58 protein-coding genes (1 of these 58 running past the window's edge) are annotated in these 57671 nt (G+C 54.0%); 31 read left to right on the top strand and 27 right to left on the bottom strand.

Annotation, left to right across the window (positions count from 1 at the left end):
• The 5 genes in view from CX651_RS07795 to CX651_RS07775 are tightly spaced (at most 31 nt apart) and all read left to right on the top strand, a layout consistent with a single transcriptional unit that may run on beyond the window.
• Positions 1-197: the final stretch of a DUF3261 domain-containing protein gene (locus tag CX651_RS07795; RefSeq protein ID WP_101055307.1), read on the top strand. The gene continues 487 nt to the left of window position 1, outside the view; the window shows 197 of its 684 coding nt (coding positions 488-684); the start codon falls outside the window, past its left edge; its stop codon occupies positions 195-197.
• A 31-nt stretch (positions 198-228) separates the two neighbouring features.
• On the top strand, positions 229-1419 hold the full coding sequence (locus CX651_RS07790) for a beta-ketoacyl-[acyl-carrier-protein] synthase family protein (protein ID WP_101055305.1): 1191 nt from the start codon (positions 229-231) through the stop codon (positions 1417-1419).
• A complete protein-coding gene (locus CX651_RS07785) occupies positions 1416-1907 on the top strand; it encodes an ApeP family dehydratase (protein WP_025010139.1) in 492 nt (163 codons plus the stop codon). The genes CX651_RS07790 and CX651_RS07785 overlap by 4 nt, the downstream gene beginning before the upstream one ends.
• Positions 1904-2629 (top strand): 3-ketoacyl-ACP reductase FabG2, encoded by a 726-nt coding sequence (locus tag CX651_RS07780; RefSeq protein ID WP_101055303.1) that lies wholly within the window; start codon positions 1904-1906, stop codon positions 2627-2629. Before CX651_RS07785 ends, CX651_RS07780 begins: the two co-directional genes overlap by 4 nt.
• Positions 2626-3858 carry a beta-ketoacyl-ACP synthase gene (locus tag CX651_RS07775; RefSeq protein ID WP_101055301.1) on the top strand — a complete coding sequence of 411 codons (1233 nt, stop codon included), beginning with the start codon at positions 2626-2628 and terminating at the stop codon, positions 3856-3858. Before CX651_RS07780 ends, CX651_RS07775 begins: the two co-directional genes overlap by 4 nt.
• Positions 3859-3958: 100 nt before the next feature.
• Here CX651_RS07775 and CX651_RS07770 read toward each other — a convergent pair whose 3' ends face one another.
• Positions 3959-4282 (bottom strand): hypothetical protein, encoded by a 324-nt coding sequence (locus CX651_RS07770; RefSeq protein ID WP_146226005.1) that lies wholly within the window; start codon positions 4280-4282, stop codon positions 3959-3961.
• Between the two features lie 157 nt (positions 4283-4439).
• Here CX651_RS07770 and CX651_RS07765 point away from each other — a divergent pair, with 157 nt between their 5' ends.
• Positions 4440-4760 (top strand): rhodanese-like domain-containing protein, encoded by a 321-nt coding sequence (locus CX651_RS07765; protein ID WP_101055297.1) that lies wholly within the window; start codon positions 4440-4442, stop codon positions 4758-4760.
• 243 nt (positions 4761-5003) lie between these two features.
• Here the strand turns inward: CX651_RS07765 and CX651_RS07755 are convergent, their stop codons facing one another.
• From CX651_RS07755 to CX651_RS07735, 5 genes are all read right to left on the bottom strand, one after another.
• Positions 5004-5597, bottom strand: coding sequence for an FMN-dependent NADH-azoreductase (locus CX651_RS07755; protein ID WP_101055293.1), 594 nt, complete (start codon positions 5595-5597; stop codon positions 5004-5006).
• Positions 5598-5793: 196 nt separating this feature from the next.
• Entirely contained in the window at positions 5794-6264 is a 471-nt protein-coding gene (locus tag CX651_RS07750; protein WP_101055361.1) for a thioesterase domain-containing protein, read from the bottom strand.
• A gap of 1 nt (position 6265) precedes the next feature.
• Positions 6266-6703 (bottom strand): D-aminoacyl-tRNA deacylase, encoded by a 438-nt coding sequence (gene dtd, locus CX651_RS07745; RefSeq protein ID WP_028780049.1) that lies wholly within the window; start codon positions 6701-6703, stop codon positions 6266-6268.
• Positions 6700-7692 carry an alpha/beta fold hydrolase gene (locus tag CX651_RS07740; RefSeq protein ID WP_226565261.1) on the bottom strand — a complete coding sequence of 331 codons (993 nt, stop codon included), beginning with the start codon at positions 7690-7692 and terminating at the stop codon, positions 6700-6702. Before CX651_RS07740 ends, dtd begins: the two co-directional genes overlap by 4 nt.
• A complete protein-coding gene (locus tag CX651_RS07735) occupies positions 7643-8530 on the bottom strand; it encodes a virulence factor BrkB family protein (protein ID WP_226565259.1) in 888 nt (295 codons plus the stop codon). The genes CX651_RS07740 and CX651_RS07735 overlap by 50 nt, the downstream gene beginning before the upstream one ends.
• A gap of 182 nt (positions 8531-8712) precedes the next feature.
• Here CX651_RS07735 and CX651_RS07730 point away from each other — a divergent pair, with 182 nt between their 5' ends.
• The 7 genes from CX651_RS07730 (at position 8713) to CX651_RS07700 (ending at position 15542) form a co-directional block, all read left to right on the top strand.
• Positions 8713-8931, top strand: coding sequence for a hypothetical protein (locus tag CX651_RS07730; RefSeq protein ID WP_028780047.1), 219 nt, complete (start codon positions 8713-8715; stop codon positions 8929-8931).
• A gap of 20 nt (positions 8932-8951) precedes the next feature.
• Positions 8952-9602: a DUF2959 domain-containing protein gene (locus CX651_RS07725; protein WP_039034687.1), complete on the top strand. Its 651-nt coding sequence runs from the start codon at positions 8952-8954 to the stop codon at positions 9600-9602.
• Between the two features lie 182 nt (positions 9603-9784).
• Positions 9785-10999 carry a 4Fe-4S binding protein gene (locus CX651_RS07720; RefSeq protein WP_101055355.1) on the top strand — a complete coding sequence of 405 codons (1215 nt, stop codon included), beginning with the start codon at positions 9785-9787 and terminating at the stop codon, positions 10997-10999.
• A 153-nt stretch (positions 11000-11152) separates the two neighbouring features.
• On the top strand, positions 11153-12205 hold the full coding sequence (locus CX651_RS07715; RefSeq protein ID WP_101055291.1) for an XdhC family protein: 1053 nt from the start codon (positions 11153-11155) through the stop codon (positions 12203-12205).
• Positions 12202-12846 (top strand): NTP transferase domain-containing protein, encoded by a 645-nt coding sequence (locus tag CX651_RS07710; protein WP_101055289.1) that lies wholly within the window; start codon positions 12202-12204, stop codon positions 12844-12846. The genes CX651_RS07715 and CX651_RS07710 overlap by 4 nt, the downstream gene beginning before the upstream one ends.
• Before the next feature lie 3 nt (positions 12847-12849).
• Positions 12850-13305 (top strand): (2Fe-2S)-binding protein, encoded by a 456-nt coding sequence (locus CX651_RS07705; RefSeq protein WP_101055287.1) that lies wholly within the window; start codon positions 12850-12852, stop codon positions 13303-13305.
• Positions 13302-15542 (top strand): xanthine dehydrogenase family protein molybdopterin-binding subunit, encoded by a 2241-nt coding sequence (locus tag CX651_RS07700; protein ID WP_101055285.1) that lies wholly within the window; start codon positions 13302-13304, stop codon positions 15540-15542. The genes CX651_RS07705 and CX651_RS07700 overlap by 4 nt, the downstream gene beginning before the upstream one ends.
• A gap of 165 nt (positions 15543-15707) precedes the next feature.
• Here the strand turns inward: CX651_RS07700 and CX651_RS07695 are convergent, their stop codons facing one another.
• The 3 genes from CX651_RS07695 to CX651_RS07685 are packed head-to-tail and all read right to left on the bottom strand — an operon-like array spanning position 15708 to position 18093.
• On the bottom strand, positions 15708-16769 hold the full coding sequence (locus tag CX651_RS07695) for a zinc-binding dehydrogenase (RefSeq protein ID WP_101055283.1): 1062 nt from the start codon (positions 16767-16769) through the stop codon (positions 15708-15710).
• Positions 16770-16778: 9 nt separating this feature from the next.
• Positions 16779-17285 (bottom strand): 2,4'-dihydroxyacetophenone dioxygenase family protein, encoded by a 507-nt coding sequence (locus tag CX651_RS07690; protein WP_101055281.1) that lies wholly within the window; start codon positions 17283-17285, stop codon positions 16779-16781.
• 43 nt (positions 17286-17328) lie between these two features.
• Positions 17329-18093, bottom strand: a complete 765-nt coding sequence (locus CX651_RS07685) for an SDR family NAD(P)-dependent oxidoreductase (RefSeq protein ID WP_101055279.1) — start codon at positions 18091-18093, stop codon at positions 17329-17331.
• A 138-nt stretch (positions 18094-18231) separates the two neighbouring features.
• Here CX651_RS07685 and CX651_RS07680 point away from each other — a divergent pair, with 138 nt between their 5' ends.
• Positions 18232-19236 (top strand): helix-turn-helix domain-containing protein, encoded by a 1005-nt coding sequence (locus CX651_RS07680; RefSeq protein ID WP_101055277.1) that lies wholly within the window; start codon positions 18232-18234, stop codon positions 19234-19236.
• 83 nt (positions 19237-19319) lie between these two features.
• Here the strand turns inward: CX651_RS07680 and typA are convergent, their stop codons facing one another.
• The gene (gene typA, locus CX651_RS07675; protein WP_101055275.1) at positions 19320-21131 is read right to left on the bottom strand and encodes a translational GTPase TypA; all 1812 of its coding nucleotides are present in this window, start codon (positions 21129-21131) and stop codon (positions 19320-19322) included.
• Between the two features lie 457 nt (positions 21132-21588).
• Here typA and glnA point away from each other — a divergent pair, with 457 nt between their 5' ends.
• Positions 21589-22998, top strand: a complete 1410-nt coding sequence (glnA, locus tag CX651_RS07670) for a glutamate--ammonia ligase (protein ID WP_101055273.1) — start codon at positions 21589-21591, stop codon at positions 22996-22998.
• 104 nt (positions 22999-23102) lie between these two features.
• Here glnA and CX651_RS07665 read toward each other — a convergent pair whose 3' ends face one another.
• Complete coding sequence (locus tag CX651_RS07665) at positions 23103-23600, bottom strand: hypothetical protein (protein ID WP_101055271.1); 498 nt, start codon at positions 23598-23600, stop codon at positions 23103-23105.
• A 9-nt stretch (positions 23601-23609) separates the two neighbouring features.
• Positions 23610-24533, bottom strand: a complete 924-nt coding sequence (locus CX651_RS07660; protein ID WP_101055269.1) for a C-GCAxxG-C-C family (seleno)protein — start codon at positions 24531-24533, stop codon at positions 23610-23612.
• A gap of 236 nt (positions 24534-24769) precedes the next feature.
• Between CX651_RS07660 and CX651_RS07655 the strand changes: the two genes are divergently transcribed.
• From CX651_RS07655 to glnG, 8 genes are all read left to right on the top strand, one after another.
• Positions 24770-25816, top strand: coding sequence for a toxin-antitoxin system YwqK family antitoxin (locus tag CX651_RS07655; protein ID WP_101055267.1), 1047 nt, complete (start codon positions 24770-24772; stop codon positions 25814-25816).
• Between the two features lie 123 nt (positions 25817-25939).
• Positions 25940-26797: a DMT family transporter gene (locus CX651_RS07650; protein WP_101055265.1), complete on the top strand. Its 858-nt coding sequence runs from the start codon at positions 25940-25942 to the stop codon at positions 26795-26797.
• 90 nt (positions 26798-26887) lie between these two features.
• Complete coding sequence (locus tag CX651_RS07645; RefSeq protein ID WP_101055263.1) at positions 26888-28120, top strand: cyanate transporter; 1233 nt, start codon at positions 26888-26890, stop codon at positions 28118-28120.
• 106 nt (positions 28121-28226) lie between these two features.
• Complete coding sequence (locus tag CX651_RS07640) at positions 28227-30206, top strand: FUSC family protein (protein ID WP_101055261.1); 1980 nt, start codon at positions 28227-28229, stop codon at positions 30204-30206.
• A 12-nt stretch (positions 30207-30218) separates the two neighbouring features.
• Entirely contained in the window at positions 30219-31376 is a 1158-nt protein-coding gene (locus tag CX651_RS07635) for an iron-containing alcohol dehydrogenase (RefSeq protein WP_101055258.1), read from the top strand.
• A 71-nt stretch (positions 31377-31447) separates the two neighbouring features.
• Positions 31448-31993: a DUF4124 domain-containing protein gene (locus tag CX651_RS07630; protein ID WP_101055256.1), complete on the top strand. Its 546-nt coding sequence runs from the start codon at positions 31448-31450 to the stop codon at positions 31991-31993.
• Positions 31994-32108: 115 nt separating this feature from the next.
• Positions 32109-33167, top strand: coding sequence for a nitrogen regulation protein NR(II) (gene glnL, locus CX651_RS07625; RefSeq protein WP_101055254.1), 1059 nt, complete (start codon positions 32109-32111; stop codon positions 33165-33167).
• 16 nt (positions 33168-33183) lie between these two features.
• Positions 33184-34587 (top strand): nitrogen regulation protein NR(I), encoded by a 1404-nt coding sequence (gene glnG / locus CX651_RS07620; protein WP_101055252.1) that lies wholly within the window; start codon positions 33184-33186, stop codon positions 34585-34587.
• Between the two features lie 51 nt (positions 34588-34638).
• Here glnG and CX651_RS07615 read toward each other — a convergent pair whose 3' ends face one another.
• From CX651_RS07615 to CX651_RS07605, 3 genes are read right to left on the bottom strand one after another with little or no spacing between them, the layout of a single operon-like run.
• Positions 34639-34971 (bottom strand): hypothetical protein, encoded by a 333-nt coding sequence (locus CX651_RS07615; RefSeq protein ID WP_146226004.1) that lies wholly within the window; start codon positions 34969-34971, stop codon positions 34639-34641.
• Positions 34972-34982: 11 nt separating this feature from the next.
• Positions 34983-35852 (bottom strand): cation efflux pump FieF, encoded by an 870-nt coding sequence (gene fieF, locus CX651_RS07610; protein WP_101055248.1) that lies wholly within the window; start codon positions 35850-35852, stop codon positions 34983-34985.
• Positions 35853-35897: 45 nt separating this feature from the next.
• Entirely contained in the window at positions 35898-36416 is a 519-nt protein-coding gene (locus CX651_RS07605) for a Spy/CpxP family protein refolding chaperone (protein ID WP_101055246.1), read from the bottom strand.
• Positions 36417-36624: 208 nt separating this feature from the next.
• Here CX651_RS07605 and CX651_RS07600 point away from each other — a divergent pair, with 208 nt between their 5' ends.
• A complete protein-coding gene (locus CX651_RS07600) occupies positions 36625-37311 on the top strand; it encodes a response regulator (protein WP_039034710.1) in 687 nt (228 codons plus the stop codon).
• Complete coding sequence (locus CX651_RS07595) at positions 37311-38678, top strand: ATP-binding protein (RefSeq protein ID WP_101055244.1); 1368 nt, start codon at positions 37311-37313, stop codon at positions 38676-38678. The genes CX651_RS07600 and CX651_RS07595 overlap by 1 nt, the downstream gene beginning before the upstream one ends.
• Before the next feature lie 271 nt (positions 38679-38949).
• On the opposite strand, the gene CX651_RS07585 is transcribed toward CX651_RS07595, so the two are convergent.
• The 3 genes from CX651_RS07585 to CX651_RS07575 form a co-directional block, all read right to left on the bottom strand.
• Entirely contained in the window at positions 38950-39954 is a 1005-nt protein-coding gene (locus CX651_RS07585; RefSeq protein WP_101055240.1) for a permease, read from the bottom strand.
• Positions 39955-40071: 117 nt separating this feature from the next.
• A complete protein-coding gene (locus CX651_RS07580; RefSeq protein WP_101055238.1) occupies positions 40072-40326 on the bottom strand; it encodes a thioredoxin family protein in 255 nt (84 codons plus the stop codon).
• A 64-nt stretch (positions 40327-40390) separates the two neighbouring features.
• Positions 40391-40681: an ArsR/SmtB family transcription factor gene (locus CX651_RS07575; protein ID WP_101055236.1), complete on the bottom strand. Its 291-nt coding sequence runs from the start codon at positions 40679-40681 to the stop codon at positions 40391-40393.
• A gap of 78 nt (positions 40682-40759) precedes the next feature.
• Between CX651_RS07575 and CX651_RS20350 the strand changes: the two genes are divergently transcribed.
• A complete protein-coding gene (locus CX651_RS20350) occupies positions 40760-41254 on the top strand; it encodes an ATP-binding protein (protein WP_101055234.1) in 495 nt (164 codons plus the stop codon).
• Here CX651_RS20350 and CX651_RS20345 read toward each other — a convergent pair.
• On the bottom strand, positions 41150-41509 hold the full coding sequence (locus CX651_RS20345) for a hypothetical protein (RefSeq protein WP_373296831.1): 360 nt from the start codon (positions 41507-41509) through the stop codon (positions 41150-41152). The genes CX651_RS20350 and CX651_RS20345 overlap by 105 nt on opposite strands.
• Before the next feature lie 437 nt (positions 41510-41946).
• Here CX651_RS20345 and CX651_RS07560 point away from each other — a divergent pair, with 437 nt between their 5' ends.
• Positions 41947-42813: a LysR family transcriptional regulator gene (locus CX651_RS07560; RefSeq protein ID WP_025010766.1), complete on the top strand. Its 867-nt coding sequence runs from the start codon at positions 41947-41949 to the stop codon at positions 42811-42813.
• Between the two features lie 39 nt (positions 42814-42852).
• On the opposite strand, the gene CX651_RS07555 is transcribed toward CX651_RS07560, so the two are convergent.
• The 5 genes from CX651_RS07555 to CX651_RS07535 form a co-directional block, all read right to left on the bottom strand.
• The gene (locus CX651_RS07555; RefSeq protein WP_101055230.1) at positions 42853-44097 is read right to left on the bottom strand and encodes a cupin domain-containing protein; all 1245 of its coding nucleotides are present in this window, start codon (positions 44095-44097) and stop codon (positions 42853-42855) included.
• Positions 44098-44363: 266 nt separating this feature from the next.
• A complete protein-coding gene (locus tag CX651_RS07550) occupies positions 44364-44717 on the bottom strand; it encodes a cytochrome c3 family protein (RefSeq protein WP_044735439.1) in 354 nt (117 codons plus the stop codon).
• 26 nt (positions 44718-44743) lie between these two features.
• Positions 44744-46264, bottom strand: coding sequence for a flavocytochrome c (locus CX651_RS07545; protein ID WP_101055228.1), 1521 nt, complete (start codon positions 46262-46264; stop codon positions 44744-44746).
• Positions 46265-46684: 420 nt separating this feature from the next.
• Positions 46685-47668: an acrylyl-CoA reductase (NADPH) gene (gene acuI, locus CX651_RS07540; protein WP_101055226.1), complete on the bottom strand. Its 984-nt coding sequence runs from the start codon at positions 47666-47668 to the stop codon at positions 46685-46687.
• 208 nt (positions 47669-47876) lie between these two features.
• Positions 47877-49679, bottom strand: a complete 1803-nt coding sequence (locus CX651_RS07535; RefSeq protein ID WP_101055224.1) for a sigma-54-dependent Fis family transcriptional regulator — start codon at positions 49677-49679, stop codon at positions 47877-47879.
• Between the two features lie 247 nt (positions 49680-49926).
• On the opposite strand from CX651_RS07535, the gene exaC reads away from it, so the two are divergent.
• From exaC to CX651_RS07520, 3 genes are all read left to right on the top strand, one after another.
• A complete protein-coding gene (gene exaC / locus CX651_RS07530; protein ID WP_101055222.1) occupies positions 49927-51447 on the top strand; it encodes an acetaldehyde dehydrogenase ExaC in 1521 nt (506 codons plus the stop codon).
• A 196-nt stretch (positions 51448-51643) separates the two neighbouring features.
• Positions 51644-54508, top strand: a complete 2865-nt coding sequence (locus tag CX651_RS07525; RefSeq protein WP_101055220.1) for a TonB-dependent receptor plug domain-containing protein — start codon at positions 51644-51646, stop codon at positions 54506-54508.
• Between the two features lie 131 nt (positions 54509-54639).
• Complete coding sequence (locus tag CX651_RS07520; RefSeq protein ID WP_101055218.1) at positions 54640-55104, top strand: tRNA (cytidine(34)-2'-O)-methyltransferase; 465 nt, start codon at positions 54640-54642, stop codon at positions 55102-55104.
• Position 55105: 1 nt separating this feature from the next.
• Here the strand turns inward: CX651_RS07520 and CX651_RS07515 are convergent, their stop codons facing one another.
• On the bottom strand, positions 55106-55645 hold the full coding sequence (locus CX651_RS07515) for a hypothetical protein (RefSeq protein WP_101055216.1): 540 nt from the start codon (positions 55643-55645) through the stop codon (positions 55106-55108).
• Positions 55602-56159 (bottom strand): hypothetical protein, encoded by a 558-nt coding sequence (locus tag CX651_RS07510; RefSeq protein WP_101055214.1) that lies wholly within the window; start codon positions 56157-56159, stop codon positions 55602-55604. Before CX651_RS07510 ends, CX651_RS07515 begins: the two co-directional genes overlap by 44 nt.
• A 305-nt stretch (positions 56160-56464) precedes the next feature.
• On the opposite strand from CX651_RS07510, the gene CX651_RS07505 reads away from it, so the two are divergent.
• Positions 56465-57472: a hypothetical protein gene (locus CX651_RS07505; RefSeq protein ID WP_101055212.1), complete on the top strand. Its 1008-nt coding sequence runs from the start codon at positions 56465-56467 to the stop codon at positions 57470-57472.
• A gap of 128 nt (positions 57473-57600) precedes the next feature.
• Here CX651_RS07505 and CX651_RS07500 read toward each other — a convergent pair.
• On the bottom strand, positions 57601-57671 hold a 71-nt coding region (locus tag CX651_RS07500), incomplete at its 5' end, for an EF-Tu C-terminal domain-related protein (RefSeq protein WP_198552046.1).

The raw sequence follows: 57671 nt of genomic DNA, 5'->3' as shown, positions 1-57671 counted from the left end.
AGGAAAAGCTGAACGCTTATCTGGATGGCGCCAGGGTGAAATTGGAAGATTGCGCCGCCGTCCTGTGCCGGGTATTGCTGAGCAATGACAATCGCGAGCTGATGCGGATAAGTTACTCCAGCCCCGACATCTGGCATGCGGAAGTGGCCATGAACATGCCGCAGGCCGATTTAAAACTGAACATTAAGCCCCTGTAATGGATACAGGGCCGGATCCCAAAACAGAGATATGACAACTACAGCCATAAATCATGCGGGTTTTTGTACCCCTCTCGGCAACCGGGCCGACGAGGTGCTTAGCGCCTTGCTCGCCGGTGACAGCCGCGGCATGGTCAGCCGCGACAACCTGTTGTTTGAACGGCCGGCCATAGTCGGGGTAGTGAACACCGAGTTACCAGCCATTCCCGCCGAGTTTGCCGACTATGACTGTCGTAACAACGCCCTGTTGCTGTGCGCCGCGCTGCAAATTACCCCGGCGGTGGAAGCCGCCAAAGCCAAATACGGCAAGGAACGCATCGCGGTTGTCATAGGCACCAGCACCTCAGGGATCTCCAAAGGCGAAGAAGCACTGGAGTACCGCAATCGCCACGGCCATTTCCCCTCTGATTACCACTATTTTCAGCAGGAGCTGGGGGGTACCAGTCGCTTCCTGCAAGCCTGGTTCAAGCTGAGCGGCCCCTGTTACACACTGTCGACGGCCTGCTCCTCCAGCGCCAAGGTGTTTGCCGCCGGTAAACGGCTTTTGGACGCCGGACTGTGCGACATGGTGATAGTCGGCGGGGTCGACAGCCTGTGCCAATTGACCCTCAACGGCTTCGATGCACTGGAGTCTGTCTCCAAGGGGCACTGCAATCCATTCAGCGCCAACCGCGACGGCATCAACATAGGTGAAGGCGCGGCGCTGTTTACCCTGGAGAGAGGAAGCGGCCAGGTGCTGCTGTTCGGTGTCGGCGAGTCGGCCGATGCCCACCATATCTCGGCGCCCCATCCCGAGGGCAGCGGCGCAATTGCCGCCATGAAGATGGCACTCAAGCAAGCGGGGCTGACGCCTGATGACATCGACTATGTCAATCTGCACGGCACTGCCACCCCCAAGAATGACGCCATGGAAAGCCGCGCCATGCACTCGGTATTTGCCGAAGCGTTGCCGCCTTGCAGTTCCACCAAGCCCTTGACCGGCCACGCACTGGGCGCCGCCGGGGCATTGGAAGCGGTATTCTGCTGGCTGCTGTTGTCGCCCCTCAACCGTTATGGGCAACTGCCGCCGCATCTGTGGGACGGTGAGCAGGATGGCAATGATCCCGCACTGCCGCTGGTCAAACAGGGCAGTCGCCACTCACTGAATCACCTGATGAGTAACTCCTTCGCCTTTGGCGGCAGCAATGCCAGCCTGATCTTCAGCCGTGGAGCCCATGAATGACCCAGCCTTTAGCCGAGCGTGATATCGCCGATTTTCTGCCCCACAGGGCGCCCATGATACTGATAGACGCCGTGGTCGAGCACAGCCAAGACAGGCTGCTGACCAAGGTGAAGATTAGTGAGCAGAGCCCCTATTTCGATGACGCCCGGGCTCTGGTGCCCAATTATGTCGGCATAGAATACATGGCCCAGAGCATAGCGGCACTGGCCGGAGTGGAAGCCGAGGCCCGCGGTGATATTATCCGGGTCGGTTTTTTGCTGGGCAGCCGTAAGCTCAGCATGCATACCCCGGGATTCCTGCCCGGACGCGAATACCTGACTCAGGTGCAGCGCCTCTATCAGGAAGACACGGGACTGGCAGTGTTCGACTGCCGCATCTTTGATGGCGACACAGAGATCGCCAGCGCCAATGTAAACGTTTTTCAGCCCCAGGACACCCAAGCCTATATTGCCGGTAGCCTGGAAGCAATGCAGGGAGATTCCGCATGACACAGAGAGTTTTGGTCACAGGTTCCAGCCGCGGCATAGGCAAGGCTATCGCCCTGCGCCTGGCGCAGTCCGGCTTTGATATCGCCCTGCACTTTCATGCCAATCGAGCCGCCGCCGAGGCCAGCGCCGCCGAAATCCAAGCCTTGGGCGTCAAGGTCAGCCTGCTGCAGTTTGATGTTGCCGAGCGCCAGACCTGCCGCCAAGTCATTGAGGCCGACATAGAAGCCAACGGTGCCTATCACGGCCTGGTTCTCAATGCCGGTATCGCCCGCGACACGGCTTTCCCGGCGATGACAGAGGCCGAATGGGACTGTGTCATTCACACCAATCTCGATGGTTTCTACAATGTGATCCATCCGGCACTGATGCCGATGATCCAACGGCGTAAGGGCGGCCGCATCATTACGCTGTCTTCAGTTTCCGGTTTGGCCGGTAACCGTGGCCAGGTGAACTACAGCGCCTCCAAGGCCGGTATCATAGGCGCCACCAAGGCGCTGGCACTGGAGCTGGCCAAACGCAAGATTACGGTCAACTGCATCGCTCCCGGGATTATCGAAACCGAAATGGTCGATGCCTTCAGCCCCGAACTGGTACAGCAACTGGTGCCGTTGCGGCGCATGGGCCAGCCTGAAGAGATAGCGGCCCTGGCCAACTTCCTGATGTCTGACGAAGCCGGTTATATCACCCGCCAGGTGATCTCGGTCAACGGAGGCATGCTATGAGCCGCAGGGTGGTGATTACCGGCATGGGCGGCATATCCGCCCTGGGCCAGGATTGGGACAGTGTCAAGGCCAGGCTGCAGGCAGGCCAAAATGCCGTGGTTCGCATGGATGAATGGGACAGGTTCGATGGTTTGCACACCCGTCTGGCGGCGCCGGTCAGCGACTTCAGCACTCCGGCGCACTATTCGCGCAAGAAGATCCGCTCCATGGGCCGGGTGTCTCTGATGGCCACCCGCGCCAGTGAAATGGCGCTGGAGGATGCCGGCCTGTTGCATGACCCTCTGATAGCCTCAGGCGCCATGGGCATAGCCTACGGCTCCTCCACCGGCAGTACAGATCCCATCACCGCCTTTGGCGACATGCTCAAACACGGCGATATGAGCGGCGTTACCGCCACCAGCTATATCCGCATGATGGCCCATACCACGGCGGTCAATGTCGGGGTATTTTTCGGCCTCAAGGGGCGGGTATTAACCACCAGCAGCGCCTGTACGTCCGGCAGCCAGGGCATAGGTTATGCCTATGAAGCCATCAAGTATGGCCAGCAGGATTTGATGCTGGCCGGGGGCGGCGAAGAACTCTGCCCCACAGAGGCAGTCGTGTTCGACACCCTGTTTGCCACCAGTACCCGCAACGACACTCCTGAGTTGACCCCTAGGCCTTTCGATCGCGACCGAGACGGCCTGGTGATAGGCGAAGGCGCCTGTACCCTGGTGCTCGAAGAGCTGGAGCATGCCAAGGCCAGAGGCGCGCGTATCTACGCCGAGGTGCTGGGTTTTGGTACCAACTCAGACGGCCTGCATGTGACGCAACCGAACGCCGACACCATGGAAAAGGCGATTCGGCTGGCACTCAAAGATGCCAAGATAGCGCCGCAGCAGATAGGCTATGTCAACGCCCACGGTACGGCCACAGACCGCGGCGATGCCGCCGAGAGCCGGGCTACCGCCGCAGTATTTGGTAAGCAGATACCGATTTCATCACTGAAGAGCTATACCGGCCATACCCTGGGCGCTTGCGGCGCACTGGAAGCCTGGTGGAGCATTATGATGATGCGTGACGGCTGGTTTGCACCCACTATCAACCTAGAGAATGTCGCCGAGGATTGCGCCGAGCTGGATTATATTCGCGCCGAAGGCCGGGCACTGGATACCGACCTGGTGATGAGCAATAACTTTGCCTTTGGCGGCATCAATACTTCGCTGATCTTCCGCCGCTGGCAGGACTGAGCTTAGCCCCAGGAAGCACTAGAAACCAGAGGAAACCCTAGAAAACCAGAGGAAGCCCAAGAAAGCTTTAACGGAATGCATCGGCACTGCTGGCCTCTTTTCAGGCCGCCTTGTCGTCGCGGCAGCGCCCCATGATATCCAGGATCTGTGTAGTCGAAGCCGCCAAGGCTTCGACGCAGTGGTCGTCCAGTTTGCCGGCGGCCAATTGGCTGAGCACCGGGCTGTCGGACATGGGATATTCATAGCCCACTATGGCCTGGCCCCGGTGAATGCTGTTGATAAAGGTTTTTAGCAGCCCGGTCGACTCGTGATACAGGGCGCAGGCGATACGATCCACCCAAGGGTAGCTGAGCTGTAGATGTTCGTGAATGCGCTCCAGGCGCTCAGAAGCGTTGCGGCCCTGCAACCAGAGGGATGATGGCATATTCTTGTCCATACACTATTTTCAAATCATTTCCTTTTCCAAAGGATAGAACAAAAAACAGCCCTGACGAGAAAACGACCAGCATTCAGGCCATTGCATTTTTAACTTCATAAGATTAATCTTATTAAAAAATTTCTAATTGATAGAGAGTCTGAAAATGCAAACCAATGTCACGCCACCAGATGGCCGCCTGAACCCAGAGCAATGCCATGAGATGATCGCCAAGGGAGTTCGGGTACTGGATGTCCGCTCGGCCGTCGAATACGCCGAAGGGCACCTGCCACAGGCGGTGAATGTGCCGCTGGATACCCTGGATACCTGGCTCAAGCAACAACCGAATAAGCAGGAACCCTTTGTGCTCTATTGCGGCGCCGGCATGCGCGCCCAGAAGGGCTGCGACATTCTGCGGGCTAACGGCTTTGATTGCGTACTCAACGGCGGCGCCTTCAAGGAGCTGGTCTGCGGCCAGCCTGAGTAACCAAAATGACAAGCAAGCCCGGGCGATTTCAGATAAGCCAACATCGCGGTCAAGCCTCTGCGCAGGTGCGTTATCGTGAGCAGTGGCCCGCCGAAGGGGTTAATGCCGCTTGTCCCCTTTGCAGCAAAGCGCTCGAGCCGGACAAGCCGTCACAAAAAAGCCCCGGGGAGCCACCTCCGGGGCAGTAGAACAAAATCAGTCAAGCAACTGGCGTTCAGATTGATGGTGGAAGAGATGTTTGCCTCAGGCAGAGATGGCCGCCAGCGAAGATTTGGCTGCTGAAATACCTTTGGCGTTGGCGTCCGGGCCCATGTTCAGCGCTTCACCGTAGACGGTTTCCACTTCGGTAATTCCAATAAAGCCCAGCACGGTTTTCAGATAAGGCACCACATGATCTGTGGTCGAGTCTTTATGGACCCCACCTCGGGTAGTGATCACTACCGCGCGCTTACCAGTGATAAGACCCACAGGGCCATTTTCTGTGTAACTGAAACTCACACCGGCGCGGGCAATCAGGTCAATCCAGTTTTTCAACTGGGTCGGAATACCAAAGTTATACATGGGCGCAGCTATTACTAGTGTGTCGTGATCTTTCAGTTCCTGGATCAGCTCATCAGACAAGGCCAACGCCTGTTGCTGGCGCTCGCTCAGCTGTTCGCCGCCGCGCAGGCCGGTGGCAATTTCACCATCCAGTACCGGCAGAGGCTCGGCCGCCAGATCCCTGACCGTGATGCTGGAACCCTGCTCCTGCCAATGCTTGACCAGGTGGTCGACCAAGAGACCGGACTGAGAGTAACCACCCAGGATGCTGGATTTCAAAACTAATACTTTGCTCATGATATTGCTCCGCTTCGATTCAGGAATTTGTTTGAGTCAGAGCTTTTGCTCCAATCTATGCTGAGCAGTTTACTGATGGATAAAATAGAAAAAAAGCGGAGAAAATTTGATATTATATTCGATTTTTTAGAAAGGAAAGGCTGTTATCCAGGGCTTACAAGGTTAAAACCGAACCTGTAAGCCTAGGTAATCCCAGCTAGGACAGGGCCGCCTCTTGCTTGGGCTGGCTGACGTAAACCCCCAAGAAAGAAGCACAGCAAAGGCCGTGACTCCAGAGTTCCACCTCCAGCCTGACTTTGCCCCTGCGCCCTTCACTCAAAGGCGTCAGTGACACGCCCGGCCAGCTGACTCTGGCCTCGATCAACTCGCCGGGATTGGCAGTCACCGGCGCCCGATAACGGATCTCGGCCTGGGCCAGCACTATATCACCACTCACTCCGGCCCGCTGCTGTTGCAGCCAGAGCATGCCCCAGCCACACAGAGTGCACAGGGTATAGATACTGCCGGCAAACATGGTCTGATGCAGATTGATATTGGGCGGTAGCGGTGCACCGACACGAAATTCTGTGCCATCAAAAGCCAGTGGCCGGATCCCCATAAAGGCACTGACGGGGATGGTGCCATGCCAGGTGTTTTCCAGTTGCTTAAGCAGTGATGGCTCAGACATATCAAACACTCAGATTAAAGGTCACTGGCCCGTCGTTCAGCAGTTCCACCTGCATATCGGCAGCGAAGCGGCCGGTTTCTGTGGTCACCCCCTTGCTGCGGCAAAATGCCACAAAGGCTTCATAGAGCTCTTCGGCCTGAGCCGGACTGGCACCACCCGAGAAACTGGGACGCAGACCGCGGCTGGTATCGGCCGCCAGGGTAAATTGCGACACCACCAACAACTGCCCGCCGACCTGAGTCAGATTGAGGTTCATCTTGCCGTTGTCATCGCTGAACACCCGGTAATTCATCACCTTGGTGGCCAACTTTTCCATCGCCGCCATATCATCCTGGCGTTCAACGCCCAGCAACACCAACAAACCTTTATCTATGGCGCCGGTCACTTCATCGGCAACTGTTACCTTGGCACGGCTGACTCTCTGTATCAGGGCGATCAATCCTGACTCCTTAATTCTGTTTCACAAGAGGCCGCAGTGTCGCCCATAGCACACAGGGCTGCAACCACGGCGTGACGCATTTTATCATCCACCAGCGAGTGATGACCTCCGGCCACCAGCTGCAACTCGACCGGGCGGATCTGGCGCGCAAGCTGAGCCTGCAGCAAGTGAGTTGGACAGACCCAGTCATTTTCCCCCTGCAGCAAGCAGGTCTGTTTCGGCCAGTTATTGAGCCCTGCGTCAAATAGACTCATGGCTTCGAAATAGTGATGGCGGGCATAGTGAAGTTCGATTCTGGCCATATTGCTGTCCCTAGGCGCCCTTGGCGGTGGCAACAGCACCCCGGGTAAAGACAGATGTTGCTCCCAGCGCAGCCAACTGCGGACATAATCCTGGGCATTGAGGCAAGTAAATCCCTTGGCATAGCTTTCCAGCAGCGCCGCAGTGCTGCGCTCACTCCTGGATAGCCAGCGGGAAAAACCATGATAGTCCACCGGGAAACGGCTGGCGGCGCCAGCAGCACCATAGAGCCAATCGCGGCCCTCGGCAGAGGGGATAAAGCTGCCCCAATATGTCTGGGCTATGACCCGCTCAGGGAATAAACCGCCGTACACCAGCCCCAAGGTTGCCCCGAATGAGCCCCCTGCCAGACACCAGCGCGGCAACCGCAGCGCCTCCCTGACCGACTCGAGATCATCGAGCAGGCCCTGGAAGTGATTCTGCGCCAGGCCTTTCTCGGAGCGCGATAAGCCGGCGCCCCTCTGATCCAGAAACAACAAGCGAAAGCGGCGCAGATCAAACAGCGCCAACTCTTCAAGGTTGCAACCGGCGCCGGGCCCGCCGTGCAGATACAGCAGCGGGATGCCTTCCGGGTTGCCGAATTGCGCCAGATACAGGCGGTGGCCGTCACCCACCTCCAGCCAGTCGCGGGCAAACGGATTATGCCGATCCGGGTTCATCATCCAGCGGCTCCAATGGGGCGTCACCATCGAGGAATTCCGGCAAAGAAGCGGTGATCTCGGCTCCCATCAGGACAATCATCCAGGACAGATAGACCCAGACAAACAGTATCGGAATCGTCGCTAAGGCGCCGTAAATCGCCTCGTAGCTGGGGAAGTGAGTCACATACAGGGCAAAACCTTTCTTGCCCGCCTCAAACAGCAAGGCAGCCACTATGGCCCCGAGCAGGGCATGCAGCAGCTTCACCTTTTGATTGGGGACCACAGTGTAAAGCAGCAGGAAGGCCGCGACAGAAAACAGAAATGGCAAACGCGCGACAAAGAAACTACCTACACCATAAGTATCGGCTTCGTTGAATATCTTCAGCGATACCAAGTAGGAGGTGGCCGCCAGGCTGGCCCCCATCAGCACTGGGCCCAGCGTCAGGATCATCCAGTACATGGAAAAAGACACGACAGTCTGGCGTTTTTCTTTGGTGCGCCAGATATAGTTCAGCGCCTTGTCGATGGCGGAGATCAGCAAAATGGCCACCACCACCAGGGCGCCGATACCGACGGCCGTGCCCTTGGAGGCGTTGCCGACAAACTCGTTGATATAGACCTGAACCGTATCGCCTGCGGCCGGCAGAAAGTTTTGATAAATAAAGTTTTCTATCAGTTGCCGCACCCCCTTGAAGACAGGGAAAGCCGACAGCATAGACATGGTAACGGCCACCATGGGCACCAGCGACAATAGGGTCACATAGGCCAGATGACCGGCTCGGATATTGATTTGATCGTCCTGCAATCTCTGTTTCAAGTGCAGCAGGAAGTGCCAGCAGCCTTTCATAAACAAACTGAAATTGCGGGTATCTATCTTGTTGCTCACGGTTTTCTCTTGATCCTCTGGGTCTAGTGTCGCTATCTTCGTACAATAATGCCCGGATTACAAAGTGTGATGCTGCCACTGCAGCAGGGCAAAGGAAGCCGGGAATGACGCCAGCGCTATGCATAGGCATGCGCCGAGGCCCGTCGTTCAGCGCTTCTTCCACAATTTAAAGGAGAGAGTTAATGTCACAACAAGGATCGGCGGGCAATGTGATTGCCGCGCTGGCAAGCGTATTTTTCCCGGGTTTGGGGCAGTTGGTTCAGGGGCGGATCCTGGCCGCACTGATCTTCTTTCTGGTAACAGTCACAGGTTACGCCCTCTGGTGGTTGGTAGTTCCTGCTATCATAGGTGCCATCGCCCATCTCTGGTGCATCATAGATGCCGCCAAATACAAAGCATAAATAGACAAAAGAGAAAGCTTATGAACAAGATCCTCACCACCGCCCTGGTCAGCCTGGGATTGCTGCTGGGTGGTTGCCAAAGTGCCTATTACGGTGCCATGGAAAAGGTTGGCTATCACAAACGTGACATCATGGTCGACCGGGTCAAAGACGCCAAAGAATCGCAACAGGAAGCGCAGGAGCAGTTCAGTTCGGCACTGGAAGAGATGCAGGCACTGCTGAACCATGACGGTGGCGATCTGGAAAAGGCTTACAACAAGGCCAAAGACGAATATGAGTCGGCCCAGGAAGCCGCCGACGATGTCAGCAACCGAATCAACAAGGTGGAAGATGTGGCCGAAGCCCTGTTTGATGAGTGGCAAGGGGAAATCGGTGAGATCAGCAAGGCCAGCCTGCGCAGTAAGAGCCAGGCCAAGCTGAAAGAGACCCGCCGCTCCTACGAGCAACTGATCCGCAGCATGCGCCGAGCCGAGAGCAAGATGCCTCCTATCCTGACCTCAATGAAAGACAACATGCTCTACCTCAAGCACAACCTCAACGCCCAGACCATAGGGGCCATCAAGGGGGAGTTTGCCAGTCTGCAGAGCGATATATCCGGCCTTATCAAAGAGATGAATAAATCCATCGATGAGTCCAACCGCTTTATCGCAGCAATGGAGTCGGGTAACTGACCGCCAAACCATAGAGATAGCCCCGCACCGCGGGGCTTTTTTTCAGCTGTGAGCCAGTGCACGAATTTCTCCATCTGCGAATGTAAACTTGGATCTGCTGCACACTTCCTTTTTTGACTCAAGAACTTGTGCCCTTATTTGAGTTCACAATAGGCAGTCCTTTGATGCTGGCCTATATTCTCATGACACTGACCGAATCGCTCACCCTCATGCTGGCACTCCTCTATGGTGTCAGCCAACTCTGGTGGAGCGGCCGCCGTTTCGGCGCCGGCCTCACTTTGCTGCTGATTTTAACCGCGCTGCTGATTAGCAGCAGCCCCATGTTACTGCTGGCCACGCTGACAGCCGTTGGTAGCCTGGTATTGCTGCAGCAACTGCGCCCCGGCTTGCTGCAATCCGAGCCCAGGATCAATAACCTGCGCAGCGGCTGCCAGCACCTGTTGGCGCTGTCCCTGTTTCTGGTCGCGATTCAGTACACCATCAACAGCCTGATGCTCAAGGCCGGAGTCACGCCCTGGATTGGGCGCCCGGATGTGGTGGATGCGTTTCTGCCCATTGCCGGCGGTATAGAACTCAAGGCGATAGCCACCCTGGGACTCTGGGATCAAACCCACCCGGCGGCGGCCGTGATGCTGGCGGTGGTGTTGTTGACCGGACTGCTGTGCAAGCGGGCCTTCTGTGGCTGGGCCTGCCCGCTGGGGTTGGCCGGAGAGTACCTCTATCGCCTGCGTAAACGCTTTATCAAGCGCGAATTTATGCCGCCTGCCTGGCTCGACTGGCCACTGCGTATGCTCAAGTATCTGCTGTTGGCGGCGCTGCTCTACATAGTGTTGGGCATGCCGTCTATGGGGATCCCCGGCTACCTGGAGAGTAATTATCACAAGATAGCCGATCTCAAGATGGCGCTGTTTTTCATCACTCCGGGACTCATCACCCTGGCCTGCTTTGGCCTGATCCTTGCCATTGTCGCCTGGCGCCGTCAGGGATTTTGCCGTTACCTCTGCCCCTATGGCGCCCTGCTGGGACTGCTGAGTTTTCTCAGCCCGCTGAAAATCCGCCGCGCCCCTGAGCATTGCCTGATAGAGTCCAAGGGGATGAAATGCGACAAGTGCACCCGCGCCTGTCCGGCCGGCATCATAGTGCATACCAAAAATACAGTGCACAGCGATGAATGCCAGGCCTGCATGCGCTGCGTGGCCGCCTGTCCCAAGAAAGCGGCGCTGGGGTTCGGCCTTAGCCGCAATCATTTCTGGTCGGCCAAGTCGGTAATGCTGCTGGTACTCGGACTGCTGTTCCTGCTGCCCTTGATAGCCTACACCTCGGGCTTCTGGGAAAGCCAAACGCCGGATGCGGTTCGGATGCAACTGCTGCAGATGATCGACTATGTAGGTCACTAAACTTAACCACTCAGGCTCGCCGACAGGCGGGCCTTTTTACTGCGCTTGTCGCCGAGTCCCACTCCCCCTCCCTGACTTGCCACACCCGACAAGATTGTTTCCCGGTGCTATTTTATGCAATGCTAACTTCTCCACCAAAAACACGGGAAGTTTATGGCGCACCATCTGCAAACCTTGCTGCAACAATGGGCTCTCAGCGCAGACGAGCCCTGGGTGCTGGTGCTGCTCACCTCGGTACAAGGCTCTTCTTATCGCAAACCCGGAGCCATGATGCTGTTTCATCCCCTGGGCCAGAGCCTGGGGATCCTCAGCGGCGGCTGTTTGGAGGCCGATCTGCGCCATCAGGCACACAAGGCCCTGACGGAACAAAGGGTGGTGGAGGTCTGTTATGACGCCCGCGATGATCAGGATGCCAGTTACCAACTGGGTTGTGGCGGCTTGGTGAACATCTGCCTGCTGCCTCTGGGGCGGGAGAATCATTTTCTGGCACTCGATGAGTTGCGCCAGGCTCTGAATGCCGGTCAATCCGGCTTCTGGCAGCTGTTGATGCCAAAAGCCGGTGAAGCGCCCGCAGCCCTTGAGGCGCGCTTTTTGCCCCTGGGTTCACCCTCAACCTATGCCGAGCCTCTGCCATTCCCCGCCAATGACTTTCGCCGCACCGGGATTTGGAGTCCAGAGACTGGGCAGAACGGGCAACAGAGCTGGTTAACCGTACCCGTGGGCCCCAAACCTGCGATTGCGATTTTCGGCGGCGGTCTGGATGCCAAACCGCTGGCGCAGATGGCTTTGCAACTGGACTGGCAGGTGAGCGTCGTCGACCCCAGAGCCGCCTACGCCCGCAGCCATGACTTTGCCGGTTGCGACATAATCAAACTCGGCGCCGACCAGCTGGATGCCGATTGGCTCAAGCGTCAGGATGGTGCCATAGTGATGCACCACAATGTCGAGCTCGACAGCGCCATTCTCAAACGGCTGCAAGTAAGCTGCCCACGCTATCTGGCGCTATTGGGGCCAACTCACAGGCGCGATAAGGTACTCAAACATGCCAGCCTTAAACTGGCAGACTTTGCCATGCCACTGGCGGCGCCCGCCGGACTGGCACTCGGCGGCGAACTCCCGGGGGCCATCGCCCTCAGCATTTTGGCCCAGTGCCACGGGGTTTTGTTTGATGCGCCCATGACTGGGCTTGAGGGCCTGATGCCATGAGGCTATTGCCTGTGTTACTGGCCGCCGGAGCATCGAGCCGCTTCGCCGCCGATGACTCAGTGCCCGGCCACGCCAAACTGGCGGCACAGGACAGCCATGGCACGCCGCTGCTGCGCCTCAGCTGGCAAGCGCTGGAGCAGATGCGCGCTCAGACAAGCCTGAAGTACCCCAAGCTTGAGCTGCTGCCGCTGCTGACCATACTCGGCGGCCACAAGGAGCAACTGCAAGCGTTGTTGCCGCCCCATGCCAGCTGCTGTTTCAATCCTCTCTGGCAGCAGGGGCTGGGGCACTCCATCGCTCTGGCCGCGGAGCAAGCCAAGGCCTGCTCCGCCGATGCCCTGCTACTGGCGCTGGCCGATCAGGTTGCGCTCACTAGCGCCGATTACCTTGAATTACTCGACTGTTGGCTGGGCAGCCAACTCAGCAGCAGCGCCTTTTACCGGGACGCCCCCGGCGCGCCTGCTATCTTTAATGCCACAGACTTCAACGCCCTTAGCCAACTGCAGGGTGACCGAGGGGCCAAGGCCCTGCTGACCGAGAAATTACAACAACAACGACTGGGCCGGATAGTGCTGCACCGCGCCGCCATAGACATAGACACGGGCGCAGATCTCAGACGCCTCAACCAGCACAAGGAGTGAACAATGTCGCAACTCAAAATCAATGGCAGACAGTTTTCGGTCGAGGCCGATCCCAACATGCCCTTGCTCTGGGCCCTCAGGGATCTCCTGGGACTGACAGGCACCAAATTCGGCTGTGGCGCCGGACTCTGCGGTGCCTGCACCATACATCTGGACGGTAAGCCCGCCAGAGCCTGCCTCACCAGTCTCAAAAGTGCCGAGGGCAAGAACATCACCACCATAGAAGGCCTGGATAATCCGGCGCTGAAAGCCGCCTGGAGCAAACACAAGGTTCCCCAGTGCGGTTACTGTCAGACAGGGCAACTCATGTCTGCCGCGGCGCTCTTGAGTGAAACGCCCACCCCCAGTGACCAACAGATAGACGATGCCATGTCCGGCAATATCTGCCGCTGCGGCACCTATACCCGGATCCGCAGCGCCATCAAGGATGTCGCCGTCAAAGGGGGGCAGAGCTCATGAGCCGGTTTACCGCAGTGGAAAACTTCAGCCGTCGCGATGTGCTGAAACTCTTTGGCGCCAGTGGCGGCGCCTTGATGCTTGGCAGCAGCGCCCTGGGCTGGAGCCCCATGAGCCTGGCGCAGGACAAGCTGCAACCTTTGAATCTGTTTATCGCCGTCGGTGAAGACGACAAGGTCTACCTCACCTGCCATCGCTCGGAAATGGGCCAGGGCATACGAACAGGCATACCTCAGGTGCTGGCCGATGAACTGGAAGCCGACTGGGACAAAGTCGTGGTGGTGCAGGGCCTGGCCGACAAGCGTTACGGCAGCCAGAATACAGATGGCAGTCGCAGCATACGTAAACACTACGACAGAATGCGGCAGATGGGTGCCATGGCGCGCACCATGTTGGAACAGGCTGCCGCCGAACATTGGCAAGTGCCGGTCGCAGAAGTCAGCGCCAAGGCTCACAGAGTGACTCACAAGGCGTCCGACCGCTCCCTGAGCTATGGCGAACTGGCACTGGCGGCGTCCAAGCTGCCGCTTCCGGATGAGAGCCAACTCAGGCTCAAACCCAGAGAAGAATTCACCCAGATAGGTCAGTCACGCACCATAGTGGATATGGATGCCATGTTGGATGGCAGCGCTATCTATGGTCAGGATATACGTCTGGAAGGCATGCTCTATGCCGCGATTGCCCGGCCGCCTGTGCTCGGCAGCCAAGCGGCGAGTGTCGATGATAAAAAGGCCCGCGCCTTCCCCGGTGTTGTGGATATTATCAGCCTGCCCGCTCCTAAAGGGGCACCGGCCTTCCAGCCGCTTGGCGGTGTGGCTGTGCTGGCCAACAATAGCTGGAGCGCCCTTGAAGGCCGCAAGGTACTGACGATTCAGTGGCAGCAAAGCCCCAACGACAAGCACGACTCCCAGGCGTTTATCGCCACCCTGAAACAGCGAGTACGGCAGAGTGGCAAAGTCAGGCGTGAGCTGGGCCAGCCTCCCGCAAGCTGGCCCGAAGAGCGAACGCTCAGCGCCGATTACACTGTGCCCTATCTGGCTCACGCCATGATGGAGCCGCCGGCGGCCACCGCCAGAGTCAGCAAGGATGGCTGTGAAATTTGGGCCTGCAGCCAAACGCCCCAGAGTACCCAGCAGAATGTGGCGGCCGCTTTGGGGCTGAAGGAGGAGCAGGTCAAGGTGCATGTCACCCTGCTGGGCGGCGGCTTTGGCCGCAAGTCCAAGCCGGACTTCAGCGTCGAAGCGGCGCTGCTTTCCAAACGCAGCGGCAAGCCGGTGAAGGTGTTCTGGAGCCGGGAAGATGAGCTGCAAAACGGCTATCTGCACGCCATCAGCGCCCAGCATTATCAGGCACTGCTCAGTGATAATGGCAAGGTGGAGGCTCTGTTGTCGCGCACCGCCTTCCCTTCCATCAGTTCCACCTTTGCCGAAGGCGTGGATGAACCCTCGGACGGCGAACTGGATTTGGGCTTTATCGACTTGCCGTTTCAGTTGCCGTCGCTGCGCTGCGAAACCGCCAAGGCCGAGGCTCACACCCGCATAGGCTGGCTGCGCTCAGTGTGCAACATTCAGCATGCCTTCGGCATTGGCAGCTTTGTCGACGAACTGGCGCTGCGCACCGGCCAGAGTTGCCCGGCCATGTGGCGGCAGCTTCTGGGGCAACCCAGAGTGGAGAACTTTGCCGATCAGGGCTTCAAATACGGTAACTATGGCGAAGAACTCAGCCGTCATCCTGTGGATGTCGCTCGTTATCTGACGGTCATAGACGCCGCCGAAAAACGTATGGCGCAATCACCGGCCAAGGCGGGCGAAGGCTGGGGGTTTGCGGTGCACCGCAGCTTTGTCAGCTATGTGGCGGTCGCCATCAAGGTCAAACTGGATGGTGAGCGTTTGCAGGTGTTGCAGGCCATCTCAGTGCTGGATGCCGGCACTGTGGTTAACCCTGACAGGGTGCATTCGCAGTTGGAAGGCGCGGTCATCTTCGGCCTCAGCCTGGCGATGCTGGGCGAAATCAGCTTCAAGGATGGCAAGGTGCAACAGTCGAACTTCCACGACTATCAACTGCTGCGGTTGCCGCAATGCCCTGAGATAGAGACACAAATCATCGGCTCGACCGAAGTACCCGGCGGTGTGGGCGAACCTGGAGTGCCCCCGGTAGCACCGGCACTGACCAACGCCATAGTAGCCGCCGGCGGCAAGCGCTACCGGGATCTGCCACTGAAGCAGTATCTGCAGCTTTAACTCGTCCATAGAGTGCCGGGGAATGCCCCGGCAAGTCGAAATTGGCCAAAAATCATGATTTGCCGAGCCGGCTTGAGATTACAAGCCCCACCATGATGAAGCGTAAAATAAATAAAAAGCCGCTTTATAAGTTAGCGGCTTAATTCGAGTTAAGGTGTCGAATGATTAATTGAGCGTTTGCAACTCACCATCACGCCAAGGTTCAATCACAACTTTAATATGTGGATTCGGCTGCATAAGCTGTTTGAATGCACCCGATACGCCGTCCATCCCAACTTTACCTGTGAGCAACTTATTCCAAGGCACCCTGCTCTCGGCCAATTCCTGCAAACACTGAGCAAACTCATGTGGTTGATAGTAGTAAGAGAAGCGCATATCCAGCTCTTTCACTGTGGCGTAGGCATAGTTGATGTTCGCTTCAGCAGTGTGGATCCCCGTTACCACTATGGTCGCATTGGCCGGCGAACGCTTCACAAAACCTTCGATCAGTTTATGAATACCCACACACTCGAAAATCACCACACGATTACCCGCGGCAATTTCAGCAGCATATGCCACTTCATCTTGCTCACCCGGATTAACCCAATGAGTCGCACCGAATTCACGGGCTAATGCCAGTTTTTCGCCCTGAAGATCAGCCGCAATGATATTACGTACACCTTGTAGATGCAGCGCAGAAATGGCCGCTAAACCGATAGGCCCACAACCAACGACCAAGGCAGTATCTTCGGTGCCGACTTCACCACGATTGACGGCATGCAAGCCTACAGCCAGTGGCTCTGTCAGCGCCACAGCTTCTGGTGGGAGATGATCCGGAACTGGCAATAGCAGTGCTTCATCGAGAATAAAGTATTCTGAATACGCCCCATTAACGCCGGGAGTCACCCCTACTCCAGCACCATTTTGGCTCATCAGGATAGGCACAGAGGTGACTCGGGTGCCTAAAGCTAGGGTTTGCTGGGTTTCGGGACCAAATTCAACCACTTCAGCACAAAACTCATGTCCCAGCATCACAGGAACATGATTATCAGCCCCCTCAGGCATCATGCCTAGTTTGCGGTAAAAATCGAATACCTCGTTATAGTGGCGCGCAATATGAACATCTGAGCCACAGATACCACAGGCAAGACTGCGTACCAACACTTGGCCTGCCTGTGGCTTAGGTAATTCGACCTGTTGCAGAGTGACTTCGCCATCCTGCAACACGATTGCATTCATCAAACTCATAATGGTTTCCTATTGAGTATCGCTCATAGATGCCGGCGCACCGGGTTTAATATAACGGGGCTTGATGCCTTGTGCCTTGGCAGCAGCCAGAAGAGCCTGCTCAATCCAACCGGCATCCATGATAAACATGAAGTTACCATCGGCATCGAAGTTAACATTGACACCGGTAATCACCATCACACCATCAGCGCCTTCAGAATCGGCGGGACAATGGAAAGTGTGGATAGACCCACCCGGCTCATACAGATAGCTGCCGGCTGTTTGGGGTTGTTCCGGGTATTCGAGGTAATGCCACCGCCCCGCCAAGGTATAAAAATGCACTACACCTGTATGAAAATGCTTGGGTAAGGTGATACCCGGCTTAAACTTAGCGCGGATCACCCAAACACCATTTTCAGGGTCCAAAAATAACGGATACACATCAACGCCCGGCAGCGCATCTTTGATGATCTGCTCTTCGTTAGTATTGAGGGTTAATAAAAAATCTTGATGATTAATCACTTCCGGTAAAGCCATATTTGCCTTCCTCATGTTTTTATTGGGTTGATGGGTCGAGCTATCACTCCTTCTGCAATGGATATTTAAAATTCTCAAAACCGTCGGAAGCATGCACTGTGCAGCCGTTGATGCAATTGGCCTCGTCACTCACTAGAAACACCGCCACATCAGCTATCTCGCTCGGAAGAGTAAACTTCTGACGCATTTGTTCCTTACGAATGTGTTCCCAGAGTCCCAGTGCCTCGTATTGACGCAGCATAGGAGTATCGACACGCCCGGGAGCAATGGCGCAAACTCGAACGCCCAATGGGGCAAGCTCAAGCGCAGCGCATTTGGTCATCATATCGACGGCCGCTTTACTGACGTTGTAGGTAAAGGTCATTTCCGAGGCAATTGTCGCGTAGACAGACGAAGTATTAAGGATCACACCTTTAGTACCTTGAGCCCGGAATTGGCGTCCACCGGCCACAATGCCGTGATATACGCCTTTTTGATTCACATTGGTAACTGGGTCGAAATCACCCAAAGGATCATGTTCTAACAAGGGTTTGGCTGAGCCAATGCCGGCATTGTTTATCACAATATCAAGTTGACCAAACTGGGTAACCGCATGTAACACCATAGCTTCAACTTGTTTGTAGTCGGTCACATCGACACTAAAGGTCACCAACTTATCTGTGGGGAAATCGTTAAAGACCTTGAGCGAATCAGCTGACAGGTCTGCGGCAACGACTCTCCCTCCCTCGGCGAGTATTTTACGGACGATGGCTTGCCCTATGCCTCCTGCAGCCCCCGTCACCACTGCGGTTTTATTCAGTAAACGCATAGATGTCCTCTTTTTATATTTATTAGTTTCATTATTAAGGCAATATTAATTTAGATGATTAATTGCACATCTTCTTGACTTATTACGAATGAAATTTGATATATTGCGATTCTTATAACAAAGAGAACTAAATGCCCCATGTACCTAGTCCGTAGCGGTGCAGCTGCTCAATTTGAGCAGCTGGTCCTGGAGTTGGGTGAAAACCCCATCGAAATGATCCATCAGGCCGGATTACGTCAGGCACAGTTTCGCGATCCCAATATCTATATAGCCTATCCACGACTAGCCGAGTTATTGGAAATCGCTGCCCAAGGCTGTAAACAGCCGCTGTTCGGACTTATGCTTGCCCAACGGCAAACCTTACATGTGCTCGGTGACTTACCTATGTTGATTTCCCGCACAGCGACCGTGGCCGATGCACTTGAAAAAGTGAATGACTATCTGTACCTGCACGCCTCAGGTATCTCGCTGCAACTGCAACCACAGGGAGATATGGTACGCCTTGTCTTATCAATTAATGTTCACTGCCGTGGCATTGAACAATTGATGCAACTGAGCGTGGCACAACTGGCAATGTTTGTTTCAAGCCTGTTGAATATCAACATCAACACTATCCCCTTACATTTGTGTCAAAGTAAACCCAGCGAACTTGACCCCCAGCACTTTGCCCACTTAGTGCGCTTTCGTGAATCCTTTGATGGCGTAGTACTTAAAACTGCACAATTAACCGGGCGGAACTATCACGATGAGGGAGCACTCAACCGCCATTTTCAGTCACATCTGCAATATTTACAGAGCCGCTATCCCGACAATCTGGCCGATCAGGCAAGAGACTTAATTCACCGACTACTTCCAACCGGAGAGTGTTGTATTGAGAGGGTATCAACTGCGCTGGGGGTACACGAGCGCACGTTACAAGCAAGACTCAAGGAGACTGGGCATAACTATCGTAAATTGTTGCAAGAAGTCAGACAAAATATCGCTAAACAACAACTCAGTTATGGCACCCAAACCATTACCGAACTGGCACTACAATTAGGTTATGCCGAGGTCGCTGTTTTTAGTCGTCATTTTAAAACTTGGACGGGATTGTCCCCCAAGCAATGGCAGCAGCAATATCGCCAGGGACAAATAGAGGATTAATCTTGATAAACAAAAGCCCCGCTAAGTTAGCTTAGCGGGGCTTTTTATTCACTGTGAGGCTGTCACCTCAAGCGCAACCACTATCAACCGCGGCTGGCGCGCTTGCGGTCATTTTCAGTCAGGTGACGCTTACGGATCCGAATACTCTTAGGCGTTACTTCCACCAGTTCATCATCATCAATGAATTCCAGCGCTTGCTCCAGAGACATCTGGATATGCGGAGTCAGTACCTGAGCTTCGTCAGTACCTGAGGCGCGCATGTTGGTCAACTGCTTGCCCTTGAGGCAGTTTACTGTCAGGTCGTTGGAGCGGCTGTGAATACCCACTACCTGGCCTTCATAAACCTCGGCGGCGTGACCAATCATCAGACGACCGCGATCCTGCAGACCAAACAGAGCAAAGGTCAGTGCCTTACCGGTCGCATTGGAGATCAATACACCGTTGGTACGCTGGCCGATATCACCACCCTTATATGGACCGTAATGGTCGAAAGTGTGATACAGCAGACCCGTACCCGAGGTGGCTGTCATAAACTCGGTCTGGAAACCGATCAAGCCACGGCTTGGGATCATGAAATCGATACGTACGCGACCCTTGCCGTCAGGCTGCATGTCGCGCATATCGGCCTTACGGGTACCCAGCTTCTCGATAACGCCGCCCTGATGCTCTTCTTCCACATCCACGGTCAGTTGCTCGTATGGCTCACACTTCTCGCCGTCGATCTCTTTGATGATCACTTCAGGACGGGAAACCGCCAGCTCATAACCTTCACGACGCATGTTTTCGATCAGGATAGACAGGTGCAGTTCACCACGGCCGGATACGCGGAAACGATCCGGACTCTCGGTTTCTTCCACACGCAGGGCCACGTTGTGTACCAGCTCCTGTTGCAGACGCTCAAGGATGTTACGTGAAGTCACGTACTTACCTTCTTTACCTGCAAAAGGAGAGGTGTTGACCTGGAAGGTCATAGTCATGGTTGGTTCATCAACAGACAGAGGTGGCAGAGCCTCGGCATGACCGACGGCGCAGATGGTATCAGAAATCTTCAGCTCGCCCAGACCTGTGATGGCAACGATATCACCGGCATTGGCGCTGTCCACTTCGTGGCGATCCAGGCCCATATAGCCCAGAACCTGGCCGACTTTGCCGTTACGGGTCTTACCGTCGGCACCGACAATAGTGACCTGTTGGTTGGTCTTGACGCTACCGCGCTTGATACGACCCACACCGATAACCCCTACATAGCTGTTGTAGTCCAGCTGAGAGATCTGCATCTGGAATGGACCATCGGCATCAGCATCAGGTGGAGATACTTTTTCAACAATAGTCTGGAACAGCGGAGTCATATCTTCACTGGCTTCATCGGGATCCAAGCTGGCAAAACCGTTCAGAGCCGAGGCATACACAATAGGGAAGTCCAACTGTTCGTCGGTAGCACCCAGGTTGTCGAACAGGTCAAATACCTGATCGATAACCCAATCCGGACGAGCGCCAGGACGGTCAATCTTGTTGATAACCACAATAGGCTTAAGGCCTTGGGCAAATGCTTTCTTGGTCACGAAACGTGTCTGTGGCATTGGACCGTCCTGCGCATCAACCAGCAGCAGTACAGAGTCAACCATAGACAGAACCCGTTCTACTTCACCACCGAAGTCGGCGTGTCCTGGGGTGTCTACTATGTTAATGCGATAGTCGTTCCACTTAATGGCAGTATTCTTCGCCAGAATAGTGATCCCACGTTCTTTCTCCAGATCGTTGGAGTCCATCACCCGCTCGGTGGCTTCTCCGCGGGTTGCCAGGGTTCCTGACTGTGCCAACAGCTTGTCTACCAGGGTAGTCTTACCATGGTCAACGTGCGCTATGATGGCGATGTTACGTAAATTCTCTAACACAGTTTTGCCTCTTACGATCTCTGTTCTGTGGGATGCAGCAATATAAATTGAATGGTACAACCGCTCTATGACTGCTTGGCGATTGCCTTCCAGGCCTTATAAAACCTGGACTAGCATCATGCTGGGGAACACTATTTCCCCGGATGGTTGCTTTAAAAAGCGTGCCATTCTACTCTAGCGAGGGGCTATCGCACAGGATTATTTTTTAAACACCTATGATTATCCTACTGAATAAGCGCACGCACCATTATGGTGAGTGCACCTTTTTGGAACACAGCACGCACCATTATAGTGCAAACCCGCTTATCTCGCCAGCCCTTGATTTTACCACTCCCTTTATTTTCAATACCTTAGCATCTTGGCATGAGTTTGGCTTAATAGAAACCAACAAGGCGCCAGACGCTAAATACTAAGAGTTGACAAAGGGCACCCCCTTTACCCTACCGGAGGCTTGATAATGTCAGTCGAATCAGTTTTACAACAGCTGCAAGAGTTGGAAGTTAAGTTTGTTGATTTACGCTTTACCGATACCAAAGGTAAGGAACAGCATGTATCTATCCCGACTCATCAGGTAGATGCTGATTTCTTTGAAGACGGCAAGATGTTTGATGGTTCATCCATCGGTGGTTGGAAAGGGATCAACGAATCTGACATGGTACTGATGCCAGATCCAGACAGCTTTGTACTGGACCCATTTACCGAAGAAACCACAGCACTGATCCGCTGCGATATTCTCGAACCCGGCACTATGCAGGGGTATGAGCGTGACCCTCGCTCCATCGCCAAGAAAGCCGAAGAATACTTGCGTTCTACCGGCATTGCCGACACTGTGCTGATAGGCCCTGAGCCAGAATTCTTCCTGTTCGATGACGTGCGTTTCGGTACCGACATGAGCGGCACCTTCGTCAAGATAGATGCCAAAGAAGCGGCATGGAACTCAGGCACCAGCTATGAAGACGGCAACACAGGTCACCGTCCATTCGTTAAGGGCGGTTACTTCCCGGTAGCACCGGTAGACTCTTCACAGGATCTGCGTAGCGCCATGTGTCTGGTGCTGGAAGAGATGGGTCAAATTGTGGAAGCTCACCACCATGAGGTGGCTACTGCGGGTCAGAATGAGATCGCCACGCGCTTCAACACACTGACAAAGAAAGCAGATGAAATTCAAGAGCTTAAGTATGTAATCCACAATATGGCTCACGCCTACGGCAAGACTGCAACCTTTATGCCCAAGCCGATTGTCGGCGACAACGGCAGCGGCATGCACGTTCACCAGTCACTCTCTAAAGACGGTACTAACCTGTTTGCCGGTGACAAGTACGGCGGCCTGTCTGAAACTGCCCTGTACTATATCGGTGGTATCATCAAGCACGCCCGTGCCCTGAACGCCTTCACCAACCCAAGCACCAACTCCTACAAGCGTTTGGTGCCACATTTTGAAGCCCCCGTGATGCTGGCTTATTCTGCCCGTAACCGCTCGGCTTCTATCCGTATCCCTGTGGTGCCAAGTCCTAAGGCTCGCCGTATCGAGACCCGCTTCCCGGATCCTATGGCCAACCCATACCTGGCCTTTGCAGCACTGCTGATGGCCGGTCTGGACGGTATCCAGAACAAGATCCACCCTGGTGATGCCATGGATAAGGATCTGTACGATCTGCCGGCCGAAGAAGCAGCGGAAATCCCGACTGTGGCCGAATCTCTTGAAGTCGCCCTGGCGGCTCTGGATGCAGACCGTGAGTTCCTGACCCGCGGCGGTGTGTTCAGCGATGACTTTATCGACTCTTACCTCAAGCTGAAACAAGCCGAGGCCGAGCGTGTCAGCCGTACCACTCACCCTGTCGAATTTGAGCTGTACTACAGCCTCTAATTGCCCTGCAATCAACCGATGAGTCAAGCCATCGGATAATAAAAAAAGCGCCCCGGGAGCAATCCTGGGGCGCTACTATTTTAGGGCTCTGAAACTCAAATCATTCAGGGAGCGCTGACAAGCTCAGGAGCACTCTGAGCCTTGGCCCCGGTGAGGATCACCGCCAACTTGAGTTCACCCTCTGTCTGGTTCAGCTCTTCAAGCCCTTCTGGAGTAAAGCGATATTGGCCTTCAGTCTCCAGCGCTTCCATGGTGCCAGCACAGGTGTCGACGGTTTCACTGCATTCAAAACGTGCGCCCTTGTGCCAAGGCATGGAGAAGGCCGAGACCTGCTCAGCCGGCATCTTGAGATACATCACCACATAGTTGCTGCCGGCATCCTTGACAGGTTTACCTTCTGCCGTGGTCAGACTGAAGGTCAACGCCTGGCTTTGAGGATCCACGGCGCTCAGTGCCACCTTGAGGCTTTCGGCTTCATTGATGGACACAGACTGCTCAGGTTCTGGCTTAGGCGGAACCACAGGGTCATCATCATCGTCCAACCAATCACAACCACCCAGGCACAACAGCAAAGACGCCACTATCAAACTCTTATGTTTCATAACAGCCTCCTAGTGACAATCGCTGCAGGACGCACCTTCATGAACCCCGGTCAAACCGGCGCCAATATCATGGGCGCTGTGGCAGCTCTGACATTCCATCTGTGAATTAACATCAGCCCCTATGTAAGTATCCGGCTCCCGCTTGGTGCTGCTGTGGCAACCGCTACACTCGGCATTGCCCTCTGCCACCATTTCAGCGTCCAAGGCATTGTCCAGCGACTTATTGAGGAAGTCAGTGGTGACATAGGCAATCTCGGCCGTCAGCTGAGCGCAGCGCTCCAGCTTCGCCTGGTGACTGGAGCCATACTTGCTCGCTTTCGACCAGTGGGTCACAGAGGTGTGACAGAGAATGGAATTGGCAACCGACTGGCCTATCTTATCTGCGGTCAGTAATTCACCTGCGTTGTCTGTACGGGTCGGTGCGCCAATCGCCTTGAGGAAAGCTTCATCATTTCTCGGCATGGCTGTGTGTTCATAGTAACGGTACACGGAGCGGATCACCGCAGTGCGGTCGACCCCGCCCAGGACGTTGACCACCATGGCCGCCGCATTCAAGCAGCCACACAGGGTTCCCCAACCTGCGATACCGCCGCCACCATAGGCCGCCAGGTTAGTTGGGATAGCAGCGAATTTACAGGCATCCTCATGCCCCTTGGCCGCCAAAGCCTTCACCAAGGCATCGAAAACCCCATACATGCAACCGCCACGGCCATAACCTTCATAGGCCAGCTTGGCGACTTCCATAGGATCCAATTTCACATAGGTCAACAGCTTGGTACCCAGATCGCTGCCCCCTTCACTGCCGATCCCTATGCTGGTATCTCCGGGACAAGACTCTGCTGCCAGGGCTGTGGTCGCAATCAGCGAGCTCCCGGCGGCTACTCCAACCAAACCTACTATCTGGCCCATTGCCTGACGTCGATTCACGTTCATACTCATCACCTCTTTTTGCACTTATATTTTGTAGAATTGCAAATTAAGCAAAACTTACCCTTTATAATCAATGACTTGCAAACAAAGCCAGCTTACTCCCTCTCTTGTTGTGCAGGTGTGATCCAAAGCGGGTTTCGGTGTTAAAAAGTCAAAAAACCAGCAGTTCATCGGTAAGAGGCTTGAGCCAAGCAACAACGGCAGCGACAATGAGCCACTTCGTCAAGCAAGGATCTGCTATGAATCACAGCCTCTTTTTACTCACTCTCTTGCTGCTGGCTGGTTGTCACTCTGAGGTGCAACTGCCGATTCAGGCTGACGAACTGGAGCAAATCCACTGCCGGGAAGTAAAGGATGACAATGGCGCCCTGGGTTATTACCTCGAAAGCTGCATTGACGGATACCGAGGAGAACCTTTCAGCGGCATTGCCATTTGGGGAGCGCCGGAGCGCCCCAACTATAGCGCGGCCCAGTTCAAGAATGGCCTGCGGGACGGCTACAGCTTCAGCACATCTGCGCCGCCTGAACGTCTGTTAAGCCAAAGCGCCTGGTATAAAAATGGCAAGTTGCACGGCTGGCAGCTGAACTTTCAATACCAGCAAACCCAATTACGCAGCCGGGAGTTGTTTCAAGACGGTGAACGCCAGGAACTCTGGCTCTACGACAACCAAGGCCGACTCGACAGCTTCAAGCGTTTCGACCAGGGTAAAGTGATTGAATTCATCTCCTACGAGCAGGGGCGGGAGCGGATGAAACAGTTCAAGCGGGACGGCGAGAAACTCACCGTCTGGAAAAGCTATTTTCCCGATGGTTCATTAAAGAGCTTCAGTGAACATCTGGATGAAGAAAATCTCAGAAAACTCAAGGAACAAGGCTACTACGCCAACGGCCGACTCAAGTTGGACTATCTGTTCGATCGCCTGCAACGCACCGCAGTGCAGCACACCTTCTGGCGCAATGGCCAGCGCCAGTCCGAGCAACACTATGGTTTCTTTCCCTCAATAGCCGCCGACGGCATCTGGCTCAGTTATTGTGAGACCAATGGCGCCTTGAGCAAACGTACTCCGTTCCGCCGAGGCGCCAAGCAGGGTGAGGAGCAACTCTTTCACTGCAATGGCCAGTTGCAGGTGAGCAAACGTTTCGACCAGGACAAGCTCATACCACAGACCCTGAACTACTTTGATGAGCAGGGGCGCAACTATCTGCAGGAAGAGATAGGCGCGAACGGCAAGGTACTGCATACCCGTGTCTATGATGAACAGGGTAAACTGACCTACCAAGATTGACATAATATTCAATCAGTTGGATTTATCATCCAAAGATAATAAAGCTCTTTTTCAAATGCGGCTTGCTTATCCAGGCACTGAACTTTAAAATATCTTCACATCAAGATACTTTAAGAAAAGAAGATGCCCTACCTAATTGCACTCCTCGCTCCCGTCTTCTGGGGAACCACCTATGCCCTGGTCAGCCTGTACCTACAGGATATGTCCCCTTTCTGGGTCGCCGTCTGGCGCGCACTACCGGCCGGGATCCTGTTATTGCTGCTGCGCCCCAAACTGCCTTCGCTCGCTTGGAGCAAAATACTCTTGCTGGCATTTTGTAATATCGGCGCTTTCTTCGCCCTGCTGTTTATGGGCGCCTACCGCCTTCCCGGCGCCGTGGCCGGCACACTAGGGGCCACACTGCCACTGATGTTTCTACTGCTGGCCTGGCTGCTCGATGGCCAAAGGCCGGCACTGAAGTGGACCTTGCTGGCACTGCTGGGACTGAGTGGAGTGATGTTATTGCTCAATCCTTCGGCCAATCTGGATCTGATTGGTGTGCTCTGCGCCCTGAGTGCCACTCTGTTGGTAGCCCAATCATCCCGCTGGATGCAACGCTGGCAAACCGGCGATCTTCTGGTATTGACCGCCTGGCAGCTGTTGCTCGGTGGCTTGATGCTGATCCCGCTGGCCTGGACAGTGGCCGGGGCTCCCACACTGCCCGAGCCCAAGACCTGGCCCGCCATCGCTTGGCTGGCCTTCTTCAGCACGGCGCTGAGCTACTGGGCCTGGATCTGGTCCATCAAACATCTGGGACCGCAAATCATGGGCATGATGGCCTTGATCAACCCTGTGGTGGCCGTCTCGCTCGGGGTGTTTTTGGTCGGCGAACAGCTGGACAGCTATCAATGGCTGGGGATCGGCCTGATCATGTCATCGCTGTTGCTGATGAAACTTCCTGTCCCGGCTATCTGGTATCGCTTGCGCCCCAGCCGGCGCTGACACTCACCTGACATAAGAACCTTGTTTGGCCCCTGAAAAAGGGGCCAAGGGTTCGGCTTAACTGAATTTGGCAAAATAAGGAAATGGACTATGAGCTCATCAAAATGGCAGCCTGTGTGGCTGATCCTGACCTTAATTATTCTCGGCCTCAACCTGCGTCCCAGTATGGCGGCCATAGGCCCACTGCTGGAGGCTATCCGGGCTTCCTTGCCCCTCAGTTACAGTTCCTTGGCACTGCTGACCATGCTGCCCGTAATGACCATGGGAGTCGCTATGTTTATCGGTGCCAAGCTGGCCGCCAGACTGGGAGAGCGCCAAACCCTGCTACTGTCGCTGCTACTTATTGGTTTGGCCAACCTGGCTCGGCTCTGGGCCGGCAGCGGCCTGCAGCTACTACTGACCGCAATCATTGCCGGCTTAGGTATCGCCCTTATTCAGGCACTGCTGCCCGGAATGATCAAGCGCAGCTATAGCCAGCATATTGAGCGTTATATGGGGATTTACGTAACCGCCATCATGGGTGGAGCGGCCCTGGCTGCAGCCATTAGCCCTTGGCTTGAACACAGGTTTGGTCATTGGCAGTCGGCGCTGGCCTTCTGGGCTCTGTTGAGTCTGCCGGCGATGCTATTTTGGTTCTGGGGCAAACACGGCCTGCAACCCCTGGGCTTCAACAAGGCAGCAGCAAAGAAGACTTCAGGAAAACCGGGAGTTAGCCCAAATGTGGGCATAGGCAGCTTTAGCCGCATTCCCAGGGCCTGGCTGCTGGGGCTTTTCTTTGGCCTGAGCACAGCATCCTATACCTGTGTGCTCGCTTGGTTGGCGCCCTTCTTCATTGACTTGGGCTGGCAAGCCACTCAGGCAGGGCTATTGCTGGCATTTCTGACGCTGATGGAAGTGGTCGCAGGCCTGTTGCTGCCGACGCTTGCGGCCCGCAGCCATGACAGAAGGCCACTGCTATTGCTGCTGCTCCTGTCTACGATTGGCGGTTTTATCGGGCTGGCTTTGATGCCTCTGGCCCAGCCCTGGTTATGGGCTGCGCTGCTGGGAATAGGCATTGGTGGCCTCTTCCCCTTGAGTCTGATTGTCACTTTGGACCACCTGGACGACTACAGCCAGGCGGGACAACTGACCGCCTTTGTTCAGGGGATAGGTTACCTGCTGGCATCCCTGTCGCCTCTGCTGGCGGGTTATCTCAAGGACAGCTCCAGCAGCTTCACGCTTTCCTGGTTGCTGCTCGCGGCTGTGTCTCTGGGCATGCTGGCCATTGCCTGGCGCTTTGATCCCAAGCGCCACAGTCAGCACTTCGCCCTGTTGGCCCACTGAATCGATTTGCCGGGTGGAAAATTGTTATCCACCCGGCACTCAGGCAGACTCAAATGAGGTAGAATGGTGTCCCTCTTGTACCATTCTGCTGTCAAAGCAAAGTAACGTGAATCTATCCAATCTATTCCAGCGCCTGCTGCAATGGCTGCCTGATCGTGCCGATCTTCCCGAAGGCTTACGCATAGGGCTACCCATGATGGCGGGCCTGTTGCTATTTTCGTTTCTCGGTGACAGTGCCAGCGGCGTCAACGCCCTGATCTGTGCCTGGCTGGTCGGCGTCCAGGGCCGCAACCTGGCTTATCCCAAACGTGCCGGGCTGTTGAGCAAGTCGGCACTCCTTTGCTGTATCAGCAGCGCCCTGGCCTTGCTGAGCCTGATCCACCCTTGGCTGGGGATCAGCGTACTCGGCGCTATAGGCCTGTTATATGGCCTCAGTTCCAACCAAAGAAAGTACATTCAGCTGCTGACCTACAACGCCGGCTTTTGCCTGATCTGCGGCCTGCATCTGCTGGAGTCGGGTACCGACTGGAAGATGTTGTTGTTCTCCAGCCTGTTCGGCAGCTGGTTGGCTGTCATCAGCGCCGTCATCGCCGGGCCCTGGATGGCGATACGTCAGGGCGAACAGCTGCTGGCCAGTGTGCAGCGCAAATTCGGCTTCTGGTGCAATATACTCAGCCACTCGGACGCCGCCAATGTCGGCCAGCGTCTGGCCTTGCGGGAGCAACTCGATGATGCTATTGCCGTGCTGGCCCATTGGCTGCTGGAAATGCCGGATAAAGCCGAGGTACAACACATCGCTTGGCAGCTGGAGTCGAATCTTATCCTGATAGAAACCCTGGAGAGCATAGGTCGCCTGCAGCAGAGTCCTAGCAGCAACCCGGCGCTAAAACAGTATTTGGCCAATTTTGCCAGCGAACTCAAGACCCATAGGGAGCAAGGCACAGAGCCGACGCCACTGCCCTTGGGAGACAAGCCGCAACCTCTGCTGTTGGATGCCGCCAACCGCCTAACCTTGGCGCTGGATCCTCAAAGGCCGCTGGCAGCCGACTGGCGTGAGCGCCTGGGGCTTATCTGGCCTTCCGATGCCCAAAGCGTTCGCAGTCAATGGCGCAAGGCCTTGGTGAAACACTCGCGGGAATGGCATCACGGCCTGAGAATTCTGTTCACTCTGCTGTGTTGTCAGGCCGTGGTAGAACTGCTGCAACTGCCGCAGGGTTATTGGGTGACGCTCACCGCCTACATAGTGCTGATGGTGGCACCGCTCGGGCAGTTGCAGGCCAGGATCTGGAGCCGCTTCTATGGCACTGTGCTCGGCTCTGTGTTGGCACTGGGGCTTATCTGGTATCTGGGCGCCGGTAGCTGGTTATTACCGGCCACCTGCCTGAGTGCCTTTCTGGCCTTTGCCACCTTCTACAAGGCCAGATATGAGATCCATGTATTCTGGCTCACCATGCTGATGGTGTTTGCCATCACCCTACTACTGCCGAGCGATCCCTATATCGCCTTCTACCGGGCGCTGGACACCTTTACCGGCGCCCTGATGGCATTTCTGGCGATGCATCTGTTTATTCCCAGCTGGACCCGGCGCTGGCTCGACAGCTATGTGTGCCACTTTATCGAGCTGGAGCGGGCTTGGCTTGCCAGTATCAATGCAGGTAAAGCCGACAACGCCCTGCGCTGGCAGTCCCATGCGGCGCTGAGGCAACTGGGGCAAGAAGTCGGCTTTTTGAAGCTCGAGCCCAACACAGGCCAGCGGGAGCTGCAGGACTGGCAGAGTTTTCTCTGGCTTGGGCTGACGTTGCACTGCACCCTGGTGTTGGTGGCGCGCCAGCAGCAAAAGCCGCCACTGCACCAGGCAGAGGCACAGTTGGCGGCTTGGCCCCAGCTGTTTCGCCAGCGCTTCTTGGCAACAGAGATGCATCAATCCGAGTCCGGGCCAGTACCCGATTCAACAGATGAGCCAGCGCAGCTTTCAGCAAGACAAGCTGAAGCGATTCCCACTTGGGTAATGCAAGATATCGCCCATCTCTATGCCTGGCTCGACTGGCAACGCCCCTACGCCTTGGGCGGCAATACTCACGGCTGACAGGAGTCCAAGATGTACGATTTTGAATTTTACAATCCAACCCGCCTGCTCTTTGGCCGTAGCAGCCTGGAGCAGCTGGACACTCTGGTGCCCAATGATGCCAGAGTACTCTTGCTCTACGGCGGTCAAAGCGCCAAACGCAATGGCACCCTGGCCCAGGTCAGCCAGGTATTGGATCAACGCATCTGCGCCGAGTTCGGCGGCATTAGCCCCAACCCCGACTACCACCAGCTGTTGCAGGCAGTAGAGCAGATAAGGCAACAAAAGCTGGACTTTATTCTCGCCATCGGCGGCGGTTCCATCATAGATGCGGGCAAGTTTATTGCCGCCGCCGTGCCCTATCAGGGAGAGCCCTGGGAGATACTGGAAACCGACGGTCGCCACATTGACCAAGCTCTGCCGCTCGGTACTGTGCTGACCCTGCCGGCCACCGGTTCAGAGATGAATAACTGCGCGGTGATCAGCAATAGCGCTCTTGGTCTCAAGCGCTCCTTTCGTCATCCCTCGGTGTTTCCCCGCTTCTCTGTACTGGCGCCACAACTTAGTTTCAGCCTGCCGCAACCACAGATTGCCAACGGTGTGGTGGATGCCTTTGTGCACGTGACCGAGCAGTACCTGACTTACCCGGTCGATGCCAAGGTGCAGGACAGGTTTGCCGAAGGCCTGCTGCTCACTCTGATAGAGGAAGGCCCCAAGGCGCTGGCAGAGCCCGAAAACTATCGGGTGCGCGCCAATATCATGTTCAGCGCCACCATGGCGCTCAACGGCCTGATCGGTGCCGGTGTTCCGCAAGACTGGTCGACCCATAAGCTGGGTCACGAACTGACGGTGCGCCACGGCCTGGATCATGCCGTGACCCTCGCCATACTGCTGCCGGCCATGCTGCGCCTGAGAAAAGCCGCCAAACACGCCAAGCTGCTGCAATATGCCGAGCGGGTTTGGCAACTCAGCGACGGCAGCGAGGAACAACGCATAGATGCAGCCATAGAGCTGACCCGGCAGTTCTTCGAATCCATGGGAATCAAGACTCACCTCAGTGACTATGGTATAGGCCATGAGGCCATAGCGCCGCTGCTGGAGAACCTTGAACGCCAGGGGCTGACCCAACTGGGGGAGGACGGTCGGGTCGACCTTGAGCTGAGCCGACAGGTTTTTCAGGCCAGCCTTTAAAGGCAGTGATTTTTGTCAATAAACAGGCTAATCTGAAACAAGTTCACAACTGCATAACAAGGGAAGTCTTTATGCGCACTCTGATGATAATCAGCCTGGCACTGCTGTCGCTGGTTGCCCAGGCGACTGTCTATAAGTGGGTCGATAAAGATGGCAAGGTGCATTACAGCGATGAGCCCAACCCCCAAGCCCAGGCAGTGGAATTCACCGACAAGACCCAGAATCAAATAAGCCTGGAAACGCCTAAACCTCTGCCCGATCCCATAACAGTGGAACAGGTCGGCTATGCGCTGAAGATACTTTCACCACAGCATGAGGAAACCATTCGCGATAACGCCGGTGATTTTCAGGTTCAGGTAGAAGTAGAGCCGGAGCTGGCATCGGGTCATTTTCTGCAACTCTACATAGATGGCATCTCCTCCAGCGACGCTCAGCGCAGCAATCTCTTCCAGCTCATGGATATAGACCGCGGTGAACACACGCTGCAACTCAAGGCGGTGCAACAAAACGGCAAAGTCCTTGCATCCAGTAGTCCCATAACCATTTTTCTGCACCAAGCCGGACTGATGCAACCCGCCTTCCCGGCACCCGGGAAAGGCCCAAAGCCAAGTAACTAAAGTTATTTCAATAAGTTAGCTACTTTGCTTTTCGAGTTAGTCCACAGAGTTGTTGGCTTGCGGCCTGCACCGAATTGGTGCACCATTATGGTGCAATCCTGCTATGGGAAACTCAATGGACACAAATATCCTGCTCAATCATCTGGCCACTGCCGTTCTGGTCATCGACAGTGACCTGCTCCCCAGCTATGCCAACGCCGCTGCCGAGCAGTTGCTGGGCGTCTCCAGCCACAGGTTGCAGGAGCAGGTACTGACAGAGCATCTGCATGCCATAGGAGTTGAACCCAGAGTGCTGCAAAGCGCGGTGCTGGAACGTCAGGGGCTGACGGTCAATACCGCCCAGCTCATCAGCCTGGATGGCCAACACCACACTGTGGATATGACACTGATCCCACTGGAGCAGGGAGAACAGCTCAAGCCCTTGAGCCTGTTGGAACTCAGACAGGTGGATCAGCAGCGACGCATTCACCAGCAGTTGACCCTGGATGCCCAGCAGCAGGCGGCTCAATATCTGGTGCGCAACCTGGCTCATGAGATCAAAAACCCGCTGGGGGGCCTGCGCGGCGCGGCGCAGCTGTTGTCCCGCGAGCTTAGCGAGCCGCAGCTCAAGGAGTTCACCACACTCATCATAGAGCAGGCCGACAGGTTGCGCGCCCTGGTCGACCGATTGCTGGGGCCGCAGAAACCATCGCAGCACAAGCTGCAGAATATCCATCTGGTGCTGCAAAAGGTGATCAGTCTGGTGAGTGTGACCCTGCCGCAACAGATACATCTGCGCCAGGATTACGACCCCTCGATTCCGGACTTGCCTATGGATGAAGATCAACTGCAACAGGCAATCCTCAACATAGTGCAAAATGCAGTACAAGCCTTGGAGCATCAGGGCGGCGATATCATGATCCGCACCCGCACCGCCCATCAGGTCACCATAGGTAACCAGAGACACAAGTTGGTACTGGTGCTGTCAATCATAGACAACGGCCCGGGTATCGCCCCGGAACTGGTGGATACCCTGTTTTACCCCATGGTCACAGGCCGCAAGGACGGCAACGGCCTGGGGCTATCCATCGCCCACAATATTGCCAGGCTCCACGGCGGCCGTATCGACTGCGATTCGGCCCCGGGACACACAGAGTTCAGCCTGACATTGCCGATCAACAACCACAACGGCTAACAAGAGAGGAAACAATATGAGTGAACAGGTTTGGATCCTCGATGATGACAGTTCAATTCGTTGGGTGCTGGAACGGGCACTGCAAGGCGCCAAACTCAGCTGTGCCAGCTTTGCCGCCGCCGAGTCGCTGTGGCAGGCGCTGGAAATCTCCCAGCCCAAGGTCATAGTCTCGGATATCCGCATGCCGGGGACCGATGGTCTGACCCTGCTGGAGCGTATCGGCCTGCATTACCCCCATATCCCGGTGATCATAATGACGGCCCATTCAGATCTCGACAGTGCCGTCAGCGCCTATCAGGCCGGGGCGTTCGAGTATCTGCCCAAGCCCTTCGACATAGATGAGGCGATTGCCCTGGTGGAGCGGGCGCTCAACCATGCCACAGAGCAGGCTCCTGCAGCGGCCGAGCCTCAGGTCAAGGCACCGGAGATCATAGGCGAAGCCCCCGCAATGCAGGAGGTGTTTCGCGCCATAGGCCGTTTGTCGCGCTCATCTATCAGTGTGCTGATCAACGGTCAGTCCGGTACGGGTAAAGAGTTGGTTGCCGGGGCGCTGCACAAACACAGTCCACGCAAAGACAAACCCTTTATCGCCCTCAATATGGCGGCCATCCCCAAGGAGCTGATCGAATCCGAACTGTTCGGCCACGAGAAAGGCGCCTTCACCGGCGCCGCCAATGTGCGTCAGGGGCGGTTTGAACAGGCCAATGGCGGCACCCTGTTTCTCGATGAGATAGGCGATATGCCGCTGGACGTACAGACCCGGCTGCTGCGGGTGCTGGCCGATGGTCAATTCTATCGGGTCGGTGGCCACTCTCCGGTGCAGGTCGATGTCCGGATCATTGCCGCAACCCACCAGGACCTGGAACAACTGGTACTCAAGGGGGGCTTTAGGGAAGACTTGTTCCACCGCCTGAACGTGATTCGAGTTCATCTGCCCCCGCTGTCGCAGCGGCGGGAAGACATTCCGCAGTTGGCACGCCATTTCCTGGCCAGTGCCGCCAAAGAGATAGGGGTAGAGGCCAAAATACTCACCCCGGAAACCGCCGCCAAGCTGCAGCAACTGCCCTGGCCCGGCAACGTGCGCCAGTTGGAAAACACCTGCCGCTGGTTGACCGTGATGGCTTCAGGCCAGGAAATTATCCCTCAGGATCTGCCGCCTGAGCTGTTCAAGGAGCCCAAGGCACCTCAAGGCAGTGCCGGCCCGTCCCAGGATTGGCAAAACGCCCTTAAATTGTGGCTGGATATGCGCCTGTCACAGGGCGAGAGCGATCTGTTGACCGAAATCCAACCCGCGTTTGAGCGCATCTTGCTGGAAACCGCGCTGGAGCATACCCAAGGCCACAAACAGGAAGCCGCCAAACGCCTGGGATGGGGCCGCAACACCCTGACCCGCAAGCTTAAAGAGCTGGCAATGGACTGAAACCTCATAAAGATGGAGACACGACCCAAATAAGCCCAAGGGTGCAGGCTATTAAGAGAGGATTTTGGCGCCCAGGCGCAGTGCCGCCAAACTCAGGGAATAGCCCCAACGTATCAGTCCCCTGCGTCTGCACTCAGGCAAGAGTGGCCAACTGGAACCATTGGCTGCAATCAACTCGGCGCGCCAAAGCGGTAAAGGAATGATCTCCAGTCGGTAGTCTTGACCATTCAAGACTATGGTTTGCCGTCTTGGCAAACCATAGAGGCGCTGACAAAAGCACCGTTGCCCCAGCCATTCCAGTTCCAGGCGACTGCTTAATGGATAATACCGACAGTGCAGTTCACCCCCTTCGAGATTCAACTTCTGTTGTTGCATCCATGCCATGACAGTGCCCGCTACACGGGATCCTGGTGAATAATCACCTCGGCATGGTCAAAGTCGGCGCGGATCCGCTCACCTGTGGCCACGGCAATATCGTGGGCCTGTTGCAGGCTCAGGTCTTTGTCCAGCTCCAGATGCAGTTGAATAAAGGTGGTCTTGCCCGCCTGACGGGTACGCAGATCATGAATGCCACGCACTTGAGTATCCTGCTCGGCCAATTGCCGAATGCGCAGCCGGGTTTCATCATCCAGCTCACGGTCGAGCAAGGCCTGAATCGAGCGATACCCCAGCGACCAGGCCTGTTGCCCTATGTAGAGGGCGATCAATACCGCGAACAGACCATCGGCCCACCACCAGCCATATTGCGCCAAGACCAGCGCCAACAACACGGCGCCGTTGAGAAACAGATCTGACTTATAGTGCAGCGCATCGGCTTCGACCACTGTGCTCTTGGTGGCCGCCAAGGCCCGTTTTTGCAGTAATACCAAGGCCAAGGTCAGCACCATAGCGATGATGGATACCACAATACCTAGAGTGGCATGGGTCAAAGGCATGGGGTTGACCAAGCGCTCGCCGCCGTGAAACAGCAGCAGGAATGCCGTCCCCATAATAAAAGCCGATTGGGCCAAAGACGCCAGCGGCTCAGCCTTACCGTGACCATACCTGTGCTCCTGATCGGCAGGCACCAAGGCATAGCGAATGGCAATAAAGTTAACTATGGAAGCCAGGGCATCGGCAAAGGAGTCGGTCAGGGAAGCCAACATACTGGCAGACCCGGACCAAAGCCAGGCAGCCAGTTTTATCAGGATCAGGGTAATCGCGGTCGCCACAGCGGCGCGGCTCGCCAATTTAACCCAAAACTCGTAGCGGGAAGTCGGTGTCATTCAAGGGCTCAGCGGTCGGGAGTCACTGAGCCCATAGTAGCAGATTTAATTTGCCGCTGGCCCGAAACAATCACCACAACGGTAAGGACCTTCTTTGAATTTCGCTTGCTGTTCAGGTGTCAGCAAATTATAAATTTGATTGTGTAACTTCATGCGATCCAACATATGCTGCTCACGTACTTGTTGGCGCTGTTCAATCAATTTCTTGGCCTTGGCTTCATCGAAGTTGCCTGAGGTCATCAGTGCCTGCATTTCGGCTCTGTGCGCTGCACGGGTTTCCTTGTCAGGACGTGACATGCTGCTTCTATGTTGTTCCATCAACGCCTGGATCTCTGTTTTCTGGGCGTCGGTCAGATCCAGACCTCGCAGGCCATACATGCCAAAATGGCCCTTACCGCCTTTCATGTGGTGGTGATAGCCGCGCTCGCCCTTCATGTGATGATAACCACGGTCGCCGTCACGGTGTGGGCAATCGCCGTAGCCGTTACCGGCTTGTGCCGCGCCAGCCATCAGAGTGGTGCCGGCAATCAGGACCAGCAAACTTGCTTTGATTGAAGTCTTCATATGGATATCCTCGTTCTCGGTCGGGAAGTATTTGATGTCTTCCAGTCTAGTCCTCTATGTGTAAGTGTGGGTTCAAACTGAGTAAAGCACTGTAAAGCTTGGTCATCCGGGTTGAAGAAGCGTATCTTTACCCAGACTTACACAGCTAAACTGCAGTTGACTCAAAAGCGGGTATACTCGGCAGAGAGAAATTGTGTGAGGCGTATAAATGAGCCGGATTTTATTGATAGACGATGACCTGGGCCTGGCAGAACTCTTGGGGCAATTGCTGGAGCTGGAAGGCTTTGAGCTGACACTGGCCCATGATGGTCAGAGCGGCCTGGAACTGGCGATTGCCAATGATTACGACCTGATCCTATTGGATGTGATGCTGCCCAAGCTCAACGGCTTCGAAGTGCTCAGGGAACTGCGTGGCAAGAAACAAACCCCCGTGCTTATGCTCACTGCCCGCGGCGATGAAATAGACAGAGTGGTTGGCCTGGAGATAGGCGCAGACGACTATCTGCCCAAGCCTTTCAATGACAGGGAACTGGTAGCCAGGATCCGCGCCATCATACGCCGTGCCAATATCACCCCGCAGGACATTCCCCAAAGCGGTATTCAAACCATAGGCGATCTCAGCCTGGACTCTGCCCGTCAGGAAGCCTATTGCAATGAACAGTTACTGTTGCTGACCGGTACTGAGTTCAGCCTGCTCTACACCCTGGCCAATCAGGCCGGCGAACTAATAAGTAAAGATGAGCTGAGCGAAACCGTGCTGGGCAAAAAGTTGATGCCCTTTGATCGCAGCCTGGACATGCATCTTTCCAACCTGCGCAAGAAACTGCCGGAACGCAGCGATGGTCGTCCCAGGGTCAAGACCATACGTGGCAAAGGCTATATCTGGATCCCCTGATGAAGTCATTTTCCCTGCCCAATCGCCTCTTTATCAAACTGCTGCTGGGCTTTTGGCTCTGCAGCAGCCTGATCATTCTTGCTGTTGGCATGCTACCACTGCTGCAGCAAAACCATGACAGAGCCCCAATGCCGCCTAAACTGCGGGAGGTCTTGTCTCAGGTCGCCGATGAGCTGCAACAGGAACCGGCCAAGTTGAATGGCCGCTTTCTGCACCATTGGGAGCGCAGACGCAGCATGGAAGGCAAGCCAATTCGCATCTATCTGGTCAATGAGCAGGGACAGATAATCAACACTCATAGAGTATCCAAAGGCATGCGCCGCTTTATGTTGATGGCAGAGGAAGCCAACGCGCCGATTTCACACCAGTTTCGCGATGAACTGATATTCGGCCCATTCGATTTTAAGGTTAACGGCACCCCCTACGCCCTTTATGGCCGGTTGCCGGATCACCACCCCATGCCCTGGTTCTTTTTCTTTATTGAACACAAGTTACTGACATTGTCGCTGGCGATTCTGCTTTCAGGGTTGCTCTGTGGTTTGTTGGCCTGGCACCTGGGCAAGCCGCTGCGTTCGTTGAAACAGAGTGCCAACGCCCTGGCGCTGGGACAATTGAACAGCCGGGTCGACGATGCCACAGCCGGACGCCACGACGAAATCGGCGAACTGGCCCAGGCCTTCAACAGCATGGCGGCCGCCATCGAAACCATGGTCAATAATCAGCAGCGACTGATAAGCGACATCTCCCATGAGCTGCGAACTCCGTTGACCAGGCTGCAATTGGCACTGGCCCTGGCGCGCAAGAAGGGGATGGCCGGAGATGAAGCCGAACGTATCGCCTATGAGGCCGATCAACTGGAAAAAATGATTGCCGAGCTGCTGGAGCTTTCCCGGGTGAAACTCAAGGCACAGGACAACAAACTGAAAGTGGGGTTGGCCGAATCACTGAGCCAGGTACTGGACGATGCCGAATTTGAAGCAGAACAGCAGCAAAAGGAACTCAACATCCAGATACCGGAAGAGCTGGAGTTGCCCATCTACCCAAGGCCGCTGTCGCGGGCGATTGAAAACCTGCTACGCAACGCCATTCGCTACTGCCATACCCAGGTAAATATCTGCGCCGAGACCAAGGGGCCATGGGTAGAGATAAGCATTACTGACGACGGCCCGGGTATTGAGGAATCTGAGTTGGAGGCTATTTTCAAGCCCTTCTATCGACCACATTCAGCCAGAGAAAGAGAGAGTGGCGGTTGGGGTCTGGGGCTGGCCATTGCCGATGCCGCAGTACAAGCCCACGGCGGCCATATTCTGGCAAGCAATCGCGTTCAAGGTGGACTCGAGGTCGTCATCCATTTGCCACGCGCCTGAGACCTTCAGGCTCATCTTCCAAAGAGGATTGGCGGCATACATTTTGCTCAATCATGTTGATATGTGACTGCATAACCAATAAACATCCATCTCTGCAGATAATGATTATTAGGGGGGCCAAAAATACGAGGGGCTGGCCCATAATCGCCCCTGAAAAGCCAGTCGCAACACTTCCTCGCAAGGTGAAGCACTGCGCCCCCGCTAAAGCATCTCTTCTGAAAGAGATGGCACAAAGCACAGCTTTACTTTAGTCAATATTTTAATATTGGAGCTAGGCCAACATAGGAGCGATTGCGTTGAAAACCCACCCTATAAGGGTGAATGACATCAGTAAAATCGTAAAAACAATCGCTAACAAGCGCCATTGCATCACCTGCTTAAGCAAGATAAATTCGGGGAAACTGGCGGCAACCGTGGCCATACAAAAAGCCAATGTTGTCCCTATAGGAAGACCATTAATGATGAGGCTTTCCATGATAGGAATGACCCCTGTCGCATTGGAATAAAGCGGAATACCTATTAACACTGCAACAGGCACAGACCACCATTGACCATCACCCAAGTGAGTTTCAATCCAACCATCCGGAACAAACCCATGAAGTGCCGCGCCAAGCCCAACGCCGATAATGACCCATTTCCATACCCGAGAAAAAATCGCTTTGGTTTCGCTTTTGGCAAATTGATGTCGTTCCGATAATGTCATCAGGGGGGCCGATGCTTCTTGTTGATTATTAGATACAGCCGCCTGTATTTTCCCTCTTTCAAACGCCTTGGCTGCAAAGGACTGCAGCCAACGCTCAGCACGAACAGCATCCAGAAAAGCCCCTGCAAGTATACCCACAGACATACCTACACCCACATAAATCATCGTAAACTTCCACCCCAATAAGCTTACCAATAGTAGAATGGCAACCTCATTAATTAAGGGGGAAGTGATAAGAAATGCCATAGTGATCCCGACGGGAATGCCTGCGGAGGTAAAGCCTAGAAATACCGGAATGCTTGAACAAGAGCAAAAGGGGGTCACCGCACCAAAACTTGCTCCCAGAAAATAACCGACAAAGCGATTTTTACCCGCTAAATAATCCCGAACACGTTCAACATTAAGTGACGCTCTCACCAAAGCGATGACATAAATCATCAAGATCAGCAGTGCGAAAATCTTAGTGGTATCTTCAATAAAAAAGTGTATTGCATCTGCCAGCTTGGTCTCGGGAGGGATGCCTAACAATCCAAAAGTTATCCAAGTCGCCAGGTCAGAAAAGAGGTGCATCATTGTTTACCACCTTTGAGCTGTGGCTACATTATTAGGGAAGGTGCCACGAGGACTTATTCGCACCTTCCTTAGATGGAAAGCCGCAGAGGAAGCCGCTTATTCCGGCTTGGCTATGCTCTACACTGAAGATTCAATGTGTGCCAGCATTAACGCCTTGATCTCTGCAGGACTGGCAAGACGACCTGTCAACTTAACTTGTTCATCTATAACCAAAGCCGGAGTCGACATCACGCCGTACTCCATAATTTCTTCGACATCAGTAACTTTAACTAACTGATAATCAAGCTCTAAAGAATCTGCCACAGCAGAACAAGTTTCAGCCAGCTTTTGGCATTTAGAACAGCCAGATCCTAAAACTTTGATTTTAAACATAATGCCACCTATCATTTGGTTATTTAGCCAAATGATAGGTAAGAAACCACTTCGGGAATGCGATCTACTTCTGAATTTGGTGATCCTGTAAACAATCAATACAATTGAGTGAATGAAGCAAACACGGCATAGCTAGATGATAGAAGATCTGCTTTCCGCGCTTTTCCATACCGACAATGCCCTTATTACGAAGTATGGATAGATGCTTGGAAACCGTTGAAAAATCAACATCAAGTGCCTCTACAAATTCACATACACATTTTTCGCCATCAGCAAGTTGTTCAACTATCCATAGACGCGTTGGATGTCCCAAGGCCTTGAAAATATCGGCTTTAGTTTTGGTTAGTTGTTCCACAAATTATCTTCCACAACAAGAACACATTGTGTGCCATAGTGAATCGATAAACTCACTTTTTAGCAAGGGAGTTATGAAATAAAACGCGTCATTGCCAATGAAAAACCAGGGGACAGGGGCAATCCAAGCCCCATAAGACGAACTGGCGCTAGCCCTGGCACGCCAAAAAGGGGATGGCCGGAGAATAAAGCCAAACAGCAAAAAGAGGTTAACTTCCAGATATCGGAAGAGCTGGAGCTGCTCATCTACCCAAGGCCGCTGTCGCGGGCAATTGAAAATCTGCTGCACAACGCCATCCGCTACTGCCGTACCCAGGTAAATATCTGCGCCCAGGACAAGGGTCAATGGGTAGAGATAAGCATTACTGACGACGGCCCGGGTATTGAGGAATCTGAGTTGGAGGCTATTTTCAAGCCCACGGTGGCAATATCCAGGCAAGCAATCGCGCCCAAGGTGGGCTTGAGGTCGTCATCCATTTACCACACGCCTGAGACCCTCAGGTTCATACTCCAGACTGGGTTGGCGACTCAGCCAGGCGGCAAACTGTTGCTTGGAGGGGCTGCGCTTATCTGAGTGCCCCATCAGATGGATCAGCGCATAACTGAACTGGTAATAGAGCTGCGGGTCGTCGTGGGCCTTGCAGGCATCGTCGGTATTGATCATGGCGCCACGCAGATAACTCATCACCAGCTCGACCCGATCGAATCCTGGCACCTCTCCCACAGCGGAAATGGTCTTGGCATTCCACTGCATATATTCATCGAAACGTCTTTCACAACCATGCCGATAAAACTCGGTCGCCAACAACAACAGAGCTTGATTTGGCATTATCCGCTCAATGACAAATTTATTTGTCGACAATACTTCATAGAGCCGCTGACAATGATGAAATATAAACCTTTCCAGAGGGTCTTTATATTGTATTTCATCCTGTTTAGCCTGTTGTAGCCAATACTCATATTCACTGCAAGCTACTGCCACCATGAGATCGGCCTCTGTAGTGAAATGATTATATACTGTGCCTTTGGATATTTGGCTGGCTTCAACAAGATGAGAACGACATAAACCGAAAGTCTTCTGTCCTCTTAAACAACGTTGCGCCACTTCAACCAAAAAGTTTCCCCGTCGCTCCCATTTTCCCATTGGCCACTCCTGAGCAAAGCTTAAATACAAACTCTCCCAACTTCACAATAAAATAATAACAAGCTTTATGCGACTGCGATATTGAGTAATACTGATACCATTATGAGTCACGCCAATAGCCAATGTTAAAAATAGAATTGCTCGAGAGTTTTATTGCTGTGGCCGAATGCGGTAATTTATCCAAGGCTGCAGAAAAAGTCTGTCGCACCCCGTCGGCATTGAGCTTACAGATCAAAAAGCTGGAAGAAAGTGTCGGTCAACCGCTGTTGCTCCGAGACAATCGAGGCGTGGTGCTGACCGAATCCGGCAATACCCTGCTCAACTACGCCTATAAGATGATGCAACTCAACACCCAGGCCCTGGATGAGCTGAAAGACTGTCAGAATCGCGAAGTAATTCGCCTTGGCGTTCCCACAGATTATATTACCTATTATCTGGACAACTGCCTGCTGGAATTTGTCCGTGAGTTCACCTGTATTGAGTTGGTCATAGACACAGATGTCAGTGGCAATCTGTATAAGCGGTTGCATCAAGGGGAATTCGACCTGATAGTGGCGACCCATTGGCAGCCTCCGGTGCAGGGAGAACTCCTGTTCGAACGACGTTTTCATTGGGTGGCCGCCAAGAACGGCAGTGCCCATAAACGGGAAACGATTCCCATGGCACTTTACCCGGAAAACTGCCCCATCAGAGCTCAGGTGTTTGCCAACCACCAACTGTCGATGCGGCCCATCAATGTGCTGCTTTCCACCCCCTCACCCCAAGCCTTGTGCATGGCGGTCGAAAATGATTTGAGCATAGCTCCGATTGCCGAATTCAGGATCAACGACAAGATGCAGATCCTCGATCCCATAGAGCATGATCTCCCTCCCTTACCCGTGTTCAATGAATCTCTCTATCTCAATCCGGAGAGCCAGACTGAAGCCTGCAATCAACTCATCGCCCTGTTGAAGGCCAATCTCAAAAACAGAAACACCACCGTAGAATAAGATGAAAGCCGACTCAATGCCGGCTTTCATCTTGATTAACTACCACTTGAGCTTACTCAGATCGCACTGAATGGTTTCGCCCTTTTTGGCCGGTGTGCCCGGCTGCTTGGCTGATTCACACAAGAGTGTTGTACCATAGTCATTGCGTGTGTCGTGGGCATTGCTTCTGGCCCAAACCGAGACTATCGCTCTCTCTTCCGGCTTGGCTTCACAGCTGCCATCAACATCGAAGGCATGGATGGTGTTCTGATGAAAATACAACAGGGGATCGCGTTCGCTACTGCCGGAAAGCCACATGGCATCGACATTGGGTTGCCCGGCATCGAAGCGAACCCGGCGCATCTTGTCATTCTCTTTTACAGTTTCCAACAAAGGTGAATCGGCTTTGATTGCCAGGCTCTTGAACTGATTGGTGCAAGCCGGCAGCCTCATGTTGTAGTACATTTCAGAAATGGCATGGTTGTGAAACGGGTAAAGAGTATCGACCGACTGTACTGTCATACCTACTTCGGCGCCGACTTTCTCACCATTGATGCTGTCAATTCTCAGTAGTCCCCAGTGCCCTATGATCTCTGCATAAGCATAACCGCCACGAACATTATTGAAGTTCTTGTCATTGCGCTTGCTTTCTTCGGCATACATGGGGAACCAACCGGCAGCGGCCCACAGGTTGGGCAAGGCGTTGGCACTGATGTCATAGGGGAAAGCCGATGGCATCTTCACCTCATCACCTGTGACCATTTTGTAGAAGTTATCAGTAAAGATTTTTCCCTGCTTTTGCACCTGTTTATTGGTGACTTTCTGCTTGAAGAATTCATTAAAGCTCATGCGTTTCGCCCACTGAGCCACCGGGGATTTTTGCTCCAGTTCCCCTCCTGGGCTGTAGATCCAATTGACATCACGGCGAGCCCCGAAACAAATTTTGGCACTTTGGGGATTGTGCAATACCTGATAAATATTTTTCACCATCAGCTGCATATCGCGGCGCTCCATTACGCAGAACTTTTGTCCACCGGCGCTGGTGTCGTAAATAGCTTCATCCGAGTTCAGGCAATGAGCTTGCTCGCCATTGGTGAGCGCCTTGGCAAAGCCATTTAAATAACGCAATGTTTCATCCCAGAGAATATCGACATACTTTTGATCTTGTTTGGAATAATCTGGCGTTTCACCCAAACAAACAAAGCTTGCATTTTCAATATCAGCCGAGTCTAAAAAATCCGGTAACTTTTCTGCCATCGCTGTATTGGAAATCAGCAGTGAAATTAATATTAGTTTCTTATTCATCACCTGGAACCTCAATTATATTTAGAGTCAATATCAGGCGAAGCATATACTTGGAATCCATTCCAAAAATGTTGTCTGAACACAGGCAACAAAAAAGATAACAGAATGAAAAAGAGTTGTGAGCCAGCAAACAAAAAAGGCCCACTTGTGATCAAGTGAGCCTATCATTGAATTAAAACAGCAGTTGCAGGGACTATTTTAATCAAAGATATTTACGGGTCATGCTGCCGGTGGAGGAAACTTGAGGCAGCATATAAACCCTTTCATTATTCCTTATGTTTATCGTATTTAAAGGTATGGCAATTACTGCACAGAGGTTTTTTAGGCTGGTGTTCACCATGACACTCAACACAAGGCAGGTCTTTACCATAATGCAAGTTGTCATGGGGATTTTGCCATCTGTCCTCACCACTGCGGGCTGTCTTTTTTGCCAGCTCATCGACATCGTGGCACTTCAGGCAGGCACCATCTGAAGGGTACTGCTTAAGCCCTTGGTCGTGGCATACCTTGCAATCCTTGCCTATCACTGCCTTGTGATAATCGCGCTGCTGAACGGCATGAACCGATACCGAAGTTAGCCCTGCCAACAGCAGTGCCCATACTAAGTTTGCTTTCTTCATTATTGAGTCCTCTCTCACCGTTCAATTCAGGCTTGCATCATGCTGCGGGCCGCAGTCATACCCATCACCATACATTCGGGGATAGAGCAGCTTCCCAGGCGGCTAACGCCATGGATGCCGCCACAGACTTCCCCTGCGGCATAGAGTCCGGCAACCGGCTTACCTGTGAGGCTGTCTTTGACTTCAGCCTTGGTGTTCACCTGGACTCCGCCCTGGCAGTAGTGCACCTTGGGCCATAGACGCACCACAGTGAAAGGCGCTTCAATATACTTATCTTTTGCCTTGGTCATGTTCTTGCCAAACTGCTTGTCTTCACCGCTATTGACATAGCGGTTGTACTCTTCGATTTGTGCCTTGAGTGGTTTCAAAGGTACCTCAAAGTGCTTGGCCAGTGCCTCCAGTGAGTCAAACTTCCAACCCACATTGTATTTGAGCACCTTGGCGGTATTGGGGTGCTGTTTGGAGTCCTTGTAGCTGGTGATCAAGATAGGTGGCAGCGGTTCTCCCTTAGCGTCGCGACAGGCCAACTCGGCATCGGCGCGGGTCTTGCGGTCGGCAATTTCATTCATAAAGCGCTTACCTGTCATGCGGTTAATCGCAATTGAATGAGGGAAGTTGAAGATGGAATAGTTGGAAACATAACCAAAACCGCCCTCATCGGGAGAGGCCCAGGGCCCGGACTGAATATGTGCCAGATGCACAGGCACAGCGCCGAGACGGAACATCTCCAACATACCTTCACCTGTGGCGCCGGGAGTATTGGTACAACCCACTTCATGGGTCAGAGTCGGATCCTGCGCCATTCGCAGGCCGATATTCTGGGCAAAGCCACCGGTTGCCATCAAGACACCGCGCTTGGACTTGATATACACCAACTTGCCAGAGTCCTCTTCGCCGAAGTAATAACCCTGACGCATCTTCACCCCTTCGACGCGACCATCCTTGCCGAGGACAAAGCCCTCAAACTTGGAGCGGTTATGGGTCTTGACTCCGATACGCTGACACTCTTTATACAAAGGCTGGGTAATACCTGCGCCGCAACTGACCGCGGTTTGATAAGTACGGGCAACCGAGTGACCACCCAATTGTTGCAGGTAAGGATGGTATTCGGCACCGGCATCCAGGGTCATCTGCAAGGCTTCCACCGCGTGTGAAGCCACATGACGCAGCAGTTCCTCATCGGCGATACCCCGGCCCGATTTCAACTGATCGGCAACCATCTGTTCTACTGAGTCCTTAACACCTTCCTGTTGCTGCATAGGTGTACCCGGTGCGGCGAACAAGCCACCGTTAATGGCAGAGTTACCACCGAAATAAGGCATTTTCTCAAAGATATGCACATCTTTGGCGCCCTTGCGGGTCGCTTCAATGGCCGCTGCCAAACCGGCAAACCCTGAACCGATAATCAGCACTTCAACTTCTTTATCCCAACTCACATCCGTGGCTTTTTCCGATACAGCCAACACGGGAGCAGCCACGGCAACTCCGGCAGCGGCGCCAACGCCCTTAATAAAGTTACGGCGTCCCAGCAGATCTACTTTGCTCATCTGTCATCACCTTTTTCGTTTTAATCGACACTGGCATCTTAGGGATGGAATCAATTCCAAAACGGGAGTTAAGCGTCAGTTGCTTTTTAAACAAAAGGGCAACATTTAAAAATGACATCTGGCTTGGGTTTTAACTGCAAAGCTGGACAAGTGACATTTTTTGGAACGGTTTCCAAACTCCGCCACAGCCCACAAGACAGGCAAGAAATCAGGGGAAGTGAGAGCGACTGATAAACCGCTATGACTTTGGCTCTTTCTCAAGCTCAAAAGCTAATCTAAGTCAAAGTTAGCCAAGCACCGACTCAATAAGAGGGAATATCAACAGAAAAGCTGGGGTGGAGCCGTATTGTTGGGGCCTAACTGTATTCAGGACAAGTCACAACAAACAGTTTGGGGCCCAGAGGCCCCTTTAGGCGAGTATCAGCCGACTTTAATCAGAGTGCGGCCGCTGATTTCACCTTTAACGATTTGCGCTGCGGCCTCGGGTACCTGCTCCAGAGTGATTTCATGACAAGCCTCTTGATAGTAACTATCAGGCAACAGAGCCACTATCTGCTCCCAGGCAGCACGGCGCTTGGCGGCCGGGCACTGCACCGAGTCTATTCCCAGCAGGCTGACGCCACGAAGAATAAAGGGCATTACCGTGGTCGGCAGGGCAAAGCCACCCGCCAGGCCGCAAATCGCGGCAACCCCACCATAGTTCAGCTGTGACAAGGCGCTGGCCAGCACCTTGTTCCCTACGGTATCCACTACGGCGGCCCAGCGCTGCTTATCCAATGGTCTGGCATCCTGCTCAAGCTCGCTGCGCTCAATTAAATCGCTGGCACCAAGCTGCTTGAGCCAGGCCGCATTCTGCTCCAGACGGCCTGTACCGGCGACAACCTTAAAGCCGAGTTTAGCCAGCAGTGTCACGGCCACCGAGCCGACCCCACCACTGGCACCTGTTACCAGCACCTCACCATCTTTCGGTTTGATCCCAGCTTGCTGCAACGCTTGTACACACAGCATGGCCGTGAGACCGGCGGTGCCTATCATCATCGACTTGGCGGCTGTGCAACCCAGTGGCATAGGCACCAGCCAGTCACCCTTGACTCTGGCACGCTCGGCCATGCCACCCCAATGGTTTTCACCAACGCCCCAGCCGGTGAGGATAACCTCATCGCCTGGCTGATAATCCGGATGGGCCGACTCTCGTACCACACCGGCAAAGTCGATACCCGGCACCATGGGGAATTGACGAATAATCTTGCCAAGCCCGGTCACCGCCAGGCCGTCTTTGTAGTTCAGTGAGCTGTAGGCAACATCGACCAGAACATCCCCCTCGGGCAGATCGCCGTCCTCCAATTGGGTTATCTGGGCCTGGGTCCGTTTATCGTTTTGGGTCAATACCAGTGCCTTGAACATGATTACCGCTCCTGCTGTTAAAAATACAAATTCCAGACTAGTGGAAAAACCACCGGCGGGACACAGGATCATTGGCAGAGTGTCGAGGCGTGCAACTCATGGGCTATTTCGCGGCTTGGTTCACATTCAATAATCCCAGTCTGTTACCTCGGCCTCAATAATGGCCTGTGCCCAGGCAAGTCCATCAACAAAATACCAACATCTAAAACTACTTCAGCGCCAACGCCTTAAGCTTACGGTATAGGGTGTTGCGGCTAATCCCCAAACGGCGTGCCGCTTCACTGACGTTACCATTGCAAGCCAGCCAGGTGTCGCGAATTTGCGTCTGCATTTGGCGGTGCAGATTGTTGCCCGGCGCGGGTACCAAACCGGTCACAGTCTCTTCTGTAGCCACCAAGGTCTGCTGCAGACTTTCAGGCAGCGTTTGCCAGTTGAGTTCAGGGAGCTCTTCGGCCATCAAACAGGCTACCTGCATCAGGTTATCCAGCTCCCGTAGGTTTCCCGGCCAATGATATTGCAGCAATCGCTGCTCCAGCACAGGACACAGGCTCTGGGGCCGAACTCGATAGCGCTGGTGCAATTTGTGGAGCAGACGCCGCAGGTCGCTTCGCTGGCGCAATGCAGGCAGTGTGACCTGCAAACCATTGAGCCGGTAATAGAGATCGGCGCGAAAGGCCCCCTGCTGCACCAATGCCGGTAAGTCCATATGAGTGGCGGCAATCACCTGAATGTCGACGCTGTGTGCCTGATTACTGCCAATGGGCACCACCTCGCGCTCCTGCAACACCCTAAGCAAACGGCTCTGGGCCGCCAGGGGCATCTCGCCGATTTCATCCAGAAACAGGGATCCCTGGTGCGCCTGACGTATTTTGCCGACATATCCCTGCCTGGAAGCTCCGGTAAAGGCACCCGCCTGATAACCAAACAGCTCTGATTCCACCAGCTCCGCCGGGATCGCGGCGCAGTTAACCGCCACAAAAGGCTGCTGATGCCTGGAACTTTGCACATGCAGCTGTTTGACAAACTGCTCCTTGCCCACTCCGGTTTCCCCCAGGATCAGCAAAGGGATATTTCGTACCAACACCTTACGCGCCTGCTGCCAGGCTTGATCCAACCTGGGTTCTTTAAAAGCAGCGCTGCTTTCTCTGCTCTGGCTTTCTCGGCTCTGGCTCGCTCGAACCACAGGCTTGGTATGTTGAGGCTGCTCCAACGCCTGGGTTCTGAACACCAATCCCTGCTGCAAGCGGCCGCTGCCCCGGTTCAATACCTGAGGGGACAAGGCCTGGTGAATTTGGCCCAGGTTGATGCCTTTGAGTAGTTGCCTTGCCATAGGGTTGGCGCCCAGCACCCGTCCATCAAGGTCGAGCACCAATACGCCTTGCCAGCCTGAATACAGCAGGGCCTGCTGCGGCGCCAGATCCAATCGAACAGCAGCGCCGGGAAGTCGGCACAATAAAGCCAGCTCCAACTGCTGCGCCAAACTGGACACCAAGATGGCTGTCTTTGGGGTATGGATTTGCTGCTCACTGGTGATATCCAAGGCTCCCAGCAACTCACCGTCCGGGGAGTACAGCGGGCTGGCGGTGCAACTCATAAATCTGTGGCTCTTGATAAAGTGCTGCTCACCGATAACCGAAACACACTGGCGTTCGCTGAGTGCCGCGGCTATGGCATTGGTTCCCTTGTATTGCTCCAGCCAGTTGACCCCGGTATCCAGGGCAATATTGGCAAGCTTTTGTGAGTAGTGGCTCACGCCCCAGTGCTGCAGCACAAAACCTTGAGGATCCGAGAGGATGAGCCGACTCTGGGTTCGCCCCATAAGTTGATTGAACAGTGGCAGAGCACTGTGCTCCACGGCTTGCAGCAGCCGGCCATGGCGCTGGCGCCGCTCATCAAGAGCAGCAGTATTGAGCCTGAGTTCATCGGGTATGGCAGCGGGATTGAGCCCAGCCCCCTGGCAACGTTGCCAGGAAGCCGATAACCAGGATTGGGAATGGGTCTTGAGTGTCATAGCCCTGCTCCATTCTGGTACACCTGTGTGTACCTTTTTGCCACAGTTTGCGCGATAGACAACTCGAGTACCCGGCACCACGCCAAGATACAGCAATCGCAAATTTAGTTTTTCATCATACTGTTAGCACAATAAATGAACAAGCAGGCTCACACTGGCCCGGCCTTTGCGTTTACCTGAGCCAAGGCCGCTGTGGCCGAACAGATAAATACAAGAAAAACCTTTCAACAAGACGAGGAAACTCACCATGATTTATGCCCAACCCGGCACTCAGGGTGCCCTGCTGCAGTTCAAGGACAAGTACGACAATTTTATTGGTGGAAAGTGGCTCGCGCCGGTTGGCGGACAATACTTTGATAACCGTACCCCGGTCACCGGCGAAGTCTTCTGTCAGGCCGCCCGCTCTGATGCCCGGGATATCGAGTTGGCGTTGGATGCGGCCCATGCCGCCAAAGAGAGTTGGGGTAAGACTTCAGTCACCGAACGGGCCAATCTGTTACTGCGCATTGCCGATCGAGTAGAGCAGAGGTTGGAGATGCTGGCAGTGGCCGAAACCTGGGAAAACGGTAAGGCGGTCAGGGAAACCCTCAATGCCGATTTACCCCTGTTGGTGGACCACTTCCGTTACTTTGCCGGCTGTATTCGCGCGCAGGAAGGCAGTGCTGCCGATATTGATGCCACCACGGTCAGCTATCACTTTCCCGAACCTTTGGGCGTGGTTGGGCAGATCATTCCCTGGAACTTTCCACTCTTGATGGCGGCCTGGAAGATAGCCCCGGCACTGGCGGCCGGCAACTGTATCGTACTCAAGCCAGCTGAGCAGACACCGGTTTCCATCATGGTACTGCTGGAGCAGATTCAAGATTTGCTGCCTGCCGGGGTGCTTAATGTCGTCAACGGCTTTGGCGCCGAGGCGGGTCAAGCGCTGGCCAAAAGCAAACGCATCGCCAAGTTGGCTTTCACGGGTTCAACCGAAGTGGGTTACCACATACTCAAGTGCGCCGCCGAGTCACTGATCCCCTCGACCGTGGAGCTGGGCGGGAAATCCCCCAACATCTATTTTGCCGATGTCCTGGAACAGGAAGACGATTATCTGGATAAGGCGGTCGAAGGCATGTTGCTGGCCTTTTTCAACCAGGGTGAAGTCTGCACCTGCCCCAGCCGGGTACTGATCCAGGAGTCCATCTACGACAAATTTATCGAGCGGGTCATCGCCAGAGCCCAGAGTATCAAACAGGGAGATCCGCTGGATACCGACACTCAGGTCGGCGCTCAAGCGTCACAGGAGCAGTTTGATAAAATACTCAGCTATCTGGAAATTGGTCGCAATGAAGGCGCCAAGATACTGCTTGGCGGTCAGGCCAACAGCCTGCCGGGCTCCCAGAGTCAGGGCTATTATGTTACCCCGACAATACTCAGCGGCCATAACCGGATGCGGGTATTTCAGGAGGAGATCTTTGGCCCTGTCGTTGCTGTAACCACCTTCAAAGATGAAGCAGAAGCACTCAGCATTGCCAACGACACCCAGTATGGTTTGGGTGCCGGCGTCTGGACCCGGGATATGAATCGGGCACAGCGTATGGGGCGGGGGATCCAGGCAGGACGGGTCTGGATCAACTGCTATCATGCCTACCCGGCACATGCCGCTTTCGGAGGATACAAGAAGTCAGGTATCGGCCGGGAGACCCACAAGATGATGCTGTCTCACTACCAAAATACCAAGAATCTGCTGGTGAGTTACTCCACCAGTCCCTTGGGTTTCTTCTAAACCAAACACAGTAAAAACAAGCCCGGCTTCTGCCGGGTTTTTTATTACACAAATTTAATACAGTAAATTAACACTTACGAATACAAAACATACCATCAAATCAACTATTGAAAGAGATTTTCACAAATACTAGTATTGTTTAGCTACAACAAGAAACATAAATAACAATATCTAAACAATTTCATAGGGAGTTGGTATGTTAAAAGAGAAATTGCTGGCGAACGCCATTCGCTTTTCACTTTTTGCAGCAACGGGTTTTGCTTCTCTGGCAGTGGCCTCTCCGGCCATGGCAGAGGAACAAAATGAGCAGCAGATTGAAAAAATCCAGGTAACAGGTTCACGCATTATGCGTGAGGGCGCTATTGCCCCCAGCCCGGTTACCGTTATTTCGGGCGAGTCTCTGATTAAAACAGGGGCCGTTAACATAGGTGAAGCACTCAACGAACTGCCAGCTCTGGCAAACACTTACTCACTGGCCAACTCGGGAAGCTCTATCGGTACTGCCGGTCTGAACTTGTTGGATCTGCGTGGCATGGGCGCAGCCAGAACCCTGGTACTGGTCGATGGCAAGCGTCATGTGGCCAGTAGCCCAGGCACATCCTCTGTCGACGTGAACACCATTCCAACCGAATGGGTCGATAGTGTTGAAATCATCACTGGTGGCGCCTCGGCGATTTACGGTGCCGATGCGGTTACCGGTGTTGTTAACTTCAAGATGAAGAAGAAGATTGAAGGCTTCTCAGCCTCTGCCGCCGCCGGTATTGCCGATGACAGCGACTACAATAACCAGCGCTTCAGTCTGGCCTATGGTTCCAACTTTGATAATGATCGCGGTAACGCGGCTATCTCGGTCGAATACTCACAGCAAGATCGCCTCGGAATGCTGGAACGTGACCAAACAGCGGTTTCTTGGAGCGAGCTCAACAATACTATCGATGACAGCACTGTTAAGCAGCTGCTGCCAAATGCCGGTTACTGGGGGATCAATAATGCCGGTGTTGTTGGCTTCTATGGCGGAACACCGGGTTATTATAGCTTCAACCCGGACGGTACTCCGAAAACTATTGGTCTAGGTGAAATCACGGACGGTATAAAATGTGCCGGTGAGGGTTGTGACTATATCAACCTGCGTCAGTGGGAAGAACTTCAGCCCGAGTTTGATCGTACCACCATCAACTTCAAGACCAACTATGACTTTACCGATAACCTGAACGGTTATTTCGAGGCTAAGTGGAGCCGAACCAATGCCACCACTTCAGGGCAACCGGCGTTCTTCTTCTTCAATGATGACTATACGACAGTAACCCGTGATAACCCCTACGTTTCCGATGAACTGGGCGCTTTGATGGATCAGGTCGGCTCAGACTCTGTGGTAGTCAACCGCTTTATGTCGGATCTGGGTCCCCGCACCGAAGATGATGAGCGTACCACCCAAAGGTATGTGCTCGGTCTAAATGGTATAGTGCTGGAAGATTGGGAGATGGAAGCCTATGCCATCTATGGTCAGACAGAGCAGACCCGTACCAATTACAACAACTTGATCTATAAAAATTTCCAGCAGTCTGTAGATGCTATTCGCGATCCTGTCAGCGGCGAAATTGTCTGTCGTGACACAGATGCCCAGGCCGCAGGTTGTGTGCCCGTCAATCTGTTTGGTGACGGAGCGGTAACCCGCGAAGCTGCCGACTGGTTCAGTACTACCACTACAGGTAAATTCAAAATCGAGCAGTATGTAATCGGCGGCTCTATGTCCAACTCTGCCCTGTTTGAGCTGCCTGCCGGTATGGTAGGTTTCGCTTCCGGTATCGAATACCGCAAGGAAAAGAGTCAGAACAACGAAGATCCATTTGCCGCTACCGGCGCCACCTTCTTTAACGCCCTGCAGAGTGAAGGCGGTGATTTCGATGTCAAAGAAATCTATGCCGAGATCTCTGTGCCGCTGCTGGAAGACCTACCTGGTATCCAGAACCTGACTCTGGATGGCGCGGTCCGCTACGCTGACTACTCCACCATTGGCGATGCTACCAGTTGGAAGTTGGGTCTGGACTGGACCATCATAGATTCGCTGCGCCTGCGTTCGACTCTGTCTACCGCTCTGCGCGCCCCTAACATCAGCGAATACTATGGTGCCCAAGGTCAGAACTTCTTCAATGTTGATGACACCTGTAAAACCAGCGAACTGGCCGAGGTAACTCCAGAGCAACGAGCGATTCGTGCTGCCAACTGCGCCGCACTCGGGGTACCAACTGATTTCGATTCCAGCTATGACAGCGCAACCCTCGAAGGGGTTTCCGGTGGTAATGACCAGTTGGAGCCTGAAGAGTCTGACAGCTACACTGTCGGTCTGGTTTATCAGCCTTCATTCGTTGAAGGTCTGGTGATGACGGTGGATTACTGGAACATTGAAATCACAGATGCTATCGCCAATATCGCTGCTCAGGATATTATCAATCGCTGTATCGACTCCCCCACAGGGGTCAACAACCAATACTGTGATTTGCTCACCCGTGACGCCACCTCACACGAGATCACTAACATCACTCAGATTGTGCAGAATATAGCCAAGCAGGAAGCCTCAGGGGTCGACTTCGAAATCGGTTATGACTTCCCGCTATTTGGCGGTGACCTGCGCACTAACCTACTGGGTACCTATCTAATCGAGCGCAACGAATATCCCTTCCAGGATGATTCCTCCGATTATGAAGAGTATGCCGGCACGATAGGTGAAGCACAGTGGCAAGGTCAGTTGGTACTGAACTACAGCTACGACGCCTGGAACCTGAACTGGAAGACACGTTATCTGGACTCGGTAGATCTGTATACTCCGCAGTTCAACGCCGACTATGACGTGCCTTACTCCAATGTCATGAGCTATGGTTCATACAGTGTTACCGACTTGTATGCCACCTACACCATGGACAATGGTCTGGAGTTCGGTCTCGGGATAGACAACGCATTCGACCGTGACCTGCCAGGCAGCACCACTGGTACAGGTACCGGCAGCGCCAGCTATGACAACATAGGTCGCTTCTATTACCTGACTGTCAAATACGAGATGTAAGCAATTACCTCGCCTGAAAAAGCCCCTTAAGGGGCTTTTTTACTTTCTAGCGACTTTGCATTCTCACTGAGAGAGTACACTCCTTAGCGGAATGGTATAATGCCCGCATCTGCATGCAATAAGGTCAACCCGTGTTCCACATCGCCCTCTATGAACCCGAAATCGCCCCCAATACCGGCAACATTATCCGTCTCTGCGCCAACAACGGCTGCGAGCTACACCTGATAGAGCCTTTGGGCTTTGATCTGGAAGAGAAAAAACTGCGCCGGGCCGGGCTGGATTATGGCGACCTGACCCGAGTAAACCGCTACCCGGATTTCCCGCGTTTTCTCGCGGCCATGGCGGGCAAACGCATTTTGGCTTGCACCACCAAGGGCAGTCGGCCACATTCCGAGCTCGAATATCGGCAAGAGGATGTGCTCTTGTTTGGCCCCGAGACTCGCGGCCTGCCTCAGGAAATATTGCAAAGCATTGCTGCAGAGCACAGACTGAGGATCCCTATGGTGCCCTCCAGCCGCAGCCTGAACCTTTCCAATGCAGTGGCTATCATCAGCTATGAAGCTTGGCGTCAACAGGGTTTCAGCGGCGCTATATAAATCAGCGAGGTTGCAGTGAGATGGCTCTGTAGGTTTGATAGCTATCCGAGTCCTCATCCAGATAGTGCAGATTCTGGCGCCAGAGCCAGCCGTCATTGTCGGCTTCGAATAGCAGTTGGATCAGCGCCGGACGTCCACCGGACCGCCCTTCACCCAGCAGGGAAAATCCGCCGCCCTGATGGTAAAGGGTGAAAGATTGAAAGCGTTCTTCGGTCACACCGTCAAAGTACCAGAGCCCCACACTGGGATCTTGGTCTCGAAACCACCAGGTTTCACTCAGGGGATGGCGTGCCCCTTCACTGACGCTGAGTAACAACTGACGCTTATCTTTACTGCAGATGGCATCCAGGCTGAGCTCCTTCGGGGTTTGCCCCCTTTGGGCACCATCCCCCTGCCAATGGCCATTGAGCGCTTCACAGAATTGACTAAAAGAAGCCTTGCCGGCCCAGGCGGGTTGCCAGGCCAGGGCCAGGGAAATAATAAACAGGCGTAGAAAGTCAGAAGAGTTCGATATCGTTGTTGTTTTGCTTGAGATGTTCATCTTGATACTGGCTCAAAGCCTCGTGTAGTGGCATTCCCTGCAGCACAAGATCAAACATTTTGCGTTCACAGTCCAGCGAGTATGTCGACTTAATCGTACGCTGTAACATTTTCCAGGCATGTTCCGAGGTGCGACTATGCTCATCCCGCAGAACTTCTTCAGTCAGCGCCAGCCCGGTCACCACATGGTTGAGCCTTTGTGACAGACGATCATAGAACTGAAAAGCCACTATACCTTCATTGACCTTACCGGCCAGATGGCGGCCATGATCAAGGATCTCGGCCGGAGTATTCTCCTGAGTTTCCAACCAAGCATTCACCTCTCGCAATTGCTCCGCCATGTCGGTAAACAGGCTCCCTAAACCGGTGACATTGTGTTCACCGTCGGTCAGGGTCAACTCTATCTGGGCTATCGACAACAACAGGAGTTTTACCGTTTCCGAGATATGCAGCCATTGGGCCGAATCGAGTGAATCCAGAGTCGTGGGCGTTTCGAGCTGCTTGTTATTTGTCATGGGGATCTCTGTGGCTGAGTGGCAGGCATACAGAAGTTTAGGACATAAAACGCCTTTTGACTCTTACCTGGCTCGGCCGGTAAACGGCTACCCGGTGTCGTGACTATGAGTTAGTGCCCGGGGCGTTAGTACCCGGGGCGTTAGTGCCCAGGAGCTTTGAGTTCAGCCAAATCCCACTGTCGAACCGCGCCTGGAACAGATCAAAGTTTTCCGATAAACAAGCCGATAAATTTCTGTTTTCGTAGCAGATCTATTGCACAGTTTCTGCGACAATCAATGCCAATGCTGTTGTTGCCGGAGATCTTATGCACAGACTCAAGAGCCGTATCATCAGAGAGTGGGATTTCAACCACAAAGGCTGGTTGCTGGAGGCTGCCCGCTTCCTGGCCCCAGAGCTACTGGCGTTAACTCTGTGGGATGAGTCTGAGGGTAAGCCGCTGCTGGCCATTTGGCCTACCGAGGCCGACTCCCCCGACTTATTGCTGGATCTCACTCAATTTAAGGGGCATCCCCAGGTCTGCCTCTGGCATCAACAACTCACCTTGGTGGATGAAACCGGGCTCTGGATCTGGGAGTCACCGGCAGAAGCTCAGGCGCAGCACTACCCCTTTGCCAATCCGGACGTGCTTTCCATGACTGTGGAACAGCAACACTTCCATTTTCTGCCATTGCAGCTTTGTCCGCTGGATGACAATCAACTGCTGCTGCGAATGAGTTCCCCTAATACCCGTAAGGGCCGGGCCATTTCCTGGCTATTTATCAAAGAAGATCACTGTCACTTGGTCAACAGATACAAGGAGCCGGACGAACCTGAACTCGCCGACTTAAAGCCGGGCAGCCCTCTCTGGCTTGAAGCGATCCAGGTCTGTAACAAAAAGATTTTCTGCCTCTGTCAGGGGCAATCTGCACCAGACACTCAAGAGGCTATATTGGCAGAATACAAATATGGCCTGCCGGATAGCCTCTTGGGCAAACTTTCCAAAATGCTCGGCAGTGGTCAGGAAAAAGATCTGCTCTTGCAATCGTCTAGCCTTCTGGCACCCGGCAGCGCCCGTTTCAGCGATTGTGGGCCACAGCTGTGGTTAAGCTCCAGAGCCAACAAGCGTTTCGAATGTCATTCGCTGGCAGAGGAACCAAGCCCCTTTGAACTGGCACTGACTCCGGCCCAGAATCTCGGTGACATCAAACCAACCAAGGCTCAAATAAGCTTTATGGATAACAAGCTATTTTTAGTGCACGACAAGCGCAGGTTGAATTTATGTGCAATTCAGGCAAGTAACCCTGTGAGCTCTTTAAATAAAAGTACAGCTTGAGACAGAAATCCTCTATCCGGGATTAATTAAGCGTTGGCGCATAAAAGGAAGGAAGCAAAGCGTGTAAATAACGTTATAAAACAAAAAAGGAAGCCGAAGCTTCCTTTTCAAAGTAACCTGTCTCGCAATTAAGCGATGATCTTGGCTACAACACCAGCACCAACTGTACGGCCACCTTCACGGATTGCGAAGCGCAGAC

The organism is Shewanella chilikensis (assembly GCF_002836945.1).
Classification (GTDB): Bacteria; Pseudomonadota; Gammaproteobacteria; order Enterobacterales; family Shewanellaceae; genus Shewanella; species Shewanella chilikensis.
Note: the sequence above shows the minus strand (reverse complement) of the source record. Positions and strands in the feature narration are given on the sequence as shown.

Bases quoted from the DNA above. Each gene is read 5' to 3' on its own strand.
- CX651_RS07790 (WP_101055305.1), top strand. From the start codon at position 229: ATGACAACTACAGCCATAAATCATGCGGGTTTTTGTACCCCTCTCGGC.
- CX651_RS07785 (WP_025010139.1), top strand. From the start codon at position 1,416: ATGACCCAGCCTTTAGCCGAGCGTGATATCGCCGATTTTCTGCCCCAC.
- CX651_RS07780 (WP_101055303.1), top strand. From the start codon at position 1,904: ATGACACAGAGAGTTTTGGTCACAGGTTCCAGCCGCGGCATAGGCAAG.
- CX651_RS07775 (WP_101055301.1), top strand. From the start codon at position 2,626: ATGAGCCGCAGGGTGGTGATTACCGGCATGGGCGGCATATCCGCCCTG.
- CX651_RS07770 (WP_146226005.1), bottom strand. From the start codon at position 4,282: ATGCCATCATCCCTCTGGTTGCAGGGCCGCAACGCTTCTGAGCGCCTG.
- CX651_RS07765 (WP_101055297.1), top strand. From the start codon at position 4,440: ATGCAAACCAATGTCACGCCACCAGATGGCCGCCTGAACCCAGAGCAA.
- CX651_RS07755 (WP_101055293.1), bottom strand. From the start codon at position 5,597: ATGAGCAAAGTATTAGTTTTGAAATCCAGCATCCTGGGTGGTTACTCT.
- CX651_RS07750 (WP_101055361.1), bottom strand. From the start codon at position 6,264: ATGTCTGAGCCATCACTGCTTAAGCAACTGGAAAACACCTGGCATGGC.
- CX651_RS07740 (WP_226565261.1), bottom strand. From the start codon at position 7,692: ATGGTGACGCCCCATTGGAGCCGCTGGATGATGAACCCGGATCGGCAT.
- CX651_RS07730 (WP_028780047.1), top strand. From the start codon at position 8,713: ATGTCACAACAAGGATCGGCGGGCAATGTGATTGCCGCGCTGGCAAGC.
- CX651_RS07725 (WP_039034687.1), top strand. From the start codon at position 8,952: ATGAACAAGATCCTCACCACCGCCCTGGTCAGCCTGGGATTGCTGCTG.
- CX651_RS07720 (WP_101055355.1), top strand. From the start codon at position 9,785: ATGACACTGACCGAATCGCTCACCCTCATGCTGGCACTCCTCTATGGT.
- CX651_RS07715 (WP_101055291.1), top strand. From the start codon at position 11,153: ATGGCGCACCATCTGCAAACCTTGCTGCAACAATGGGCTCTCAGCGCA.
- CX651_RS07710 (WP_101055289.1), top strand. From the start codon at position 12,202: ATGAGGCTATTGCCTGTGTTACTGGCCGCCGGAGCATCGAGCCGCTTC.
- CX651_RS07705 (WP_101055287.1), top strand. From the start codon at position 12,850: ATGTCGCAACTCAAAATCAATGGCAGACAGTTTTCGGTCGAGGCCGAT.
- CX651_RS07700 (WP_101055285.1), top strand. From the start codon at position 13,302: ATGAGCCGGTTTACCGCAGTGGAAAACTTCAGCCGTCGCGATGTGCTG.
- CX651_RS07695 (WP_101055283.1), bottom strand. From the start codon at position 16,769: ATGAGTTTGATGAATGCAATCGTGTTGCAGGATGGCGAAGTCACTCTG.
- CX651_RS07690 (WP_101055281.1), bottom strand. From the start codon at position 17,285: ATGGCTTTACCGGAAGTGATTAATCATCAAGATTTTTTATTAACCCTC.
- CX651_RS07685 (WP_101055279.1), bottom strand. From the start codon at position 18,093: ATGCGTTTACTGAATAAAACCGCAGTGGTGACGGGGGCTGCAGGAGGC.
- CX651_RS07680 (WP_101055277.1), top strand. From the start codon at position 18,232: ATGTACCTAGTCCGTAGCGGTGCAGCTGCTCAATTTGAGCAGCTGGTC.
- glnA (WP_101055273.1), top strand. From the start codon at position 21,589: ATGTCAGTCGAATCAGTTTTACAACAGCTGCAAGAGTTGGAAGTTAAG.
- CX651_RS07665 (WP_101055271.1), bottom strand. From the start codon at position 23,600: ATGAAACATAAGAGTTTGATAGTGGCGTCTTTGCTGTTGTGCCTGGGT.
- CX651_RS07660 (WP_101055269.1), bottom strand. From the start codon at position 24,533: ATGAACGTGAATCGACGTCAGGCAATGGGCCAGATAGTAGGTTTGGTT.
- CX651_RS07655 (WP_101055267.1), top strand. From the start codon at position 24,770: ATGAATCACAGCCTCTTTTTACTCACTCTCTTGCTGCTGGCTGGTTGT.
- CX651_RS07650 (WP_101055265.1), top strand. From the start codon at position 25,940: ATGCCCTACCTAATTGCACTCCTCGCTCCCGTCTTCTGGGGAACCACC.
- CX651_RS07645 (WP_101055263.1), top strand. From the start codon at position 26,888: ATGAGCTCATCAAAATGGCAGCCTGTGTGGCTGATCCTGACCTTAATT.
- CX651_RS07635 (WP_101055258.1), top strand. From the start codon at position 30,219: ATGTACGATTTTGAATTTTACAATCCAACCCGCCTGCTCTTTGGCCGT.
- CX651_RS07630 (WP_101055256.1), top strand. From the start codon at position 31,448: ATGCGCACTCTGATGATAATCAGCCTGGCACTGCTGTCGCTGGTTGCC.
- glnL (WP_101055254.1), top strand. From the start codon at position 32,109: ATGGACACAAATATCCTGCTCAATCATCTGGCCACTGCCGTTCTGGTC.
- glnG (WP_101055252.1), top strand. From the start codon at position 33,184: ATGAGTGAACAGGTTTGGATCCTCGATGATGACAGTTCAATTCGTTGG.
- CX651_RS07615 (WP_146226004.1), bottom strand. From the start codon at position 34,971: ATGGCATGGATGCAACAACAGAAGTTGAATCTCGAAGGGGGTGAACTG.
- fieF (WP_101055248.1), bottom strand. From the start codon at position 35,852: ATGACACCGACTTCCCGCTACGAGTTTTGGGTTAAATTGGCGAGCCGC.
- CX651_RS07605 (WP_101055246.1), bottom strand. From the start codon at position 36,416: ATGAAGACTTCAATCAAAGCAAGTTTGCTGGTCCTGATTGCCGGCACC.
- CX651_RS07600 (WP_039034710.1), top strand. From the start codon at position 36,625: ATGAGCCGGATTTTATTGATAGACGATGACCTGGGCCTGGCAGAACTC.
- CX651_RS07595 (WP_101055244.1), top strand. From the start codon at position 37,311: ATGAAGTCATTTTCCCTGCCCAATCGCCTCTTTATCAAACTGCTGCTG.
- CX651_RS07585 (WP_101055240.1), bottom strand. From the start codon at position 39,954: ATGATGCACCTCTTTTCTGACCTGGCGACTTGGATAACTTTTGGATTG.
- CX651_RS07580 (WP_101055238.1), bottom strand. From the start codon at position 40,326: ATGTTTAAAATCAAAGTTTTAGGATCTGGCTGTTCTAAATGCCAAAAG.
- CX651_RS20345 (WP_373296831.1), bottom strand. From the start codon at position 41,509: ATGCCAAATCAAGCTCTGTTGTTGTTGGCGACCGAGTTTTATCGGCAT.
- CX651_RS07560 (WP_025010766.1), top strand. From the start codon at position 41,947: ATGTTAAAAATAGAATTGCTCGAGAGTTTTATTGCTGTGGCCGAATGC.
- CX651_RS07555 (WP_101055230.1), bottom strand. From the start codon at position 44,097: ATGAATAAGAAACTAATATTAATTTCACTGCTGATTTCCAATACAGCG.
- CX651_RS07550 (WP_044735439.1), bottom strand. From the start codon at position 44,717: ATGAAGAAAGCAAACTTAGTATGGGCACTGCTGTTGGCAGGGCTAACT.
- CX651_RS07545 (WP_101055228.1), bottom strand. From the start codon at position 46,264: ATGAGCAAAGTAGATCTGCTGGGACGCCGTAACTTTATTAAGGGCGTT.
- acuI (WP_101055226.1), bottom strand. From the start codon at position 47,668: ATGTTCAAGGCACTGGTATTGACCCAAAACGATAAACGGACCCAGGCC.
- CX651_RS07535 (WP_101055224.1), bottom strand. From the start codon at position 49,679: ATGACACTCAAGACCCATTCCCAATCCTGGTTATCGGCTTCCTGGCAA.
- exaC (WP_101055222.1), top strand. From the start codon at position 49,927: ATGATTTATGCCCAACCCGGCACTCAGGGTGCCCTGCTGCAGTTCAAG.
- CX651_RS07525 (WP_101055220.1), top strand. From the start codon at position 51,644: ATGTTAAAAGAGAAATTGCTGGCGAACGCCATTCGCTTTTCACTTTTT.
- CX651_RS07515 (WP_101055216.1), bottom strand. From the start codon at position 55,645: ATGAACATCTCAAGCAAAACAACAACGATATCGAACTCTTCTGACTTT.
- CX651_RS07510 (WP_101055214.1), bottom strand. From the start codon at position 56,159: ATGACAAATAACAAGCAGCTCGAAACGCCCACGACTCTGGATTCACTC.
- CX651_RS07505 (WP_101055212.1), top strand. From the start codon at position 56,465: ATGCACAGACTCAAGAGCCGTATCATCAGAGAGTGGGATTTCAACCAC.